This window comes from Pseudomonas sp. ANT_H4 (assembly GCF_008369295.1).
Lineage (GTDB): Bacteria > Pseudomonadota > Gammaproteobacteria > Pseudomonadales > Pseudomonadaceae > Aquipseudomonas.
Window position 1 is genome coordinate 1 of the sequence record NZ_VOBG01000014.1, and the last position, 57,210, is coordinate 57,210.

51 protein-coding genes and 3 pseudogenes (1 of these 54 only partly in view) are annotated in these 57,210 nt (G+C 59.2%); 35 read left to right on the plus strand and 19 right to left on the minus strand.

What is annotated here, in order from left to right:
• The first annotated feature begins 581 nt into the window (after positions 1-581).
• A pseudogene (locus tag FQ182_RS18110) lies at positions 582-2,334 on the plus strand (TonB-dependent receptor).
• Between the two features lie 71 nt (positions 2,335-2,405).
• Here FQ182_RS18110 and FQ182_RS18115 read toward each other — a convergent pair.
• The 4 genes from FQ182_RS18115 to FQ182_RS18130 all read right to left on the minus strand — a co-directional run bounded on the left by FQ182_RS18115 (position 2,406) and on the right by FQ182_RS18130 (position 7,967).
• A complete protein-coding gene (locus FQ182_RS18115; protein WP_149413843.1) occupies positions 2,406-2,618 on the minus strand; it encodes a hypothetical protein in 213 nt (70 codons plus the stop codon).
• Positions 2,619-2,860: 242 nt separating this feature from the next.
• A complete protein-coding gene (aguA, locus tag FQ182_RS18120) occupies positions 2,861-3,967 on the minus strand; it encodes an agmatine deiminase (RefSeq protein ID WP_149413844.1) in 1,107 nt (368 codons plus the stop codon).
• 5 nt (positions 3,968-3,972) lie between these two features.
• Positions 3,973-4,851, minus strand: a complete 879-nt coding sequence (gene aguB / locus FQ182_RS18125; RefSeq protein ID WP_149413845.1) for an N-carbamoylputrescine amidase — start codon at positions 4,849-4,851, stop codon at positions 3,973-3,975.
• Positions 4,852-5,057: 206 nt separating this feature from the next.
• Positions 5,058-7,967: an aminotransferase gene (locus FQ182_RS18130; protein WP_149413846.1), complete on the minus strand. Its 2,910-nt coding sequence runs from the start codon at positions 7,965-7,967 to the stop codon at positions 5,058-5,060.
• A gap of 166 nt (positions 7,968-8,133) precedes the next feature.
• On the opposite strand from FQ182_RS18130, the gene rfbB reads away from it, so the two are divergent.
• From rfbB to FQ182_RS18165, 7 genes are read left to right on the plus strand one after another with little or no spacing between them, the layout of a single operon-like run.
• Positions 8,134-9,216, plus strand: a complete 1,083-nt coding sequence (rfbB, locus tag FQ182_RS18135) for a dTDP-glucose 4,6-dehydratase (RefSeq protein ID WP_149413847.1) — start codon at positions 8,134-8,136, stop codon at positions 9,214-9,216.
• Complete coding sequence (gene rfbA / locus FQ182_RS18140) at positions 9,213-10,088, plus strand: glucose-1-phosphate thymidylyltransferase RfbA (protein WP_149413848.1); 876 nt, start codon at positions 9,213-9,215, stop codon at positions 10,086-10,088. Before rfbB ends, rfbA begins: the two co-directional genes overlap by 4 nt.
• On the plus strand, positions 10,085-10,630 hold the full coding sequence (rfbC, locus tag FQ182_RS18145) for a dTDP-4-dehydrorhamnose 3,5-epimerase (RefSeq protein ID WP_149413849.1): 546 nt from the start codon (positions 10,085-10,087) through the stop codon (positions 10,628-10,630). Before rfbA ends, rfbC begins: the two co-directional genes overlap by 4 nt.
• Positions 10,627-11,508 carry a dTDP-4-dehydrorhamnose reductase gene (rfbD, locus tag FQ182_RS18150; RefSeq protein WP_149413850.1) on the plus strand — a complete coding sequence of 294 codons (882 nt, stop codon included), beginning with the start codon at positions 10,627-10,629 and terminating at the stop codon, positions 11,506-11,508. Before rfbC ends, rfbD begins: the two co-directional genes overlap by 4 nt.
• A 36-nt stretch (positions 11,509-11,544) precedes the next feature.
• The gene (locus FQ182_RS18155) at positions 11,545-13,353 is read left to right on the plus strand and encodes an ATP-binding protein (protein ID WP_149413851.1); all 1,809 of its coding nucleotides are present in this window, start codon (positions 11,545-11,547) and stop codon (positions 13,351-13,353) included.
• Positions 13,350-14,732 carry a sigma-54 dependent transcriptional regulator gene (locus FQ182_RS18160; RefSeq protein WP_149413852.1) on the plus strand — a complete coding sequence of 461 codons (1,383 nt, stop codon included), beginning with the start codon at positions 13,350-13,352 and terminating at the stop codon, positions 14,730-14,732. The genes FQ182_RS18155 and FQ182_RS18160 overlap by 4 nt, the downstream gene beginning before the upstream one ends.
• A gap of 24 nt (positions 14,733-14,756) precedes the next feature.
• On the plus strand, positions 14,757-15,212 hold the full coding sequence (locus FQ182_RS18165; protein WP_149413853.1) for a thioesterase domain-containing protein: 456 nt from the start codon (positions 14,757-14,759) through the stop codon (positions 15,210-15,212).
• A 130-nt stretch (positions 15,213-15,342) separates the two neighbouring features.
• Here the strand turns inward: FQ182_RS18165 and cysQ are convergent, their stop codons facing one another.
• A complete protein-coding gene (gene cysQ, locus FQ182_RS18170) occupies positions 15,343-16,179 on the minus strand; it encodes a 3'(2'),5'-bisphosphate nucleotidase CysQ (protein WP_149413854.1) in 837 nt (278 codons plus the stop codon).
• Entirely contained in the window at positions 16,176-16,742 is a 567-nt protein-coding gene (nudE, locus tag FQ182_RS18175; RefSeq protein WP_149413855.1) for an ADP compounds hydrolase NudE, read from the minus strand. Before nudE ends, cysQ begins: the two co-directional genes overlap by 4 nt.
• A gap of 87 nt (positions 16,743-16,829) precedes the next feature.
• On the opposite strand from nudE, the gene yrfG reads away from it, so the two are divergent.
• Positions 16,830-17,492 (plus strand): GMP/IMP nucleotidase, encoded by a 663-nt coding sequence (yrfG, locus tag FQ182_RS18180; protein ID WP_149413856.1) that lies wholly within the window; start codon positions 16,830-16,832, stop codon positions 17,490-17,492.
• Here the strand turns inward: yrfG and FQ182_RS30375 are convergent.
• Together FQ182_RS30375 and lysM are read right to left on the minus strand one after the other, a co-directional pair.
• Positions 17,491-17,580, minus strand: a pseudogene (locus tag FQ182_RS30375) (outer membrane lipoprotein carrier protein LolA); the annotation flags it as partial. The gene yrfG and the pseudogene FQ182_RS30375 sit on opposite strands and share 2 nt — an antisense overlap.
• A 23-nt stretch (positions 17,581-17,603) precedes the next feature.
• Entirely contained in the window at positions 17,604-18,044 is a 441-nt protein-coding gene (gene lysM, locus FQ182_RS18190; protein ID WP_149413857.1) for a peptidoglycan-binding protein LysM, read from the minus strand.
• A gap of 132 nt (positions 18,045-18,176) precedes the next feature.
• On the opposite strand from lysM, the gene FQ182_RS18195 reads away from it, so the two are divergent.
• From FQ182_RS18195 to FQ182_RS30380, 5 genes and pseudogenes are all read left to right on the plus strand, one after another.
• A complete protein-coding gene (locus FQ182_RS18195; protein WP_149413858.1) occupies positions 18,177-19,064 on the plus strand; it encodes a LysR family transcriptional regulator in 888 nt (295 codons plus the stop codon).
• Between the two features lie 93 nt (positions 19,065-19,157).
• Complete coding sequence (fdhD, locus tag FQ182_RS18200; protein WP_149413859.1) at positions 19,158-19,997, plus strand: formate dehydrogenase accessory sulfurtransferase FdhD; 840 nt, start codon at positions 19,158-19,160, stop codon at positions 19,995-19,997.
• On the plus strand, positions 19,994-22,342 hold the full coding sequence (locus FQ182_RS18205; protein WP_149413860.1) for an FdhF/YdeP family oxidoreductase: 2,349 nt from the start codon (positions 19,994-19,996) through the stop codon (positions 22,340-22,342). The genes fdhD and FQ182_RS18205 overlap by 4 nt, the downstream gene beginning before the upstream one ends.
• A 291-nt stretch (positions 22,343-22,633) precedes the next feature.
• Positions 22,634-23,113: a glycine zipper domain-containing protein gene (locus tag FQ182_RS18210; protein WP_133103054.1), complete on the plus strand. Its 480-nt coding sequence runs from the start codon at positions 22,634-22,636 to the stop codon at positions 23,111-23,113.
• Between the two features lie 33 nt (positions 23,114-23,146).
• Positions 23,147-23,231, plus strand: a pseudogene (locus tag FQ182_RS30380) (outer membrane lipoprotein carrier protein LolA); the annotation flags it as partial.
• Here FQ182_RS30380 and FQ182_RS18215 read toward each other — a convergent pair.
• From FQ182_RS18215 to FQ182_RS18225, 3 genes are all read right to left on the minus strand, one after another.
• Positions 23,220-23,651, minus strand: a complete 432-nt coding sequence (locus tag FQ182_RS18215; protein ID WP_149413861.1) for a thioesterase family protein — start codon at positions 23,649-23,651, stop codon at positions 23,220-23,222. The pseudogene FQ182_RS30380 and the gene FQ182_RS18215 sit on opposite strands and share 12 nt — an antisense overlap.
• 23 nt (positions 23,652-23,674) lie before the next feature.
• A complete protein-coding gene (locus FQ182_RS18220; RefSeq protein WP_149413862.1) occupies positions 23,675-25,612 on the minus strand; it encodes an ATP-dependent DNA helicase RecQ in 1,938 nt (645 codons plus the stop codon).
• Positions 25,613-25,866: 254 nt separating this feature from the next.
• On the minus strand, positions 25,867-27,042 hold the full coding sequence (locus FQ182_RS18225) for a tetratricopeptide repeat protein (RefSeq protein ID WP_149413863.1): 1,176 nt from the start codon (positions 27,040-27,042) through the stop codon (positions 25,867-25,869).
• Positions 27,043-27,217: 175 nt separating this feature from the next.
• Between FQ182_RS18225 and FQ182_RS18230 the strand changes: the two genes are divergently transcribed.
• The 6 genes from FQ182_RS18230 (at position 27,218) to FQ182_RS31010 (ending at position 31,657) form a co-directional block, all read left to right on the plus strand.
• On the plus strand, positions 27,218-27,388 hold the full coding sequence (locus FQ182_RS18230) for a YhfG family protein (RefSeq protein ID WP_003236014.1): 171 nt from the start codon (positions 27,218-27,220) through the stop codon (positions 27,386-27,388).
• The gene (locus tag FQ182_RS18235; RefSeq protein ID WP_149413864.1) at positions 27,388-27,981 is read left to right on the plus strand and encodes a putative adenosine monophosphate-protein transferase Fic; all 594 of its coding nucleotides are present in this window, start codon (positions 27,388-27,390) and stop codon (positions 27,979-27,981) included. The genes FQ182_RS18230 and FQ182_RS18235 overlap by 1 nt, the downstream gene beginning before the upstream one ends.
• 137 nt (positions 27,982-28,118) lie before the next feature.
• The gene (locus FQ182_RS18240) at positions 28,119-28,472 is read left to right on the plus strand and encodes a DUF1493 family protein (protein WP_149413865.1); all 354 of its coding nucleotides are present in this window, start codon (positions 28,119-28,121) and stop codon (positions 28,470-28,472) included.
• A 121-nt stretch (positions 28,473-28,593) separates the two neighbouring features.
• Positions 28,594-29,445 (plus strand): DMT family transporter, encoded by an 852-nt coding sequence (locus tag FQ182_RS18245; protein ID WP_149413906.1) that lies wholly within the window; start codon positions 28,594-28,596, stop codon positions 29,443-29,445.
• A 108-nt stretch (positions 29,446-29,553) separates the two neighbouring features.
• Complete coding sequence (locus FQ182_RS18250; RefSeq protein ID WP_178114481.1) at positions 29,554-30,924, plus strand: reverse transcriptase/maturase family protein; 1,371 nt, start codon at positions 29,554-29,556, stop codon at positions 30,922-30,924.
• Positions 30,925-31,066: 142 nt separating this feature from the next.
• Entirely contained in the window at positions 31,067-31,657 is a 591-nt protein-coding gene (locus FQ182_RS31010) for an SLATT domain-containing protein (protein WP_149413867.1), read from the plus strand.
• Positions 31,658-31,714: 57 nt separating this feature from the next.
• Here the strand turns inward: FQ182_RS31010 and FQ182_RS18260 are convergent, their stop codons facing one another.
• From FQ182_RS18260 to FQ182_RS18270, 3 genes are all read right to left on the minus strand, one after another.
• Positions 31,715-33,262 carry a phosphoenolpyruvate carboxykinase gene (locus tag FQ182_RS18260; protein WP_149413868.1) on the minus strand — a complete coding sequence of 516 codons (1,548 nt, stop codon included), beginning with the start codon at positions 33,260-33,262 and terminating at the stop codon, positions 31,715-31,717.
• A 179-nt stretch (positions 33,263-33,441) separates the two neighbouring features.
• The gene (gene hslO, locus FQ182_RS18265) at positions 33,442-34,344 is read right to left on the minus strand and encodes an Hsp33 family molecular chaperone HslO (RefSeq protein ID WP_133103047.1); all 903 of its coding nucleotides are present in this window, start codon (positions 34,342-34,344) and stop codon (positions 33,442-33,444) included.
• Between the two features lie 167 nt (positions 34,345-34,511).
• A complete protein-coding gene (locus tag FQ182_RS18270; RefSeq protein ID WP_149413869.1) occupies positions 34,512-34,919 on the minus strand; it encodes an RNA-binding S4 domain-containing protein in 408 nt (135 codons plus the stop codon).
• Positions 34,920-35,233: 314 nt separating this feature from the next.
• On the opposite strand from FQ182_RS18270, the gene FQ182_RS18275 reads away from it, so the two are divergent.
• Positions 35,234-35,698, plus strand: a complete 465-nt coding sequence (locus FQ182_RS18275; RefSeq protein WP_256666319.1) for an ATP-dependent zinc protease — start codon at positions 35,234-35,236, stop codon at positions 35,696-35,698.
• On the plus strand, positions 35,695-36,600 hold the full coding sequence (rimK, locus tag FQ182_RS18280) for a 30S ribosomal protein S6--L-glutamate ligase (RefSeq protein WP_038445187.1): 906 nt from the start codon (positions 35,695-35,697) through the stop codon (positions 36,598-36,600). The genes FQ182_RS18275 and rimK overlap by 4 nt, the downstream gene beginning before the upstream one ends.
• Positions 36,601-36,703: 103 nt before the next feature.
• Here the strand turns inward: rimK and FQ182_RS18285 are convergent, their stop codons facing one another.
• Together FQ182_RS18285 and ompR are read right to left on the minus strand one after the other, a co-directional pair.
• Positions 36,704-38,017, minus strand: a complete 1,314-nt coding sequence (locus FQ182_RS18285) for an ATP-binding protein (protein WP_133103044.1) — start codon at positions 38,015-38,017, stop codon at positions 36,704-36,706.
• Positions 38,018-38,134: 117 nt separating this feature from the next.
• The gene (gene ompR / locus FQ182_RS18290) at positions 38,135-38,875 is read right to left on the minus strand and encodes a two-component system response regulator OmpR (RefSeq protein ID WP_133103043.1); all 741 of its coding nucleotides are present in this window, start codon (positions 38,873-38,875) and stop codon (positions 38,135-38,137) included.
• Between the two features lie 355 nt (positions 38,876-39,230).
• Between ompR and FQ182_RS18295 the strand changes: the two genes are divergently transcribed.
• From FQ182_RS18295 to tauD, 7 genes are all read left to right on the plus strand, one after another.
• Positions 39,231-41,567, plus strand: a complete 2,337-nt coding sequence (locus tag FQ182_RS18295) for a Tex family protein (RefSeq protein WP_149413871.1) — start codon at positions 39,231-39,233, stop codon at positions 41,565-41,567.
• Positions 41,567-41,950, plus strand: a complete 384-nt coding sequence (locus tag FQ182_RS18300) for a PaaI family thioesterase (protein ID WP_149413872.1) — start codon at positions 41,567-41,569, stop codon at positions 41,948-41,950. Before FQ182_RS18295 ends, FQ182_RS18300 begins: the two co-directional genes overlap by 1 nt.
• 213 nt (positions 41,951-42,163) lie before the next feature.
• Entirely contained in the window at positions 42,164-43,747 is a 1,584-nt protein-coding gene (gene gshA, locus FQ182_RS18305; RefSeq protein ID WP_149413873.1) for a glutamate--cysteine ligase, read from the plus strand.
• Between the two features lie 180 nt (positions 43,748-43,927).
• Positions 43,928-44,905, plus strand: a complete 978-nt coding sequence (tauA, locus tag FQ182_RS18310; protein ID WP_149413874.1) for a taurine ABC transporter substrate-binding protein — start codon at positions 43,928-43,930, stop codon at positions 44,903-44,905.
• Positions 44,906-44,921: 16 nt separating this feature from the next.
• Entirely contained in the window at positions 44,922-45,701 is a 780-nt protein-coding gene (gene tauB, locus FQ182_RS18315) for a taurine ABC transporter ATP-binding subunit (protein ID WP_149413875.1), read from the plus strand.
• Entirely contained in the window at positions 45,698-46,534 is an 837-nt protein-coding gene (gene tauC / locus FQ182_RS18320) for a taurine ABC transporter permease TauC (protein WP_149413876.1), read from the plus strand. The genes tauB and tauC overlap by 4 nt, the downstream gene beginning before the upstream one ends.
• 55 nt (positions 46,535-46,589) lie before the next feature.
• On the plus strand, positions 46,590-47,426 hold the full coding sequence (gene tauD / locus FQ182_RS18325) for a taurine dioxygenase (protein ID WP_149413877.1): 837 nt from the start codon (positions 46,590-46,592) through the stop codon (positions 47,424-47,426).
• A 64-nt stretch (positions 47,427-47,490) separates the two neighbouring features.
• On the opposite strand, the gene mgrA is transcribed toward tauD, so the two are convergent.
• On the minus strand, positions 47,491-48,528 hold the full coding sequence (gene mgrA / locus FQ182_RS18330; RefSeq protein WP_149413878.1) for an L-glyceraldehyde 3-phosphate reductase: 1,038 nt from the start codon (positions 48,526-48,528) through the stop codon (positions 47,491-47,493).
• A 242-nt stretch (positions 48,529-48,770) separates the two neighbouring features.
• On the opposite strand from mgrA, the gene FQ182_RS18335 reads away from it, so the two are divergent.
• Positions 48,771-49,019 carry a hypothetical protein gene (locus tag FQ182_RS18335; protein ID WP_149413879.1) on the plus strand — a complete coding sequence of 83 codons (249 nt, stop codon included), beginning with the start codon at positions 48,771-48,773 and terminating at the stop codon, positions 49,017-49,019.
• Positions 49,020-49,022: 3 nt separating this feature from the next.
• On the opposite strand, the gene betT is transcribed toward FQ182_RS18335, so the two are convergent.
• Positions 49,023-50,984 (minus strand): choline transporter BetT, encoded by a 1,962-nt coding sequence (gene betT / locus FQ182_RS18340; RefSeq protein ID WP_178114483.1) that lies wholly within the window; start codon positions 50,982-50,984, stop codon positions 49,023-49,025.
• Between the two features lie 317 nt (positions 50,985-51,301).
• Positions 51,302-52,228 carry a serine O-acetyltransferase EpsC gene (gene epsC / locus FQ182_RS18345; RefSeq protein ID WP_149413881.1) on the minus strand — a complete coding sequence of 309 codons (927 nt, stop codon included), beginning with the start codon at positions 52,226-52,228 and terminating at the stop codon, positions 51,302-51,304.
• Positions 52,229-52,459: 231 nt separating this feature from the next.
• Between epsC and FQ182_RS18350 the strand changes: the two genes are divergently transcribed.
• The 5 genes from FQ182_RS18350 to FQ182_RS18370 form a co-directional block, all read left to right on the plus strand.
• On the plus strand, positions 52,460-53,452 hold the full coding sequence (locus FQ182_RS18350; RefSeq protein WP_149413882.1) for a D-cysteine desulfhydrase: 993 nt from the start codon (positions 52,460-52,462) through the stop codon (positions 53,450-53,452).
• A gap of 186 nt (positions 53,453-53,638) precedes the next feature.
• Positions 53,639-54,433 carry a cystine ABC transporter substrate-binding protein gene (tcyJ, locus tag FQ182_RS18355; RefSeq protein WP_149413883.1) on the plus strand — a complete coding sequence of 265 codons (795 nt, stop codon included), beginning with the start codon at positions 53,639-53,641 and terminating at the stop codon, positions 54,431-54,433.
• Positions 54,433-55,098, plus strand: coding sequence for a cystine ABC transporter permease (gene tcyL, locus FQ182_RS18360; protein ID WP_149413884.1), 666 nt, complete (start codon positions 54,433-54,435; stop codon positions 55,096-55,098). The genes tcyJ and tcyL overlap by 1 nt, the downstream gene beginning before the upstream one ends.
• Before the next feature lie 3 nt (positions 55,099-55,101).
• The gene (gene tcyN, locus FQ182_RS18365) at positions 55,102-55,848 is read left to right on the plus strand and encodes an L-cystine ABC transporter ATP-binding protein TcyN (RefSeq protein WP_149413885.1); all 747 of its coding nucleotides are present in this window, start codon (positions 55,102-55,104) and stop codon (positions 55,846-55,848) included.
• Positions 55,849-56,283: 435 nt separating this feature from the next.
• On the plus strand, positions 56,284-57,210 hold the 5' portion of the coding sequence (locus tag FQ182_RS18370) for an SfnB family sulfur acquisition oxidoreductase (RefSeq protein WP_149413886.1). Its footprint extends 315 nt past the window's final position; the window shows 927 of its 1,242 coding nt (coding positions 1-927); it begins with the start codon at positions 56,284-56,286; the stop codon falls past the right edge of the window.

A 57,210-nucleotide genomic window follows, 5' to 3' on the forward strand; every position in this document is an offset into this window, starting at 1 on the left:
AAGCGCTTCGACTTCAAATGCCCAATCGAAGTTATGGGCGAGGTGATGCAGAAGGCCATGGCTATGCGGCATGATGCTCCAGCTTCAATTCAATGACCGTGTTGCACTCAGCTCCTGCAACCGCCCTCCTTATTACTGGTTGAGTACGCGCTGTGATACCAGGCTCCGTGTAGCTCTTTTGGTGTCGGCTTATCACGGATAAAAAAAGGCCCGCGGACGACTGAACATGCCGCGGGCCTTTTATTATTGGGAAGTCATGGCGGTTAGCCACAGGCGTTGGGACGAATCCTAGCCGCGCCTTTAACTGCATGTCAATTTCGTGAATCGTCTGTATTTAGGCAAAAAAAATCTAAGTAGTGTTATTTAGCCATCTCTCGCATGAGGCAGGCGCATTTGCAGCTCATTGAGTGAACATCCAGCTGTCTCTCAAGGAAATTGCCCGGTGCGACAAAATATCCACGTAAAACACATTCTGTAACATATTGCCGAGAGAGCCTACACAAGAATTAATAACGCAGGCAAATAGCAAGCATTATCATTAAGGCGCTATTTCCTACCCTTCTTTTCGGATGCACTCCCTGATGCCTGCCCCTCGCCTGACGCCCATAACCATTGGGCTTTGCGTATTGCTGTCCGCCGGATTTGCCTGCGCTGCGACCATTCTGCCCGAAACCTCCATCAGCGCCGAAGCTGACGAAGACGATCCGCGCATCAAAGAAACCACCACCGCCACCCGCACCGCCACGCTCGTGCGCTACGTGCCCCAGGCCATTGATTCGGTAAAGACCGAAAACCTGCGCGCCTACGGCACCAATGACCTGGGCCAGGCACTGAGCGGCATCCCCAACGTCAGCAGCGGCGCCGATACCCGTTTTGACAGCCTGCGTATCCGTGGCTTCGAGGCCAGCAGTGACTTCTACCTGGACGGTATCCGCGACGACAGCCAATACGTGCGCGACTTGCACAACATCGAGCGCATCGAAGTGCTCAAGGGCGCGGCGGCCAGGGGGGCATCGTCAACCGGGTGAGCAAACTGCCCCAGGTCGGTCACGCCATGGCGACAATCACGACTATATCGACGACACGTCCCAGTCCCTGCGCTCCAAACTTGCCTACGAACTCAACGACAGCTGGCAACTGCGCCACACCCTCGGCGTGTTCAAGCTCGACAGCGATTTCGACAACACCTACCTGACCGGTTACACCGCGTCGACCAACAAAGTTACGCGCCAGCGCTGGCAGCAGGACCTGACCACCCGCAACATCTTCAACAACGTCGAACTGGAAGGCGGCTTCAGCACCTTCGGCCTGGAGCACCGCCTGCTGACCGGCGTGGAGCTGGGCAGCCAGCGCCGTGATCCCAAGCTGTACAGCGGCGGCCAGGCGGTGCCCGGGCTTGACTTGAACCAGCCCAATCGCGACCTGAGCCACACCGGCCCCATGACGATTTTCAGCAACAACCACACCGAAGTCGAAAGCCAGGGCCTGTATGTCCAAGACCAACTGCGCCTGAACGATCAGTGGCAACTGCTGGCAGGTTTGCGTTACGACCGCTTTGAAGTGGATACCACCAGCAAAGTGGCCAACACGCGGCAAAAGGTCGACAGCCACAACACCAGCCCGCGCGTGGGCCTGGTCTGGACGCCGCTGGAAAACCATTCGTTCTACGCCTCCTGGAGCAAGACTTTCTCGCCTACCGGTGGCGGCTTGATCGGCATTACCCCCAACGCTGCCGGCAACGCCAACGACCTGAGCCCGGAGCTGACCAAGCAGAAGGAAGTCGGCGTCAAGAGCGACTGGTTCGACGATCGCCTGAGCACCACCCTGGCCGCGTACGAGCTGGAACTGTACAACCGCCGCACTCGCGACCCTCTGGACCCGACTATCACCCTGCTCAGCGGCCTGCAACGCTCTCGCGGTGTAGAGCTGACCGCGACCGGGAAGATCGTCGGTAATTGGTATGTGCGCGGTGGTGTCGGGCTGCAGGATGCCAAGGTCGAGAAGGACAACAACGGCTTTGAAGGCAAGCGCATCAGCGACGTGGCCAAGCGTAACGCCAGCCTGTTCGTCACCTGGAAGCCCGAGATGGGCTGGTACGCGGAAACCGGGCTGACGTTGGTCGGCGATCGTTATGCCGACAACGCCAATACGGTAGTGCTGCCGGGTTACGGGCGCTGGGACGCACTGGCCGGATTCCGGCAGAAGGAATGGGATGTAAGGGCGGCGCTGAACAACATCAGCGACAAGACGTACTACGCGTCGGCGACCAGTGCGTTCCAGATTCAGCCGGGCGATCCGCGTAACCTGGTAGTGACAGGAACATACAGCTTCTAGGCACTGCTGCACTTTTGTGGCTAGGGGGCTTGCCTCTCGCCACAAGGTCAGTGCAGATCTGGATCTGTTATTCAGTCTTTCATCAACTCACACAACACCTGCAACTCATCCTCGCTCAACAGCCCCACCGGATATCGCTCACTCATAACCCGGCGTGGATCAGGCGTCCTGATCTGCCGCGCGCCGTTTGCCTTCAACCAAAGTGCCAGCGCCTGAATCGCGTTGCCATCCACCATCAAGGGATGGGAGGTGCGCGTGTAGATCGTGTTGATTTCGGCGTTCATTCCAGCGTTCTCTCCTACTGCGTAAGCGGTCAACTTACTCAAGGTTTATGACAGAACCGTGCAGTCACCACCTTGATAACCGTCATAAAACAGACACAAGGGCTATGCCAATACCCGCAGTTTGTCGCCGCTCAGACACAAAAAAGCCCACGGCCTTGACGGGCTATGGGCTTGCTGCAATCGCCAGGACAACGTCCCGGCTGACAGTCGCTTCCTGGGGAAATCGGCTGTTACAACTGCACTCAGATTTTGTGCGGTGCCGGCTGCTGTTGAGTCAGGCAATGGATATTGCCACCCCCCAGTAACAGCTCGCGGCCCGGCACCATCACTACTTCATGCTGTGGGAACAGGCTCTGAAGGATTTCCCGTGCGCGACTGTCCAGCGGGTCGTCGAAACTCGGCGCGATGATGCCGCCATTGACGATCAGGAAGTTGACGTAGGAACCGGCCAACCGCACGGTCGGATTACGCTCCTGGGTGCCGTCTACGGGATCGACACCGGCGCACTCTTCCTCGGTCGCATACAGCGGGCCAGGAATTGGCATTTTATGCACGGTGAACGAGCGGCCCTGGGCATCGGTGCTGCTTTGCAACACGTCCAGTGCGGCGTGGCAGCGCACGTAGTTCGGGTCTTGCGGGTCGTCGGTCCAGGCCAGCAATACTTCACCTGGGCGCACGTAGCAGCAGAAGTTATCCACATGGCCGTCGGTTTCGTCGTTGAACAGGCCATCCGGCAGCCAGATGATCTTATCCACAGCCAGGTTGGCGCTGAGCACCGCTTCGATTTGCGCACGGTCGAGGTGCGGATTGCGGTTGTGGTTAAGCAGGCATTCTTCGGTGGTGATCAGGGTGCCTTCGCCGTCGACGTGAATCGAGCCGCCTTCCAGCACAAAGCCTTCGGTGCGGTAACGCGGGCTGCGCTCGATCTCAAGGATCTTGCCGCCGACCTGGGAGTCACGGTTCCACGGTGAATACAGGCCACCATCAAAACCGCCCCAGGCGTTGAAGTCCCAGTTCACACCACGGACTTCACCGCTGTTATTGATCACGAAGGTCGGCCCGGTATCACGTACCCAGGCGTCGTCGCTGGACATTTCCACCAGGCGAATATTCGGCACGTCCAAACGGGCACGGGCGTTCTCGTACTGGCCAGCCGAGACCGCCACGGTTACCGGCTCAAAGCGGGCGATGGCCTTGGCCACAGCTACGTGGGCAGCCTGCGCCGGCTTGCCGCCCAGGCGCCAGTTGTCCGGGCGCTCGGGCCAGATCATCCACGCTTGGGTCTGGGTCGCCCACTCGGCCGGCATGTAGAAGCCGTCAGCGCGAGGTGTGCTGTGCAAAGTGGTCATGGCGGTCAGGACTCCAGGGAACCGTCGAGGGTTTTCAACGCGCCGTACAGGTTCGGACGACGGTCACGGAACGAACCCCAGGCACTGCGGATGTGCTCCAGCTCGTCGAGGTCAAAGCTGTGCACCAGGATGCCTTCTTCGGTCTCGTTGAGTTCTTCAACTTTTTCGCCGAACTGGTTGGCGATAAACGACGAGCCGTAGAAGTCGATGTCGTAGCCGTCCTGCTCTTCGTTGCCAATGCGGTTGCTGGCGATCAGCGGCATCAGGTTCGCGCCGGCATGGCCTTGTTGCACGCGTTGCCAGTGATCGCGGGACGAGATGCTCTTGTCATGTGGCTCGCTGCCGATGGCGGTCGGGTAGAACAGGATTTCCGCGCCTTGCAACGCCATGCTGCGGGCGCATTCCGGGAACCACTGATCCCAGCAGATACCCACGCCGATTTTTGCGTAACGGGTGTTCCACACTTTGAAACCAGTGTCGCCGGGGTTGAAGTAGTACTTTTCGTGGTAGCCAGGGCCATCCGGGATGTGGCTTTTACGATAAATGCCGAGGTTGGAGCCATCAGCGTCGATGATCGCGATGCTGTTGAAACGCGCACGGCCGGCCAGCTCGAAGAAGCTGATGGGCAAAACCACCTGCAACTCCTTGGCGATTTTCTGGAAGTGCTTGATGGCGACGTTGTCTTCAACAGTGGTCGCCAGTTGCAGGTAATCCGGGTTGGGCTTCTGGCAGAAGTACGGGCTCTCGAACAGTTCCTGAATCAGGATGATCTGCGCGCCTTTGGCTGCGGCCTCACGGACCAGCTTTTCAGCGGTCTCGATGTTGGCTTCAAGGTCCCAGGAACAGGCCATCTGGGTAGCGGCGACGGTAACGATACGGCTCATGAATCATCTCCTGGGCGGTGGTCAGTGATCAGGGTGGCAGTGATCGATGACAGAAAAGGGAACGCTGGACGCCAGTGTATAGCGTCGGGGACATGGGCGACTTTATAGCGGATAAAAATCGGCTTTTAAAGTACCCGAAGATCCACTCATCGAAATAAATGCTTAAAAACCAGATAAAAATCGAGTTATGTAGATAAAAAACCTCCTTACAACCCCTCATCCAACACCTTCGACAGCATGTCGACAAAGAAATCCACACTACGCCTGGAGGTGACCATCGGCGGCTTGATTTTGAGGATGTTCAGATAATCCCCGGTTGGCTGCATGAATATCCCCAGCTCCCGCAACCGATCACACAGCAACGCGGTTTCTTCGGTGGCCGGCTCCAGGGTCTGCCGATCACGCACCAACTCCAGCCCCAAGTAGAACCCGGAACCATGCACCGCACCCACCAAGGGATGGTGCTCAGTCAACGCTTCCAACCGCGCCTTGAAATGCCCTCCCACCACCTGGGCGTTTTCCCACAGCTGTTCTTCTTCCATGACATCCAGCACCGCCATGCCAATCCGACAACTGACCGGACTGCCGCCCGAGGAAGAAAAGAAGTATCCCTCGGCCTCCAGCGCCTCAGCGATTTCCCGTCGGGTGATCACCGCGCCCAAAGGTTGGCCGTTGCCCATGCCCTTGGCCATGGTGATGATGTCCGGGACCACACCCTGTTCTTCAAACCCCCAGAAGAAATGGCCCATACGCCCGTAGCCCACCTGCACTTCATCGGCGATACACACGCCGCCCTGGGCGCGGACCAGGGCATATACCTGTTGCAGATAGCCCGGCGGCAGCGATATCCCGCCAGCATTGCCGTACACCGGCTCGCAAATAAAGCCCGCCAGTTGACGCTTCTGCGCGGCGATTTTCGCCAGGTTGTGTTCGACGCTGCGCACGTAGTCTGGTGCGCTGTCCTGGCCGCGAAACTCGCCGCGATAAGTGTTCGGCGCGGTCACCGGGTGCACCCAGTCCGGGCGGCTGCTCAGGGCCAGGGGGTTGTCGGCAATCGAGGTGGACACCGCATCGGCGGCCACCGACCAGCCGTGATAAGCCTCCAGCACGCTGAGCATGTCGCGCCCGCCGCTGTAGGCCCAAGCCAGGCGGATCGCCAGGTCATTGGCTTCGGTGCCGCTGTTGACCAGAAATACCCGGTCCATGGAGTCCGGCGCCAGCGCCAGCAAACGCTCGGAAAACTCGGCAATCGCTGCGTAATGAAAGCGTGAATTGGTGTTGAGCAGCGACCATTGCCGCGCCGCCACTTGCGCCATGCGCGGATGACCATGGCCCAGCACTGCGACGTTATTAAGCATGTCCAGGTAGGAACGGCCCTGCATGTCGATCAGATGATTGCGCCAGCCGCGCTCGATACGCGGCGGGTCGACGTAATAATGCTTCTGCGAACGAGCGAAACTGGCGTCGCGCCGGGCCAGCAAGGCGTCGGAGTCCAGCTCCGGCTCGGCGTCACAGGCCAGCCCCAGCAGCGCCGCTGGCGAAGGGCACAACGCCTGCCACGCCTGCGCCCGTGACGGTGAGCAGAACAGCGGCGCCTCAAGATCGGCGCGGCACACTTGCACCGTCAACGGTCCACCGGCCTCACCGAGCACCTGGCCCTTGAGCACCGCTGCGCCAGGCTGCAGTAAGGCTTTCACGCCCCACAGCCAAACAGTCAATTGAGCGCTGTGCAGCGACAGCCTGCCATCGGCGGCATAGTGCAGGGTGCCAGCGAACGGTGATTCCACGGTGGTGCCGTCTGGCACCCATAGCTCTACGTGGATCGCAAAGGTGTCTGGCTCAGCAGAACTGTCAGCACAGGTTCGGGACAGCCGATATTGACCATAACGACTGCCCGCCAGCCCATGAGCCACCGCGGCCTCATGCAACAGTCGCCGATCAATACCGGGCAGCTCCCAGTTGCCCGCCTCGAAATGCGGGCTGAGTACGCCCAGGTCAATCAGCGCGAACTCGCGCCCCACTAACCCCGGCAACAACGGCACGAAGCCCTCACTGGCAATGGGCGGCAAGGCGCCACCGACGCAGGTCAGGATCGCTGCATCCATCAGTTCAAAAGGCACGGACGTGGCAACGTGGAAAATCTCCCACTCATGCTTGGCATTCTTCAGCAGGTACTGGTTCTGCGGATCGAGGCGCTGCTGCTGTTCACTGCTGAGCACCAGCACCGCCGCGCGGGCAACGATCAGCGGCCATAGCACCTGCAACTCTTGCGGCTGCAAGGGGGTGATGGCATGACAGGCGTGAATCGCCGGCAGGATGGCAAACGGATCACCCTCGGCGTGATGCAGCAATGCGGCGCACGTCACCGACAAGTCGGCGATGCGCCAGGTGCGCACCAGATCGCCGAAATCGATGACACCCTGGATCTGCCAGTGGCGCTGCCCATCCCGATGCCAGACCACATTGTCATCGGTGATATCCATGTGCACCGCTTGCTGGGGCAGACCATCGGCCAAGGGCCCCACCCGCCGCTCAACCTGCTCTGCCACTTGCTCAAGGGCCGCACGCTGCGGCAGGTTTTCCAGGGTCAACAACAGATAGGTAATCAGTTCATGGGCATGGCGCGGGTCCCATTGCAGGGTGCGTGCAAGGCCCGGATGCTCGAAGCTGGCCAACGCCTGGCTCATGCGCCCGCAAAGCTGGCCAAAACCAGCGATCACGTCACGGCCCAGATGAGGCAGATGGGTCAGTGGCTGGCCGTCGATATAGTCCAGCAGCCGCAGGCGCACGGTTTGCCCGGCGACTGTTTCCGTCAGCAACTCTTCGCCATTGAGGGCCGCAATCACCCTCGGCACCCGCACATCCGCATGTTCCTGCAGGTGCTGGAGGGCAGCGTGCTGCGCCTGCAACTCAACAGCGGCATAGTCGCCCCGACAGATTTTCAGGACAAACCGACCACGATCACTGTCGACCCGGTAGTTGAGGTCTTGCTGGCTGCCCAGCGACTGCAACGTGCCGGTGAGGCCGTAATGCTGCTCAAGCCATTGCAACGCCTGCTCAGGACCGACCTGTGGGCACGGCAGACTGGCGCGGTGAATCAACGTGGCGAGCAGCATGTGACGACCCCTTGGTGTTTTTATCAGGCCTTATATCGCCACTGTTGGTGGGTGTTAAGCAACCCCCAAGCGATCAATCTGACCGCAAACCCTTGCACCGCCCTGCTCCAGAACACAAGCTATGCTCCATTCGCTTAATGTCCGTCTAAGGAAAAGGGCCTCCGACATGCGCATTCTCATTACCGGCGGGGCCGGGTTTATCGGTTCGGCTCTGGTCCGGCACCTGATTCAACATACTGAGCATGAAGTGCTCAACCTCGACAAACTGACCTACGCCGGCAATCTTGAGTCGCTGACCAGCATCGCGACCAATACCCGCTATGAGTTCGTCCAGGCAGATATCATCGACCAGGCCGCCGTCAGCGCAGTCTTGGCGCGCTTCGAACCCCAGGCGATCATGCACCTGGCGGCCGAATCCCATGTCGACCGCTCCATCGACGGCCCTTCGGATTTCATCCAGACCAATATCGTCGGCACCTACAGCCTGCTGGAGGCCACCCGCGCCTATTGGCAGACGCTGGCGGAGCCTGAAAAAAGCGCCTTGCGCTTCCACCACATTTCCACCGATGAGGTATATGGCGACCTGCACGGCGTCGATGACCTGTTCACCGAGACCACGCCTTACGCGCCAAGCTCGCCGTACTCCGCCAGCAAGGCCGCGTCCGACCACCTGGTGCGCGCCTGGCAGCGCACCTATGGCCTGCCGGTGCTGCTGACCAACTGTTCGAACAATTACGGGCCGTTCCATTTCCCCGAGAAGCTGATCCCGCTGGTGATCCTCAATGCCCTGGCCGGCAAGCCGCTGCCGGTGTACGGCGATGGCCTGCAAGTGCGCGACTGGCTGTTTGTCGAAGATCACGCCCGCGCGCTGCTTAAAGTCGTCACCGAAGGCGTCGTAGGCGAGACCTACAACATCGGCGGCCACAACGAGCAGAAGAATATCGACGTGGTCCGCAGCATCTGCGCCCTGCTGGAAGAGCTGGCGCCACAGCGCCCAGCCGGCGTTGCGCAATTCACCGACCTGATCACCTTCGTCAAGGATCGCCCAGGCCACGACCAGCGCTACGCCATCGACGCCAGCAAGATCGAGCGAGAACTGGGCTGGGTGCCTGAAGAAACCTTTGAAACCGGCCTGCGCAAAACCGTGCAGTGGTACCTCGATAACCTGGAATGGTGCCGCAGGGTCCAGGACGGCAGTTATCAAGGTCAACGACTTGGCTCCACCAACATGAAGGACCTGATTGCATGATGAAGGGAATCGTATTGGCCGGTGGCTCCGGTACCCGTTTGCACCCCATTACCCTGGGCGTTTCCAAGCAACTGTTGCCGGTGTACGACAAGCCGATGATCTACTACCCGATCTCGGTGCTGATGCTCGCCGGGATCAAGGATATCCTGGTGATTTCCACTCCGGTGGATCTGCCGCAATACCGCAACCTGCTGGGAGATGGCAGCCAATTCGGCGTGCGCTTTACCTATGCCGAACAACCCTCTCCCGATGGCCTGGCCCAGGCATTCCTGATTGGCGAGGAGTTTATCGGCGAAGACCCGGTGTGCCTGATCCTGGGCGATAACATCTTCCACGGCCAACATTTCGGCGACCAACTACGCACCGCTGCTGAACGCCCATCCGGCGCCACCGTGTTTGGCTACTGGGTCAAGGACCCGGAACGCTTCGGAGTGATCGACTTCGACAGTGAGGGGCGCGCCCTGTCCATCGAAGAAAAACCGGCCAAGCCCAAATCGAGCTATGCGGTGACCGGCCTGTATTTCTACGATAACGACGTGATCAAGATCGCCAAGGCGGTCAAGCCGTCGCCGCGCGGCGAGCTGGAAATCACCGACGTCAACAATGCTTACCTCAAGCGCGGCGACCTGCATGTCGAGCGCTTTGGGCGTGGATTCGCCTGGCTCGATACCGGCACCCATGACAGCCTGTTGGAAGCGTCAACCTATGTGCAGACCATTGAGCACCGTCAAGGGCTGAAGGTCGCGTGCCTGGAAGAGATTGCTTACCAAAATGGCTGGATTGATCGTGATCATTTGCTGGAACGGGCCAAATATTTTGGCAAGACCGGCTACGGCCAATACCTGTTCATGATTGCCAGGGAAGCGCAATGAAAGTCACTGAGACGACATTGCCTGGAGTGCTGATCATCGAACCTAAGGTGTTTGGTGATGAACGCGGCTTCTTCTACGAAAGCTTCAACTCCCGGGCCTTCGAAGAGGCCTCCGGGCTGAAACGCGACTTCGTCCAGGATAACCACTCGCGCTCGCAAAAAGGCGTGTTGCGCGGCCTGCATTACCAGCTCGAACACACCCAGGGCAAACTGGTGCGCGTCACCGCCGGAGAAGTGCTGGACGTGGCCGTCGACATTCGCCGCAGTTCGCCCAACTTCGGGCAGTGGGTCGGCGTGCGCCTGTCAGCACAGAACCATCGCCAGCTGTGGGTACCAGAAGGTTTTGCCCATGGTTTCGTGGTATTGAGTGAATTCGCCGAGTTCCTCTACAAAACCACCGACTACTACCAGCCCAGCGCCGAGCGCAGCATTCTCTGGAATGACGCGACGCTGGCCATTGATTGGGAACTGACGGAACCGCCACAGCTGTCCGCCAAGGACCAGAACGGCAAAAGCCTCCAAGAGGCTGATCTGTTCCCATGAGCACGCCCCTGAAAATCCTCATCAGCGGCCAACACGGCCAGGTTTCCCAAGAGCTGCAACAGCGGCTCAAGGGCCTGGGCGAATTGGTGATTCTGGGCCGCGACCAGATCGACCTGACGCACCCCGAGCAAATTCGCCAACAGGTGCGCGCCCATCGCCCTGGGTTAATTATTAACGCCGCAGCCCATACCGCCGTCGACCAGGCCGAAAACGAGCCGGATGTCGCCTTCGCGATCAACGCCACGGCGCCAGGCATCTTCGCCGAAGAGGCCAAGGCCCTGGGCATCCCGCTGATCCACTACTCCACCGACTACGTATTCGACGGCAGCAAAACTGCGCCCTATACCGAAGACGACGCGCCAAACCCGCTCGGCGTCTACGGCAAGAGCAAGTTGGCCGGCGAGCAGGCCATCGCGGCCGTGGGCGGTGAACACCTGATCCTGCGCACCAGCTGGGTCTACTCGACCCACGGCAAGAATTTCCTGTTGACCATGCAACGCCTGCTACAGGAAAAGCCGCATATGCGCATCGTCGCCGACCAGATCGGCGCGCCGACCTGGGCCGGGAGCATCGCCAACAGCACCCGCGCCTTGATCGAGCGCTGGCAGGCAGGCCAGGCAGGCAAATGGGGCACCTATCACCTGACCGCCAAGGGCGAGACCTCCTGGTTCGGTTTTGCCCAGGCCATTGGTGAGCAATTGCTGGCCGAAGGCAAGGCCTGCGCCGAGCTGGAAGCAATTCCCTCCAGCGCCTATCCAACGCCGGCAAAGCGCCCCTTGAACTCGCGCCTCGATTGCAGCCGTCTACAGCAACAATGGCAAGTCTCGCAACCACAATGGCACGACGCATTGCGCGAGTGTCTTGCCGGGCAGCACTAGGCATAATGCGCCTGTACCTCCAGGCGCCCGACTCCCATGACCCCACCCCTTGCGCGAAGACCCCGCTGGCGTAGCCTGGCCTTGCTGGCGCTATGCCTGGCGCCGCTACTGTGGCCGCTGGAGCACTTGGCCGAGCGCTACTATCGTAGCGAATTGGCCGGGCAGAACCGTCAGACCCTCGACCTGTACGTCGCCAACCTGCTGGGCACCCTGCACCGCTACGAAGTGTTACCGCAGATCCTTGGCGACTTGCCAGCCCTGCGTACTGCCCTCGACGCGCCCCACGTCAGCACCAACCTGGTCAGCGCCAACCTGCTGCTCAAGGACGTCGCCGCCCAGGCCGGGGTGGAAGTGATGTACCTGATGGACACCACCGGCAAGACCCTGGCCGCGTCAAACTGGGACAAGCAAGACAGCTTCGTCGGTCGCAACTTCTCCTTTCGCCCCTACTTCAGCGAAGCCATGGCCGGGCGCCTGGGCCGTTTCTTCGGCCTGGGCACCACCTCGGCCAAGCGCGGCTACTTCTTCGCTGCTGCTGTGCGCGACGGTGAAACCATCATCGGCGTGCTGGTGGTCAAGGTCGACCTGGACCACACCGAAAGCCTCTGGGGCAAGACCCCGGAGCAATTGCTGGTGACCGACCACAACGGCGTGGTGATTCTCACCTCGCGCCCACAATGGCGCTTTCGTGCTACCCGGCCGCTGACCGATGCGGAGCGCCAAGCCATCATAGCCATCCAGCCCTACCCTACCCGTGACCCGCAGCCACTGAACCTCAATCCCAATGCCTGGCTGCGGCAATCCACGGCAATCGCCGAAACCGGCTGGAACGTTGAAATCCTCGCCCCACGCACGTTGATCGACCGCCCGGTGCGTACTGTCGTTGCGGTCGGGGGCGCGGCGTTGCTGGTGCTGATGCTCTTGCTCGGCCTGATGATGCAGCGCCGTCGCCACTACCTGGAACGCATCGCCTTCGAAGCCAAGGCCCGCCGCGAACTGGAAATGCGCGTGATCGAGCGCACCAGCGACCTGGAAGGTCTCAACCGACGGCTCAAACAGGAAGTGCTGGAGCGTGAGCACGCGCAGCAGAAGCTGGTGCGCGCCCAGGATGACCTGGTGCAGGCCGGCAAACTGTCAGCGCTGGGCACCATGTCGGCGAGCATCAGCCATGAACTCAACCAGCCGCTGGCGGCCATTCGCAGCTATGCGGAAAACGCCGAAATTCTCCTCGATCACCAGCGCACCGACGACGCCCGAGGTAACCTCAAGCTGATCAGTGAACTGACCGGGCGCATGGCCTCGATCATTGCCCATCTGCGTGCCTTTGCTCGGCGTGACCGCCATGCGCCAGAAAGCGTGGCCCTGCAACCGGCCCTGGACGACGCCCTGGCGCTGCTAGCCAAACGCAGACGAGCCATGGAAGTCGAGTTGATCCGCGACTTGCCGGAGGCGACCTTGTGGGTGGAGGCCGGGGAAACGCGGCTGCGCCAGGTGCTGGGCAACCTGCTGGCCAACGCCCTCGATGCGCTAACCGAAAAAGGCCCGCCGCGAAAATTGTGGTTGAGTGCCCAATCCACCGACCAGGGCGTCAACCTGTACATTCGCGACAACGGCCCGGGGTTCTGCATGGAAGCCCTGGGCCGCGCCAGCGAGCCTTTCTACACCACCAAGACCCGCACCCAGGGCCTGGGGTTGGGCCTGGCGATCTGTGACACGCTGATGCGCGCCTTTGGCGGTGAACTGCTGTTCGCCAACCACCGCGAAGGTGGCGCACTGTTAACCTTGAAACTGCGCGCCGGAGCACCGGGCGTCAGTTTGCAACCGTCCGAGGACCGCAGTGTATGAGTATCGATAACCAGATTCAGGTGGTGTTGATCGACGATGATCCGCACCTGCGTCAGGCCCTGTGCCAGACCCTGGACCTGGCCGGGCTGAAAGTCCTGCCCCTTGGCGAAGCCACGGGCCTGACCTCGCGCTTGTCCCGAGATTGGCCGGGAGTGGTGGTCAGTGATATCCGCATGCCAGGCATGGACGGTCTTGAGCTGCTGGCCGAACTTCACGGCCAGGACCCTGAGTTGCCGGTGCTGCTGATCACCGGCCACGGCGACGTGCCGCTGGCGGTCCAGGCCATGCGTGCCGGCGCCTACGATTTCCTCGAAAAACCCTTCGCCAGCGACGCCCTGCTCGACAGCGTGCGCCGCGCCCTGGCCTTGCGCCGGCTGGTGCTGGACAACCGCAGCCTGCGCCTGGCCCTGAGCGATCGCCAGCAACTGAGCACGCGACTGGTCGGGCAATCGGCACCGATGCTGCGCCTGCGCGAACAGATCGGGGCGCTGGCGGCGACCAAGGCCGACGTGCTGATCCTTGGCGAAACCGGCGCCGGCAAGGAAGTGGTAGCCCGCGCCCTGCACGATCTGTCGAACCGCCGTGCCGGTCCGTTTGTAGCGATCAACGCCGGAGCCCTGGCCGAGTCGGTGGTGGAAAGTGAGTTGTTTGGTCATGAACCAGGCGCATTTACTGGTGCGCAAAAACGACGAATCGGCAAGTTCGAATTTGCCAATGGTGGCACGCTATTTCTCGATGAAATCGAAAGCATGAGCCTGGACGTGCAGGTCAAACTGCTGCGGCTGTTGCAGGAACGGGTGGTGGAGCGCCTGGGGGGCAATCAACTAATCCCGCTGGATATCCGCATCATCGCCGCCACCAAGGAAGACCTGCGCCATTCGGCCGATCAGGGGCGCTTTCGGGCCGACTTGTACTATCGCCTCAACGTCGCGTCGCTGCGCATTCCGCCCCTGCGCGAGCGCGGCGAAGATGCGTTAATGCTATTCCAGCACTTCGCCGACGAGGCCAGCACTCGCCATGGCCTGCCGCTGCATGAGTTGCAACCGGGCCAGCGCGCCTTGCTGCTGCGCCACAGTTGGCCGGGCAATGTACGGGAGCTGCAAAATGCCGCCGAACGCTTCGCCTTGGGCCTGGAACTGGCGCTGGACAATACGCCGGACGGTCCGGCGGCGGGCATTGCGATGACGGCCGGTGGCCTGAGTGAGCAAGTCGAACACTTCGAGAAAAGCCTGATTACCGCCGAACTGGCCCGTCCCCACAGTTCCATGCGCAGCCTCGCCGAGGCCCTTGGCGTGCCGCGCAAAACCCTGCACGACAAACTGCGCAAGCACGGGCTGAGCTTCGCCGACAGCGGCAACAGCAGTGCGGACGACGAATAACCTTCACTTTGCCAAGAGGCACCCATGAGTCGCGATAGCCGTTACCTGGAATCGATCCTCCACCACGACATTCCCCTTACGCGGGAGATGGGCCTCAAGGTGCTCGGCTGGCAGGGCCGGCAACTGCAACTGCACTTGCCGTTACAAGCCAACATCAACCACAAAAGCACCATGTTCGGCGGCAGTCTCTACTGCGGTGCCGTGCTGGCGGGCTGGGGTTGGCTGCACCTGCAATTGCGTGAGGAAGGGATCGAGGACGGACACATCGTGATTCAGGAAGGGCAGATCAGTTATCCGTTGCCCGTCACTCGGGATGCGACGGTGATTTGCCAAGCGCCGGAGGAAAAGGTGTGGAAGCGCTTTGTGGCGACGTATCGGCGGTATGGGCGGGCGCGATTGGCGCTGCAGACGTGGATTGTGAATGACGGCAGTGAAGAGCGTGCCGTCGCCTTCACTGGCCAATATGTCCTTCACCGCTAAACGCAGGCTTGCCACACAACGGCGCTTGTAGGAGCAAGCTTGCTCGCGATGGACGTCAACGATAACGCGTGCTTGTGGGTAACGCGGCACCCTCGGGCTTTTCGCGAGCACGAACTAGGCGTCCCCCTCGCTACAGGCTAGCCAGGGTCAACAGCCGCTCGCGCCACGCGGCCTTCGCCGGCAACGCCAAAAAAAACGGGTTCAGTAGCGATTCCCGCGCTGGATAACTGAACGGCTGGCCATTCAACTCCAGCACTTCACCACCCGCCCCCTCCAGCACGCCCTGGGCGGCAGCGGTATCCCATTGCGAGGTCGGTGCCAGGCGCGGGTAGCAATCGGCGGAGCCTTCGGCCAACAGGCAAAACTTCAGCGAGCTGCCGATATTGGCCAGCTTCAACTCCCCCAGTCCTTCGCTCAATCCAGCCAGCAAGCGCTCTTGCTCGGGACTGGAATGGCGGCGGCTGGCAACCACGGTAAACGCCTCACCCGCCGCAGGCATCTGGCGCACCTGAATCTGCTTGGGCGCTTCATTCACATCAGAGCGCCAGGCCCCAAGGCGGGCACCGCCGAAATAACAACGGCCGCTGGTGGGAATCGACACCACGCCAAACACCACCCGGCCTTGTTCGATCAAGGCGATATTGACGGTAAATTCTTCACTGCCGCTGATGAACTCCTTGGTGCCATCCAACGGGTCCACCAGCCACCAGCGCTGCCAACCGGCACGCACGCTCTGGTCGATGTCGGCGTCTTCCTCCGAGAGCACTGGAATGCTCGGGTCCAGCGCGGTCAGCCCAGCGAGAATCAGATGGTGAGCGGCCAGATCAGCGGCGGTCACCGGTGAATCATCGGACTTGTTGGTCACGGCTACATCGGCACGCCAATACGGCAGGATCACTTCGCCCGCCTGGCGGGCCAATTCAATCACAGGAGCAATAAGCGGGTGACCCAGGGACAGTTCGCTCATGGCTGGAACGCTCCTCGTTGGGTCAACAGGTCTCGCACCAGATAGAGCGCGGCCAGGGCACGGCCTTCGCTGAACTGCTCGTTTTGCGCCAACTGTGAGAGCTCGCGCAGGTTAACCCGGTCCACGCGCATCGGCTCGGGTTCGTCGCCTTCCAGGCGCTCTTCATACAGGTCAGTGGCCAGCACTACCTGGATTTTCTGGCTCATGTAGCCGGGGGACAGCGACAGTTCTGTCAGGTGTTCCAACTGACGGGCGCCGAAACCTGCTTCTTCCTTAAGCTCCCGGTCCGCCGCTGCCAATACGTCTTCACCCGGCTCGATCAGGCCCTTGGGCAAGGACAATTCGTACTCGTCGGTGCCACCGCAGTACTCTTCGATCAACAGCGCATGGTCAGAATCGATCATCGCCACGATCATCACCGCGCCATACCCAGCGCCTTTGCCCACCAGGCGCTCGTAGGTACGTTCCACGCCATTGGAAAAGCGCAATTGCACTTCCTCCACCCGGAACAAACGGCTGCTGGCGACGATTTCGCGGGCGAGGACGGTGGGTTTCTGGCGCATAAGCGGCTCCTTGGCGTGATCGGGTTACTATACCGTGGCTTTTCCGATTGTCTGTGTCGGATGTCTTTACTTACATGAGAGCTTTCCATGCCCCCATTGCCCTGGCACGCCATCGACACCGTCCTGCTGGACATGGACGGCACCTTGCTGGACCTGCATTTTGACAACCATTTCTGGATGGAGCACCTGCCCCAGCGCTATGCCGACCTGCATGGCGTGAGCCGGGCCATAGCCGAGATGGAGCTGCAGCCGTTGTTCGAGCGTAACGCTGGTCAGTTGCAATGGTATTGCCTGGACTTCTGGAGCGCCGAGCTGAACATTCCGGTGCGCGAACTCAAACTGGAAACCGCCCATCTGATCGCGCTGCGCCCGGATGCCGACACCTTTCTGGCAGCGATCAAACAGGCCGGAAAACGCGTGATCCTGATCACCAACGCCCACCGCGACTCACTGTCGCTGAAACTGGAACGCATTGAGCTGGCGCCGTATTTCGAACGGCTGATCAGCTCCCATGACTATGGTTTCGCCAAGGAAAACCCGCAGTTCTGGGATGCCCTGCAAGCAGACATCGCCTTCGACCCGGCCCGTAGCCTGTTTATCGACGACACTTTGCCGATCTTGCGCAGCGCTCGGGATTTTGGCGTGGGGTATTTGCTGGCGGTGAAAGAGCCGGACAGCCGGAAGGGGCCTAAAGACACGGCGGAGTTTGCGGCGGTGGGGGATTATCGGGAGTTGATTGTCGGACTGTAACTGTAGGAGCGAGCTTGCTCGCGAAAAACCCGAGAACGACGCGGGGCGTCAGGCTTCCCGCGTTATCGTTGACGACCTTCGCGAGCAAGCTCGCTCCTACAGGGGTACTGCTTACTCAGGAATACGCAGCGTCTGCCCAGGATAGATTTTGTCCGGATGAGACAACAGCGGCTTGTTGGCCTCAAAAATCTTGTTGTACAGGTTGGCGTCACCGTAAACGGTCTTGGAGATCGCGCTCAGGGTGTCGCCCTTCTTCACTACAACAAAAGCGGCGGCTGCAACCACAGGACCAGAAACGGTGATCTGGTCATCCACACTGGCCACACCGGCAATATTACCCAGCGCCAACAGGATCTTTTCTTTTTCTTCCTGACTGGCGACTTCACCCGTTACGGACACCTTGTCGCCATCAACCGTGGTCTGCACATTCGGACTCCCCAGACCAACTTTGGCGACGTGGTCTTTCAACTGCTCACTCGCGTTCGCATTACCCGGCGTCAACAGATCAATCAACTTCTCGCCTGCTTCTTTAACAAAGCTAAAAATACTCATGGTGCGCTCTCCTTGGGTTTTGATTTCCAGATGCCCAAGACTAGACCAGTCTTACAGACCTTGGTTCCAGTCCGACCAATGACCCAAACGCGCTAGAATCCCCCAGCCATTGGAATAAGCACTGGAGCGAAGATGGACATCAAACAACTGAAATTCCTCATCGCCCTCGACGAAACTCGTCACTTCGGTCAGGCGGCCGCGCGCTGCCACATTACCCAGCCCACGTTGTCGATGCGCCTGCGCAGCCTGGAAGAAGAGTTACAGCTGCCACTGGTCAATCGCGGCCAGCGCTTCGAAGGCTTTACCGCCCCCGGTGAGCGCGTGCTGGCCTGGGCGCGCACAGTGCTGGCGGCCTATGACGGCTTGCAGGCCGAAGCGGCTGCCTGCCGTGGCAACCTGGTAGGCACGCTACGCCTGGGCGTGGTGCCATTGTCGAGTTTCGATCCCTTGGCCCTGATGCAACAGCTGCACAAGCAACACCCCAGCCTGCGCTTTGAACTGTCGGCCTTGAGTTCGGAACAGATCCTCGAACACTTGGCGAGCAATCGCCTGGACCTCGGCGTGTCGTACCTGGAACGCCTGGACAGCGAACGCTTCGACTCCCTGGCCTTGGGCGAAACACGCATGGGCCTGCTTTACGACCAGCGTTTCTTCAGCTTCGGTGAAAAACCCCTGAGCTGGGAATCGCTGATCGAATTGCCCCTGGGCATGCTCACCAGCGGCATGCATTTTCGCCAATCCATAGACCACAACTTCCACAGCCGTGGCCTCACGCCACAACCGTTGCTGCAAACCGATGCTGTCCATCAGTTGCTGCAAGCGGTACACGGTGGCCTGTGTTGCGCGGTGATGCCACTGGACGGAGGCCTGGACGCCTTGACTGAACACCTGCGCCTGCAACCCATTGAAAATGCCCAGACCCTGGCGAACCTGGGCCTGATCATGCGCCGCAGCGCCCCACGCTCCGCCCTGGCGGAAGCCTGTTTCGCGCTTTACCAGAAATCGCTGCTGGAACCCTGATCGACGTCATCTATCGGTAGATCAGTACTGACGATTAGACGCGACTCTTTGTCGCGCCTAGTCTTAGTACTGAACAGTCCGCAGGTATGACCCATGAACGCCAAGCGCCAAGCCTGCGCGGCGCCCGCTCTCGAAATACCAGCGCCCGCCGCCAGCCAGAGCTATCAATACAGCAATCTCGAACATACCGAATCAGCCAGCACCGCCTTGGCCGAGGAAGTCGCGCTGGCGATTGCCTACAACGACATCAGCCAGGCGGTCATGCTGGTTACGCCCACCGACCTTGAAGACTTTATTGTTGGCTTCAGCCTCGGTAGCGGCATCATTGCCGACGTCAGCGATATTTATGACCTGAAACTCAGCGGTGCAGGCTCGGCCCAGTACGCCCAGGTACAGATCTCCAGCCGCGCCTTCTGGAACCTCAAGCAGCAACGCCGGCAACTGGCCGGTACCAGCGGCTGCGGCCTGTGTGGCGTGGAAGCGGTGGAGCAGGCGCTGCCAGACCTTAAGGTGCTGCCCGGCGCGCCCTTGCCGCCTGCCGCATGGCTCGACGGGCTGCGCCAGCGCATCAGCGCCTTCCAGCCCCTGGGCCAATACAGCGGCGCGGTGCATGCGGCGGTGTTCATGAACGGCCAGGGCGAATTGCTGCTGGGTCGTGAGGACATCGGCCGGCATAACGCGCTGGATAAGCTGATCGGCGCGCTGATCCGCCAGAACATCTCGACCGTCGGCGGCGTGGCTATTGTCACCAGTCGTTGCAGCCTCGAACTGATCCAGAAAGTCCTGCGCGCCGGCATCCAGACCCTGGTCAGCCTATCGTCGCCCACCGGCCTGGCCCTGCAATGGGCCCGCCGGCACAACCTCAATCTCATCCACCTGCCGCAGAAAAGTGCGCCGCGGGTCTACAGCCCTGCGATGGAGAATCAAGCGTGAGCACTCATCATCAAGCCGACCAAACCCCAACCCCGCGCTACAAGCCTTACAAAGGCCCGGCCGGCGGCTGGGGCGCATTGATCAGCGTGGCACAGGCCTGGTTGACCAGTGACAACGCGCTGAAAAACCTGCGCATGATGCTCAAGACCAACCAGAACGGCGGCTTCGACTGCCCTGGCTGCGCCTGGGGTGACTCGCCGGATAGCGGCATGGTCAAATTCTGCGAAAACGGCGCCAAGGCGGTCAACTGGGAGGCCACCAAGCGCCGGGTCGACAGCGCGTTCTTCGCCAAACACAGCATCAGCTCGCTGCTGGAGCAAAGTGACTACTGGCTGGAATATCAGGGCCGCCTGACCGAGCCGATGAGCTATGACGCCGAGACCGACCGTTACAAGCCCATCAGTTGGGAATCGGCCTTCGACCTGATCGGCAAGCACCTGCAGGCGCTGCCAAGCCCGGACATGGCCGAGTTCTACACCTCAGGCCGGGCCAGCAACGAGGCAGCTTATTTGTACCAGCTGTTCGTGCGCGCCTATGGCACCAACAACTTCCCGGATTGTTCGAACATGTGCCACGAGGCCAGCGGTGTGGCCCTGGCGCAAAGTGTGGGCGTCGGTAAAGGCACTGTGACCTTCGACGACTTCGAACATGCCGATGCAATTTTCGTCCTCGGCCAGAATCCTGGCACCAACCATCCGCGGATGCTGGAGCCGCTGCGTGAAGCGGTGAAGCGCGGCGCCCAGGTAGTGTGCATCAACCCGCTCAAAGAGCGCGGCCTGGAACGTTTCCAAAACCCACAACACCCGCTGGAAATGCTCACCAACGGCGACAAGCCGACCAACACCGCGTATTTCCGTCCGGCGCTGGGCGGCGACATGGCGATCCTGCGAGGCATGGCCAAGTTCCTGCTGCTGTGGGAGCGCCAGGCCCAGGCCGAAGGCAAGGAAGCGGTATTCGACCACGACTTCCTCAACGAACACACGGCCAACATCCTCGAATACCTGGGGCGCATCGACGATACCTCCTGGGAGGAAATCGTCGAGCAATCCGGCCTGACCCTGGTGGAGATCGAGCAAGCGGCGCGCATGTACGCCAAAGGCAAGAAGGTGATCATGTGCTGGGCCATGGGCATCACCCAGCATCGCCACTCGGTGCCGACCATCCAGGAAATCGCCAACCTGATGATGCTGCGCGGCAACATTGGCCGCCCAGGCGCGGGCCTGTGCCCGGTGCGCGGCCACAGCAACGTGCAGGGCGACCGCACCATGGGCATCAACGAACGGCCACCGGTGGCGTTCCTCGATTCCCTGGAACGGCGCTTCCAGTTCAAGGTTCCCCGTGAAAGCGGCCACAACGTGGTGGAAGCAATTCACGCCATGCTCGACGGTCGCTCCAAAGTATTTATCGGCCTGGGCGGCAACTTCGCTCAAGCAACGCCAGACAGTCCGCGCACCTTCCAGGCCCTGAGCAATTGCAACCTGACCGTGCAGATCAGTACCAAACTCAACCGCAGCCACCTGGCTCACGGTAAGGAAGCGCTGATCCTGCCGTGCTACGGCCGCACCGACATCGACATCCAGGCCGATGGCCCGCAGGCGGTGACGGTGGAAGACTCGTTCAGCATGGTCCACGCCTCCAACGGCCAGTTGCAGCCGCTGTCCAAACAGATGCGCTCGGAGCCGGCGATTCTCGCCGGTATCGCCGCCGCTACCCTGGGCAGCAAACCGGTGGACTGGAACTGGCTGGTGGCCGATTACAGCCGCATCCGCGACCTGATTGCCGACACCATCCCTGGCTTCAAGGACTTCAACGAGCGAGTGAAAAACCCAGGCGGCTTCTACCTGGGCAACAGCGCCGGCGCCCGTCGCTGGAACACGCCATCAGGTCGCGCCAACTTTCGCGCGAACATCCTGCCCAAGGACCTGGTGCACGAACGCACCCGCGCCACCGGGCAGTTGCCGGACCTGATCATGCAGTCGATGCGCTCCCACGATCAGTACAACACCACTATCTATGGCCTTGATGACCGTTATCGTGGAGTGAAGGGCCAGCGTGACGTGCTGTTCGTCAACGAAGCCGATATCATCCGCCTGGGATTCAAGCCAGGGCAGAAGGCCGATATCGTGTCGATCTGGGATGACGGTCGTGAACGTCGGGTCAAGGGTTTCACCCTGCTGGCATTTGATATTCCCGCTGGGCAGGCGGCGGCTTACTACCCGGAAGTAAACCCGCTGGTGCCGCTGGAAAGCACCGGGGATGGCAGCCATACGCCGACGTCGAAGTTTGTGGCGATTCGATTGGAAGCGGCCAGTGCGACAGGATTGATCATGGCCAAATCCGCCTAATGCAATATGGCAAGCGGCTGCAACTCCCTCGTAGCAATTGTCGAGTTTTAGCAAGGCTACGCGGGCAGCACCGCCGCCCTCAAGCAGCCCGAATTTTGGGCATAAAAAAGGCCGCTTTTGCATAAAAGCGGCCGTTCCGAAGTAATTACAGACTCGCAAAATTGACTTAAGTTCCCCATATAAAACAGCAAGTTAGATTATTGTATACAACTCGTGTCATTGGTCGGATACCCATTGTCACCAGCCCGATACGGCCTCAGGATCGCGCCGTCATCCTCTTGAGGTTCCCCTATGAAGTTCTCCTCGATTCTCTTGTTGTCCCTTGGCCTGGTCAGTGGCGCAGCCATGGCCGGTGGCACCACCGAAGCCGGTGTGGGCGGCGCATTGGGCGGGGTACTCGGTTCGGTTGTTGGCCAGCAGCTGGGGGGTAACACCGGTTCGACAATCGGCGCGGCCCTCGGCGGCGCAGGCGGCAGTGCGGTCGGCGCAGACAAACGCAGCCGTGGCGAAGCAGCCATTGGCGGCGCACTAGGCGCAGCGGGCGGCAACGTGGTCGGCCGCAGTGTCGGCGGCAGCACTGGCAGCCTGATCGGCGCGGCCGCAGGCGGTGGCGCCGGTGGCGCGCTGGGCAACTATATGGGTAACAAGAGCGATGACGACGACCGCGGTTACCGCGGTCGCGACAACCGTCGCTATGACCGCGATGATCATCGTGGCCGTGGTCATGCGTATGGGCATCGCAAGAACAAGCATCACTCCCGTCACCGCTAAGGCCTTCCCCCACTAGGAGCGAGCTTGCTCGCGATGGTCGTCAACGATGACGATGGAAACCTGACACCCCACTGTGCTCTCAGGTTTTTCGCGAGCAAGCTAGCTCCTACAGTACCAAGCGCTGTAACGCACCTCGCAGCGCTTGCGGGATCGTCACCGGCCGATTCGACGCCCGATCCACGAACACATGCACAAATCTCCCCGCCGCACAGGCCTCGTCCTCACCGGCCTTGAACACCGCCAACTCATACTGCACCGAGCTGTTGCCCAACTTGCCCACCCGTAACCCAATCTCGATCCGGTCGGGAAAGGCAATCGAGGCGAAATAATCGCAGGCCGAGCTCACCACAAACCCCACCACTTCTCCGTCATGGATATCCAGCCCGCCCTGCTCAATCAGGTAGGTATTCACTGCCGTGTCGAAAAAGCTGTAGTAGGTGACATTATTCACATGGCCATACACATCGTTGTCGTGCCAACGGGTAATGATCAGCTGGAAGTGACAGTAATCGGCGCGCTGGGGCATTGAGTCGGACATGGGCAAGTCTCAGGAAAGTGGTTTTACAGGCTATTCAAATGAGTCTCGACCCATTCCCGCACAGCGGCATAAGGATATTCCTCCAGCGCAGCAAAACCTGGAATCCCTCTCGCCTTCAGCTTGGTAAATAGGGGTACGCTGATACCGCACAAAAAACGCGTCAACCGTTCGGCTCCGGGCAAGTGGCCGTTGTACTGATGATGCCTGTGGATAAAATCGCCGCACAGCCCCTGGAAGTTTTTATCCACAAGCGGCGGCAGGCTTGGCGGCTCCGGTAAATGCGCGACCTGACCGTGGCAGACCGAACAATGCCCGCACTGTTGGGGCGCTTTTTCGTCACCAAAGTACTGCGCAAGGCGATAGCCCAGGCAGCGGTCGGTAGCGAACAGATCCAGCATCGCGTGGATCCGCGCAACCTCCGTGGCCTCGTGCTGCTTGAAGCCGGCGTGCAGTTGCGCACTCAGGGCCTGTGGATCAAAATCGGTATTCAGCAGGCTGTAGACCTCGGTCATCTGCTTGCTTTCCAGCTCGATCAGACCCTGTTCCTGGAAGTAATCCAGGGCCGTCACCACCCGGTTTCGCTCGGCTTGATGCTGTTGATAGAGCGCGTCGAAATCCACCGTCGCCCAGGTTTTAGCCCTTTTGCAGACCTGGATAATCGCCGAGACAAACTGCTGCCGCTCGCCGGAAAAACGCGCAAGTAATGCCTCGGGCTCCACCAGATACTTGAAGCGGTATTCAGCGTAAAAGGCGTAGCGCGGGGCGATCAAACCCTTGAGTTCAAGCTGCACCAACAAGGTCTTGAGCGGCAGTTCGCGAATGTTGCTGTGGTCCGAAAGTGACCTGAGCAAAAACTCCCACTGCCCATCACCACGGGCTGCCAGCAGCTCCTCCAGTACACAGCGAATGCCTTCCTGCTCTGGCGTGTCGCCGTACACGAAGTTTTCCAAAATATTGAGGCTGTCACGGTTGGCCAAAACCAGACAGTCAGACGGCTGCCCATCACGCCCGGCACGACCGATTTCCTGACTGTAGTTCTCGATGGATTTGGGCAGGTCGAAGTGCACGACGTTGCGAATGTCGCTCTTGTCGATGCCCATGCCGAAAGCGATAGTGGCGACGATGCAATTGGACTGGCCGCCCATGAACCGTCGTTGGATACCCTCGCGCTTATCGTGGGGAAAACCCGCGTGATAAGCCTCGGCCTGGATGCCGTTTCGGTTCAAATGCTCGGCAATCTGCTCGGCGGTTTTTTGCAAGGTGACATAGACGATGCTCGGCTGATTGGCCCGCTCCTTCATCCACGTCACCAAGCGCCGACGCTTGTCTTGACCGGCGACGGGCTCCACCAGCAGATTGAGGTTGGGTCGGTAGAAGCCCGTAGTGATCACATCCCCCGGCGCAATGGCGAACTTGGCCTGCATGTCGGCGATCACCTTGGGCGTCGCCGTGGCGGTCAACAGCAACGCCTGGGGGATGCGGAACTGGCGCTGGTAGTCCGGCAGCTTCAAGTAGTCCGGGCGAAAGTTATGGCCCCATTCGGAAATACAGTGAGCCTCGTCCACCACCAACAGCGAGATCGGCACGGTTTGCAGGAAATTACGGAAGCGCTCGTTTTTCAAGCGTTCCACGGAAACCATCAGGATCTTCAGCTCGCCCGAGCGCGCCCGGGCCATTACGTCATTGGCGTCATCGCGGCTCTGGGCCGAGTCGATACTGCCGGCAGAGATACCGTGGCGCTGCAAAAAACCCAGTTGGTCTTGCATCAGCGCCAGCAGCGGCGACACCACCAACGTCAGGTGTGGCAACAACACGGCAGACAGCTGATAACAAAGAGACTTGCCGGAGCCGGTGGGGAAAATCGCCGCAGCCGAACGGCCAGCCAGCACGGCACTGACGGCTGCCTCCTGGCCCAAACGAAACTGTGGATAACCAAAGACCTGTTGGAGGGTGTTGTACATACGCTGTCACTCCATTGACCGCTGAACGAGGCAAAAATACAGTTCGAAAACATAGCTCGAAAACATAGCCCAGCACGTTCGGCGAATCGAGAAAGGTCGCAGAAAAAAGAGACAAGATAATACACAGGGTACGGGGTGGCCTTGGGCCGAATCGGGATGATTGGACAAGTGTTGCAGGAATAAGCAATTTACCGTGTAAGAAATGAACAACGCGCCAAAGGGCGCGTTGTGGATATCGCTGCGTTACAGCTCAATCAGCGGTTCTGCACCCGCTCGATCGCCTTGTCATACACCGGATTGGCCTTCTGCTCCTTGGCCAACTGGTAGTGACGCAACGCATCGGCGAACTGCCCAGCCGCTTCATAAATCCGCGCAATGTTGTAGTAGGAGCCTGCACGCACCGTAGCCGCTGTAGGACCGCTGGCCAGGGCAATCGCCTTGCGGTTGGCCCAGATCGATTCGGCAGTGTTGCCGGCTTTCTGATAGGCCAGGCCGAGGTTGCCGTAGGCTTGACCGTAAGAATTGTTCAGCTCGATGGCCTGACGGAAGTAGTCAATCGCCTGGTCCAGGTTACCGGCCTGGTAGGCTGCTTCGCCTTTGGTGTTCAGCTTCTTCGCATCGCCCTGGGCCGAGGAACTCACCACCACCGCATCGACCGCCACACTGTCATCCAGCAGCGGCTTGACTTCGTTGAGTACGTTCTCGGCGTCGACATTTACGCCGCTGAACGTGTTGATATCCTGGAAGTCGCCGCTGCCGGTCATGCGGAACACGGTCCACAGGTTGCCACTGCGCTTTTGCGGCACGTAGTAAGTGCGCACCAGCGACTGGCCCATGTACACAAATACCTTGGCTTCGCTGTCGGACAGTTCGCGCGAGCCTGGGTTGCCGCGATTGGTGAAGTCATGCACGGCGTAGACATAGCTTTCACCGTAATGCTTCTTCTGCAGCGTGATGGTTTCCGGGCCGTAGCTGTCGGTGTCGTCCACATCCAGTTCGGCGTCGGTACCGGTCTTGCTTTGGAAATAGATGTTGTTGCCAGGGAAGATCATGTGGGAATCGAGGTCTGCTGGAGTCCTGCCCCAGGTCAGCACCACGCGCAAGCCGTCGAGGTTTTCCATCACTGGGCTTACGGCATAGGTCATGCCCTTGCACGGGCACTTGACCACCAGGTTGGAGTAGCCGGGCTTCTTGATGATCAGCAGGTTGCTGGCGTCATCAGCGGCTTCGCTGGTCAGGGTGACTTGGCTCTGAGCGTTGGTGCGGCCCACTACGTTCTGCGCGCCGTTGCGTTGCAGCAGCACTTGGGCGTCGTCAATTTTCTGGTCCTTGACCACCGCACTGAGCACTTCAATTGGCAATTGCTCAGCCTGAACCGAAAACGCGGCCACGCACAATGACATCACCGAAGTGACACGAAGCAAACCCATGCTTAACTCCCTTTAAGATGCGGACGGAAACGTCCTGTAAGATTTCGCGGTGGAACGTACGCTGAATTCAGGGGTTTTGCCGGAATTTTATGCAAAATGTGACATGGTTTTTATCCCGCCTACGCCCGGACGCATTGCGCTACACTCTAGCCTTGCCACCCTGGAGAACGCTGTGATGAGCGAACTGACGTTTGAGCAAAAGCAGGATCACTACCACAAGATCCGCCGTTCCAACTACTTGGCTAGCCTGCGCCTGGAAGGGTTCGACACCCAACCCGCCGATGTCGACAAACCCCTGCCGACCCGCGAAGCCGTCCTCGCCAAGTACCGCAACACCCCACGCTGATGCTCGACAAATATGGGGTGGGCCTGGACCCGTACTGCTACCCTGGTAGCAGCGTCCTGCGTAACCGCCTCGACTTGTTCGATGAAGAGCGTCTGCACCAGGCCGAGCGGGAATTGTCCGAAATTGCCGTCGGCAGCCTCCCCCTCTACCCGCCGCCCTACGACCTTGAACGGCTACAACACATCCACCGCATCCTGTTCGGCGATATCTACGAATGGGCCGGTGCACTGCGCACGGTCAACATTCAGAAAGGCAACACCCTGTTCTGCACCCCGGAACGCATCCCGCCCGAAGCGGCAAAAATCATCCGGCAGATGGAACAGGCCAACTGGTTCATTGGCCTCGGCCAAGGCGAGCTGGTGTCCCGCATCGCCGAAGCCTACGGCGACCTCAACGTCATTCATCCTTTTCGCGAAGGCAATGGCCGGGCGCAGCGGATTCTGTTCGAGCAAATCATCGTCAATGCTGGGTTTTCGGTGAACTGGTGGCTGGTGAAAAATGCCGCGTGGATACCCGCGAATATTGATGCGGTGGCGTGTGATTACCGGGGACTGGGGGCGATTTTTGAGCGGTGTATCAGTTCGCCGCATTAGCCCTCGACCGTCAACTAACCACCGCTGAGGCCGTCAAGCGAACGCCTCCTCAACAGCCACATTTGACTTGTTTCGTTTGAAGGACCTCAGCCCCATCGATAAAGTCAGTCATCCTCACCCACTCTCGCGTGCCCACCATGAACCTGGCCCCCAACTTCCCCGAAGACGCCGCCATGCAGCAGCTCCTGCAACTGCTGCACGAAGAAATCGGCTTGCCCGAACACAAGACCCTGCGCCTTGAAACCGCCATCAATCTCGATCTGGGTTGCGATGGCGTCGAAGCCAAACAGTTCATGGAAGCGCTGGAGCAAGACTTCGCCGTCGACCTGAACGACTACGACGCTTATCGTTACTTCCAACCTCCCGTCTTCGACGTATTCCTGAAACACCGAGCGAAAGGCCGCGGCGACAAAATCGCGCTGACCATCGGCATGCTCTATCTGGCAATCAAGACTCAACGCTGGGACACGCAAACCCTGGAAAACCTGTAGGAGCGAGCTTGCTCGCGAACAACCTGAGAACGCCGCGTTAAACCTGGAAGCCCGCGTTATCGTTAACGACCTTCGCGAGCAAGCTCGCGCCTACAATTAAGGACCCTACATGGACGTACTAATGGGCCTGCTGGCCGCTCTGCTCTGGGGTGGCACCGACTTTCTCGTTGGCCTCAACGCCCGAGCCGTCGGCGTCAAACGCGCGGTGTACTTCGGCCAAGCCTTGGGCTTCGTGATCATGACCCTGCTGCTGATCATATTCCCCGCCTTCCTCCTGAAATCCCTCGCCGCGCCCTTGAGCGTCTGGCTCCTGGGCGCCGCAGCCGCCTTGCTCACTGTCTCCGGCGCCCTCGCCCTGTCCAAGGCCTTCGCCTTGGGAAAAGCCGCCATCGTCGCGCCGCTGGTGACGTCCTACGGCGTCGTCACTACCTTGCTGTCCTGGGCCAGCGGCGAACACATAAACTTGATTCAACTCGGTTGCATCGCCCTGTGCGTAGTCGGCGTGATCCTCTCCAGCATCCACAAGGACAACGGCATCCCCCACAACAGCTCCAATCGCTCCATCGCCTACGCCATGCTCGCCGCGATGCTTTATGGCACCAGCTTCTGGCTGCAAGGCCGCTACACCCTCCCGAGCCTTGGCCCGATTACCATGCTCTGGCTCGGTTATCTGGTGGGGCTGTGCGTGCTGGTGTTGATGGTCCTTAAAGTCAAAGACGGCCTGAAAATCCCACCGCTAAAAAACTGCGCAACGCTGACCGGGGCGAGCTTGATGAACCTGGGCGGTTTCTCGGCATTTTCTTGGGGCGCGATGGCTGGGTCGGTTTCAGTGGTGACGGTGATCAGCACTCTGTCCGGCGGGATCGCGGCGATTTTGGGGTTTGTGTTTTTCAAGGAACGGCTGTCGGCGGTGCAAATAATGGGCGTTCTTTTAGTATTACTAGGAGCAATGACTTTGCATTTGGTTGGTTAATTTTTGTGGTTTGTTTGAGGCTGGGGTCGAGTAAAAATTAGACATATGCGACGAATCCCAGATAGTGGCAAAATGGCAGCTAGGAAAAATCGCCTGCAAGGAACGCGTATGACTCAGGAGAGAAGAAAGGCATTTCAGGAGTACTTCAGTCCAGAAGCACTCCGAAAAGTGTTTATTGATAAAATTAAATCTAAGCCCAGCATCGGCATTGATGGTACCAGCGCGTCGGCTTTTGAGTCCTCTATCAGATCAGAAACTGAAAGCTGTAGTAGAAAGATAAAATCTTATAAGTTTAAGTTTTCTCCTTATCTCGAAGAAGTCAAAAGCAAGGGAAAGAACAAACTGCCGCGAGTAATATCCAAGCCAACCATTCGCGACAAGACACTGCTATCGTCAGCAAATAAGTGCCTACAGTCCTATTACCCCGACGCTATAAACAAAAAACTCCCAAATGAAATAATCAGGGAAATCAAGGAAAGCCTTAAGAATAGCAACGAAGATTTATTTTTCTGCAAAATCGATATTAAAAGCTTCTATGACCATATAAATCACGAGATACTTCTAAAAAAACTAAGTAGAACAGTGGACAAAAAAACTTTATGGTTAATTTCTAACGCAATTAAAAACATCACTGTCAGCGCGAGCACGAAAAGAAAATTCTATCCCACTGAAAACTCTTTGGGCGTGCCTCAGGGGCTGCCTATCTCCAACATACTATCTGACATATATTTACACAGAATAGATAAAAAATTCGAATCAGTGAATTACAGACGATATGTCGATGATATTTTAATTATCGCCTCAAAAGAAACCTCGAAAATAACAAAAGACATCAAAAACTTACTATACAAAATAAAGCTAGAAACGAATGAAAAAACAGAAGAAGGCCAAATAAGCGGTGGCCTAGAGTACTTGGGCTATAATTTCCTCGGCAACGACAAAGTTTCGGTCAGAGATTCGTCACGAGATAAATTTACCGCCTCATTGATTGCACCAATCACACGATACAAAAAAGGCCAAGACAAATCAATTGGCACAACCTGGCTGACTATCGAGACGCGAAAAAACATACTAATCGAGCATCTCAATGAAAAAATAACAGGCGCTATAAGTGAGAAAAAAAGGTTTGGGTGGATATTTTATTTTATTGAAATAACGGATCTTAAAATCCTATACGACCTAGATGCGATTATTAAAAGGGAGCTAAAAAAAGCACACCTGACCCCAGCTGAAATTTCGCGGGTAAAGCGCCTTTCCAGAGCCTATCACGAGGCAAAGCATAATCCAGAAGGCGGATACATACATAACTATGATACATACAAAACAACACAAGAAAAAATTAGCGCGCTAAGGCGCTTTGGATACTTAGACCCAAATGCATCTGCCGCATATGCGCCTGAGCACATTGATGCGCTATTCGAAAGGCTGAAGTCAAATCAGCTCTTGCAACTCGAAAGGGATATCGGCACTATGTACTAGCCCCCTTTATGACCTGCTTTTTTTGGTCATAGATTCAAGAAAAATCTTGGGTATTGGTTACTATGCTTACGTAATAGTTGGCCTGTAAGGCTTCGGTTGATTCCGGGGAAATTAATCAGTTAACTTTAAGGGGGCACTCCTTTTGTCACATATAAATACATTAGACGAACTCAGGACTAAAATATGGAAAACCAAAGGAGCTAGGTTCAACGCAAGTAGGCGCCTGCAAGCTAGAAAAGTTTGGGGAGGGTATCTTGTATCTGCTTTCTCTATATACATTCTCGCCATTGGTATTTTTTCTCTAACAGAAACGCATACCAATCCAACTTTAAATCTTTCGTCGATTATAGGCTCCTTACTAATTCTAGTTTTCAGCCTACACGAAGGATCTTTAAACGCCGAACAGAAAGCCGAAAGGCACCACGTATGTGCCAAAGATCTAACGGCACTTTACGATAAGGTCTCACTACAAATCCAAATCGCCGAGACATCTAAGGCGGAAGCCTTAATAGAAGAATATGCCCGCATAATCGATCGTTCTCCCGAAAATCACGACCTCATTGATTACAAGCTATTTAAAACCGAACACAAAGACTTCAAAGTCTCATGTCTCACAGCGTTAAAGATTGAGTTTAAATATTATAGCTTTCAAACTGCCTGCACGTTGCTAATCACGACACCACTAATTTTACTATCCATTTTTTATGTGATGCATCAATCCCCAGCTGTTTAAGTACTTTCAATAAAAAACCGCCCGCAAGGGGCGGCTTTTTCAAACAGCTACCGAATCTTACAACTTCGGCCCAGCCGCCTTGATCGCGTCGCTCACTTCAAACTTCTTGAAGTTCTCAACAAACAACCCGGTCAGCGCTTTCGCTGCTTCATCGTAAGCAGCCTTGTCAGCCCAAGTGTTACGTGGGTTCAACAAGCCAGTTTCAACACCCGGCACGACCAATGGTACGTCGAGGTTGATGGTGTCGAGGTGTTCGGTTTCAGCACCGATCAACGCGCCGCTCTGGATCGCTGCAATCACGCCACGGGTGGTCGGGATGTTGAAGCGTTTGCCCACGCCGTAGCCGCCGCCGGTCCAGCCGGTGTTGACCAGGTAGACCTTGGAGCCGAAGCCGCGGATGCGCTTGATCAGCAGTTCTGCGTATTCGCCAGCCGGACGCGGGAAGAACGGTGCGCCAAAGCAGGTGGAGAAGGTTGACTTGATGCCGCTGCCCGAACCCATTTCAGTCGAGCCCACCAAAGCGGTGTAGCCAGACAGGAAGTGGTAGGCCGCTTGTTCTTCGCTGAGGATCGACACTGGCGGCAGTACGCCGGTCAGGTCGCAGGTCAGGAAGATCACGGCGTTTGGCTCGCCACCGAGGTTTTTCGGTGCGCGTTTTTCGATCAGTTCACGCGGGTAGGCGGCGCGGCTGTTCTGGGTCAGGCTGTCGTCGGCGTAGTCGGCCTTTTTGTCGGCATCCAGGACAACGTTTTCCAGTACGGCGCCGTGCTGGATGGCTTTCCAGATCACCGGCTCGTTCTTCTCGGACAGGTCGATGCACTTGGCATAGCAACCGCCTTCGATGTTGAAGACCACGCCAACGCCCCAGCCGTGTTCGTCGTCGCCGATCAGGTAGCGGCTTTCGTCGGCGGACAGGGTGGTTTTACCGGTGCCCGACAGGCCGAAGAACAACGTGACGTCGCCTTCTTCGCCCATGTTGGCAGCGCAGTGCATTGGCAGCACGTCGACGGCTGGCAGCAGGAAATTTTGTACGGAGAACAGGGCTTTTTTCATTTCTCCGGCGTAGCGCATGCCAGCGATCAGCACTTTCTTGGCCGCGAAGTTGATGATCACGGTGCCGTCGGAGTTGGTGCCGTCACGCTCAGGTTCGCAGACGAACTCTGGGACGTTGAGGATCTGCCACTCGCCCTTGCCGCCGGCGTTGTACTGGCCAGCTTCAGGGTTGATGAACAGGCAACGGCCGAACAGGTTGTGCCAGGCAGTACCGGTGGTCATTTTGACCGGCAGGTAGTGCGCCGGGTCGGAGCCTACATGCACGTGGGAAACAAAACGCTCACGCTCGCCGATGAAGGCTTCAACGCGGTTCCACAGGGCGTCGAACTTGTCGGCCGGGAACTTGCGGTTGATCGGGCCCCAGGCGATGGCGGCCTGGGTGGAAGGCTCTTCAACGATGAAACGATCGACCGGCGAACGGCCGGTACGGTGACCGGTGTGTACGACCAGCGCGCCAGTATCGGCAAGCTCGCCTTCACCGCGCTGCAGGGCTTCTTTGACCAGATCGTCAACACTCAGATCGGTGTATACGGCGTTATTGGCTTGCGTCATGAGGTTCCCCGTCGGCCTATGGCCGAGTGCTCCAAACGTTTTGTAGTAGAAAGTTGCGCACTACTACCGCAGAAAAAGTGGGCCGGATTATGCCAGAAAAGCCCAAAAAAAGTAGGGCCCTCCCGTCAGAACGGCGTTAATCCGGCGTTTGTCAGGTGATTTACCTGTGCTTAAACGTTTTAGTGGCGGGTGCCCGAAGGGGTATCGACGCCCGCCCCGGCGAACAATTGAGCGATATCGGCGGTGTCGAACAGGTAGCGCTGGTTGCAGAACTGGCAATCGATTTCGATATTGCCACCGTGTTCTACCACCAGAGTCTGGGCATCTTCCAGGCCCAGGCTCACCAAGGCATTGGCCGAGCGCTCGCGGGAACAGCTGCAGCGAAAGCGCAGGGACTGTACGTCGAACAGGCGCACGGTTTCTTCGTGGTAGAGGCGGTGCAGGACGGTTTCGTTGTCCAGGCCCAGCAACTCTTCGGCGGTCAGGGTGCTGGCCAGGGCGGTGATGTGCTGCCAACTGGCGGCGCGGTCTTCCTCATCGCGGATACGGTCGGCCGGCAGTTGCTGCAACAGCAGGCCACGGGCGCGCTTGCCGTCGGCGTTGAGCCAGAAACGGGTGCCCACTTGCTGGGACATCACGAAATAGTTGGTGAAGCACTCCGACAGATCGGCGCCGTCCAGGTCAACGATGCCCTGATAACGCTGGCCCTGGGTCGGGTCGACGGTGAGGGCCAGCACGCCGCCGGGCATCAGGTCGGCCAGCGTGGCGTCAGGAGCGATCTGGTCGGCTTCGTAACGGGCCAGGCCGCGGATTTCGCGCTCGCTGGAGCACTCGATCATCAGCAGTGGGATCGGACCATCGGAACGGGCCTGCAGGATCAGCAAGCCATCGAACTTCAAGGTACCGACCAGCAGCGAGGCAGCGGCCATCAGCTCGCCGAGTAGTTGCGCGACCGGCTCCGGATAGGGGTGCTTGGCAAGGACTTCGGCATAGCTGCGCTCCAAGGCGACCAGTTCGCCGCGGGCGTCGTTGTCGTCGAAGATGAAGCGTTGGGTGAAGTCGGTGTCCGGTAGATCAGTCATAGGTCTGGGTATCTGAATTGATGACGATGTTTCTAGAATTATGCGCTTTAGCACCGATTTGGTGCATTTCTCCCCTGAAAAACGAAGTGTTTTAAAGCGAAGATGAGACAGTTTATGAACAAACCGGGCGTGTTCCAAGCCAAGTGACGCCTCGGGCGATTGATCCATTAATCATCGTTGCCGCTGCCGCGAAACTTGAACAAATCGCGGCGCTGCTTCTTGCTCGGTTTGCCGTCGGTGCTGACACCCAGTGATCCGGCCTTGCGCATCGCCGCCGCGTTCTCGCGCTTGGCGATGCTGGCTTCGGTCTCGGCGTACAAGGCCTGTGCCTCGGGCGCGCCTCGGCGGACGATAGAGAGCGCCTGAACCACCACCGTGCGCTCATCAAAACCGACGCGGATCTGGAACTCATCACCCATGCGCGGCTCCTTGCCCGGCTTGCAGCGCTCACCACGACAATGCACCTTGCCACTCTCGATCGCGGCCTTGGCCAGCGCACGGGTCTTGTAGAAGCGCGCCGCCCACAGCCATTTGTCCAAACGGACTTTTTCGTCCTCTTCCTGCTTTTGAGCCACTTGAATTCCCCGCTCTGAAAAATGCCGCAACTGAACAGTCGAACCCCTTCGACGCATAAACATCGGGGCTCATCTAAGATACGCCAGTCACTACACTGTTTCTGTGAGTTTCCATTGAGCCGACTGATTTCTGAAGCTCGATAGATAACGGTCGCCATTTGCCAAGTATTCTGCGTGAATACCGCGAATTCGATCCCGAACCCTGAGAACAGTTCGGGGATTGTCACAATCCGTGAGCAGTTGGACGTTACTGTCCTCGACGACTACGAGTTATTTCTGAATGCCGGTTACCCATATTGAAGACTTTTGACCATTTGACCGTTGTGGGTCTGCGTGAGTGGGTGGCACTTCCCGGCTTGGGAGTGGCCGGCCTGCGGGCAAAGATCGACACCGGCGCCAGTACCTCAAGCCTGCATGCCACCGAGATCGAGCCCTTTGAGCGCGACGGTGAAAAATGGGTGCGGTTCACCGCGCACCTGGGCAGCGTGGTGCAACTGCGTCACCGACGCTGCGAAGCGCCGCTGGTGGCGATGAAAACCATTAAGAGCTCCAACGGCCAGGCGCAGGTGCGCTATGTCATCAGCACGACTCTGGCCTTGGGTGATCGGGTATGGCAGGTGGAGTTCACTCTCGCCTGCCGCAAAGCCATGCGCTATCGCCTGCTGCTCGGTTCCAAAGCCCTGATTGACGGCCAACTGGTGGTCAATCCCGGGCTCAAGTACGTTCAAGACAAGCCGGTGTTCCCGGCCTCTACTATTTCTGCCACAGGTGTTGCATGAAAATCGCTGTGCTGTCGCGTAACCCGCGTCTGTATTCCACCCGTCGCCTGGTCGAGGCCGGCACCGAACGTGGCCATGAGATGGTGGTGATCGATACGTTGCGCGCCTATATGAACATTGCCAGCCATAAGCCGCAGATCCATTACCGGGGCAAGCCGCTGGAGGGCTTCGACGCGGTGATTCCACGGATCGGCGCTTCGGTGACGTTCTACGGCTGCGCGGTGTTGCGCCAATTTGAAATGATGGGAGTGTTTCCCCTCAACGAATCAGTAGCCATCGCCCGCTCGCGGGACAAGCTGCGCTCACTGCAGTTGCTGTCGCGGCGCGGCATCGGCTTGCCGGTGACCGGGTTCGCTCACTCCCCCGACGACATTCCCGACCTGATCGAAATGGTCAACGGCGCGCCGCTGGTGATCAAGGTACTGGAAGGCACCCAAGGCATCGGCGTCGTGTTGTGTGAAACCGCAACAGCGGCAGAGTCGGTGATTGAGGCGTTCATGGGCCTCAAGCAAAACATCATGGTCCAGGAATACATCAAGGAAGCCGGCGGTGCGGATATCCGCTGCTTCGTAGTCGGCGACAAGGTGATTGCGGCGATGAAGCGCCAGGCCAAGCCGGGCGAGTTTCGCTCCAACCTGCACCGTGGCGGTAGCGCCAGCCTGATCAAAATCACCCCTGAAGAGCGCATGACAGCGCTGCGGGCAGCCAAGGTCATGGGGTTGAGTGTGGCGGGTGTGGATATCCTGCGTTCCAACCACGGGCCGCTGGTGATGGAGGTGAACTCGTCACCGGGCCTGGAAGGGATTGAAACCACCACCAACAAGGATGTGGCGGGGATCATCATTCAGCATCTGGAGAAGAATAGCGGGCCGAATATGACTCGGACCAAAGGGAAGGGGTAGAGGAGCAGTTACAAGCTTCAAGCTATAAGCTGCAAGAAAGAGCAAAAGCAGCCTGCTTTTCCCTTGCAGCTTGAGGCTTGAGGCTTGAGGCTTACCGCTGCTCCTACACAGCATCCCTGGGCAACATCAGCCCCAATGGCAAGCGCACCCGCGCTTCCAGGCCGCCATCGGTACGGTTACGCAGCTCAACATTGCCGCCGTGCATCGAGGCAATCCGCCGGACGATCGCCAGCCCAAGGCCCGTACCCTTGCCACCACGGGCACGGTCGCCACGGGTGAACGGGTTGAAGATGCCCTCCAGCTCCGCCGGGTCTATACCCGCGCCACGGTCCATGACGCTCAGTACCACGTAAGGCGCATTGGTATCGCCCGATACATAGGCCGCGACTTCCACATCTGAGCCAGCGTGATGCAGGGCGTTGCCGATCAGGTTGTTCAGCAGTCGCTTCATTGAAACCCGACGCAAGGCAAACGGCTGGATCGGCTCCAGGCGCATGCGCACCTGCTCGCCATTCTGGTTGTAGGGCGCCACCACTTCACGCACCAGGTCGGTCAGGTCGACCTCTTCCACCACTTCGTCACGGCCATCGCGGATAAACGCCAGGAACTGGTCGAGAATGGCGTCCATGTCTTCGATGTCGCGGACCATGCCGTCGGTAAGGTCAGTGTGATTGCCCATCAGTTCCAGGGACAGACGCAGTCGCGTCAGCGGCGTGCGCAAGTCATGGGAAACTCCGGCAAGCATCAACTCGCGCTCACGGCCGGCCTGTTCGACGTCCTCCGCCATCTGGTTGAACGCGCTGTACACCTCGGTCATTTCGCTGGGGGTGTCACTGATGGGCAAGCGCACGCTACGCCCCTGCCCCAGTTGTCGGGCAGCAAACACCAGGCGCTTGAGCGGCTGGTTCAACTGGCGAACGAAAATCCACGCCGACGCGGTAGAAAGTAAACCGATGGCGAGGAACCAGCCCAGTACGTTCCAGATTTTCTGCCCCCGCAATGGATGCGGATACAGCGGCACTTTCAGCCAGCCATCCCCCAGGCTCGGAGCCCGCACCCACAGCGCAGGAGACACATGCATGCGCAGCCGCACCTCGGTGTCCTCACCCAGTTCGGCCTGCATCTGGCGTTGATAGATTTCACTGTAGGGCCAATGCTGCTCCCCTTCCGGTACACCAGCGCCCACCACTCGGGTCAGCGTCGCAGCCTTGGCGATCTTCTCGCGATTCTCCGGGTCTGCGGCCCAATAGGCACGCAAGGTCAGGGCGACACCGTGGCTGTACTGTCGATCCACCAGCACGTCTTCGTTCATCAGCAGATAAACCAGTGTCAGTGCCTTGGAAAACAGTACGACGATCAGCACCAACCAAAGGGTGCGAGAAAAAAAGCTTTGCGGGAACCACAGGGGGGTTTTCATAGAAGACAGCTAGACACCTTGCAGGAGCGAGCAAGGCTCGCAGAATTACAGACGCCGGGAATCCGGCTGACCCTCAAGGGATCAAACACCGGAATACCCGCACCTGCAAAACATTGGTCACTTGGTCGCAGTGCCGTCCGGCACAAATACGTAACCCACACCCCACACCGTCTGGATATAACGCGGCTTGGACGGGTCCGGTTCGATCATTCGGCGCAGACGGGAAATCTGCACGTCGATGGAGCGCTCCAGAGCGTCCCACTCGCGGCCACGGGCCAGGTTCATCAGTTTGTCGCGGGTCAATGGCTGACGGGCATTCATCACCAGCGCCTTGAGCACAGCGAATTCGCCGGTGGTGAGCATGTGGACTTCGTCGCCACGCTTGAGCTCACGGGTCGCCAGGGACAGTTCGTAGTCGCCAAAGGTGACGCTTTCGTCTTCACTGCCCGGGGCGCCCGGCACTGGAGCGGCCTGGCGACGTAATACCGCCTTGACCCGAGCCATGAGTTCATCAGGGTTGAACGGCTTGGCCAGATAATCGTCGGCGCCTAGTTCGAGCCCCTTGATGCGGCTCAGCTCATCGCCTTTGGCGGTCAGCATGATGATCGGAATCTGATTGTTCGCGCCGCGCAAGCGTTTGCAGGCCGTCAGGCCGTCTTCTCCGGGCAGCATCAGGTCGAGTACGACCAGGTTGAATACTTCGCGGCCCAGCAGGCGGTCCATCTGCTCGGTATTGGGCACCGATCGGGCGCGGTAGCCTTTGGAGTTGAAGAACCGCTCCAGCAGGCTGCTCAGCCCTGGATCGTCATCAACGATGAGAATTTTTTCGCCTTCAGCAGTTTGTGCAGTGCTGCTCATTAGATGCTCCTCTTATCTCGGTGCGCATTATGGCGTAGCTGCCGTTATACGCACCGTGTGCATTGTTAGCAGATTTTTCCTCTACTGCCAGCGAACCTGCGCCCTTCAACATCCCGCGCAATCCCCCCAACGGCAGAACGCTGGTTATACTGCGCCGCCTTTGTGCAGGGAAAATTCAGATCTTTACCGTTTGCTGCATGCCGTTTTTTTCACAGGTACGCAGTGATTTTCCGATTTCGAGGGTCAATAGGCTGCCTCTTGACCCAGGCAGCGGCGCCAGTCGGGCCGCTCAACCAGTCTCAAAGGGCCTTGTTCTCCGGGCCTGCGAGCTGCTTTCAGAATTTCAGGTGGTTTTATGGACAGCATCAACAGCCGCATCGCCGAGGAACTCGGTGTACGCCCACAACAGGTCGAAGCGGCCGTCGCTCTACTGGATGAAGGCTCCACAGTGCCCTTCATCGCCCGTTACCGTAAAGAAGTGACCGGCAGCCTCGATGACATCCAGTTGCGGCATCTGGAAGAGCGCCTGCGCTACCTGCGAGAACTCGACGAACGGCGCATCAGCATTCTCGCCAGCATCCAGGAGCAGGGCAAGCTGACCCCGCAATTGGAGCGCGACATCAAGCTCGCCGACACCAAGACCCGCCTCGAAGACTTGTACCTGCCGTACAAGCAGAAGCGCCGCACCAAGGGCCAAATCGCCCTGGAAGCTGGCCTCGGCGACTTGGCCGACGGTCTGTTCAACGACCCTTCCCTGGCCCCGGAAAGCGAAGCTGCACGCTTTGTCGACGCCGAAAAAGGTGTCGCCGACGTCAAGGCGGCCCTCGAAGGCGCCAAGTACATCCTCATGGAGCGCTTCGCCGAAGACGCCAACCTGCTGGAAAAGCTGCGCAGCTACCTGAAACAGGAAGCCGTCCTCAGTGCCCGAGTCATCGCAGGCAAGGAAGAGGAAGGCTCCAAGTTCCGCGATTACTTCGAACACGACGAGCCGCTCAAGAGCATGCCGTCCCACCGCGCCCTAGCGATTTTCCGTGGGCGCAACGAAGGCATTCTTAGCTCCGCGCTTAAAGTCGGCGACGAACTGCCGGGCACCATGCACCCCTGCGAAGGCATGATCGGTCAACAATTCGGCATCCAGAATCAGAATCGTCCTGCGGACAAGTGGCTCGGTGAAGTCGTGCGCTGGACCTGGAAGGTCAAGCTCTACACCCACCTGGAAACCGACCTGCTGGGCGAGTTGCGCGACGGCGCCGAAACCGAGGCGATCAACGTATTTGCCCACAACCTGCATGACCTGCTGCTGGCCGCCCCGGCGGGCCCACGCGCCACCCTGGGCCTGGACCCAGGCCTGCGCACCGGTTGCAAGGTCGCCGTGGTGGATGCCACCGGCAAGATGCTCGACCACGCCACGGTCTATCCGCACGTGCCCCACAACAAGTGGGACCAGACCATCGCCATCCTCGCCGCCTTGTGTGCCAAACACTCGGTGGACCTGATCGCCATCGGCAACGGCACTGCCAGCCGGGAAACTGACAAGCTTGCCGCCGAACTGATCAAAAAGTACCCAGCCATGAAGATGACCAAGGTCATGGTCTCCGAGGCGGGCGCGTCGGTGTACTCAGCCTCGGAACTGGCTTCCAAGGAGTTCCCGGACCTCGACGTGACGATCCGTGGCGCGGTATCGATTGCTCGCCGCTTGCAGGACCCATTGGCCGAGTTGGTGAAAATCGACCCTAAATCCATCGGTGTCGGCCAGTACCAGCACGACGTGTCGCAGCTGAAACTGGCGCGTGGCCTGGACGCGGTGGTGGAGGATTGCGTAAACGCCGTCGGTGTCGATGTAAACACCGCTTCCGTGGCGCTGCTGGCCCGGATCTCCGGCCTCAACGCTACCCTGGCGCAGAACATCGTCACCCACCGCGACGAAAACGGTGCCTTCAAGACCCGTGCAGCGCTGAAAAAGGTCGCACGCCTTGGCGAAAAAACCTTCGAGCAGGCCGCCGGCTTCCTGCGCGTGATGAACGGTGACAATCCGCTGGATTCCTCGGCCGTCCACCCGGAAGCCTATCCGCTGGTGCAACGGATCGCCGCTGAAACCGATCGCGACATCCGCTCGCTGATTGGCGACGCCACGTTCCTCAAGCGCCTGGACCCGAAAAAGTACACCGATGAAACCTTCGGCGTGCCGACCATCACCGACATCCTGCAAGAGCTGGAAAAGCCGGGCCGCGACCCACGTCCTGAGTTCAAGACCGCCGAGTTCCAGGAAGGCGTCGAAGACCTCAAGGACCTGCAACTGGGGATGATCCTCGAAGGCGTAGTGACCAACGTGACCAACTTCGGCGCGTTTGTGGATATCGGCGTGCATCAGGACGGTTTGGTGCATATCTCGGCGCTTTCCGAGAAGTTCATCAAGGACCCTCGCGAAGCGGTGAAAGCCGGTGACGTGGTCAAGGTCAAGGTCATGGAAATCGACATCCCGCGCAAACGCGTGGGCCTGTCGATGCGCATGAGCGACACCCCCGGCGAGAAAATCGACGGTGCCCGTGGCGCACGCCCAGGCTCGGCGCCTCGCCAGTCGCAAAACCGCTCTCAAAATACGGCACCACGCAAGGAAACCGCCACCGAAGCTCCGGCCAATAACGCCATGGCGTCGCTGTTCGCCAACGCCAAACAACTGAAGAAGCGCTAATGGAATTGCCAGCCGGTTTGACCCACAGCGCCTTCAGTGAACTGATCGGCTGCCGCCTGCAACGCCTGGATCAGGGCGTTGCCGAAGTGGCCATGACCCTGGAGCCGCAGCTGCGCAACCGCGCTGGCAAGCTCCATGGCGGGGCTATTTTCAGCCTGGTGGACATTGCCATGGGGCTGGCTTGTTCCAGCGCCCATGGTTTCGACCAGCAGAGCGCGACCATTGAGTGCAAAATCAACTACATCCGCGCCGTTTCAGACGGCGACGTGCTGTGCACCGCCCGGGTTATTCACCCAGGCCGGCGCACGTTGGTGGTTGAGGCTGACGTGTACCAGGACGAAAAACTGGTCGCAAAAGCACAAGGCACCTTCGCAGTCCTATAGCTCCCTGTCATCGACTTGAGTTAATTTCGGCGCTGTGAAAGCTGCGCCGAAATTTTTTTTGTGCACGATAGCCAGATTCAGGATGAAGGCGGCTCTTTCAGAGTGGGTCAATCCGGCTCGAAAACCAGGCGATAACGCCAGTTTTAACTTCACCCTTGTAGACCGTCTTGCCCACCCCCATATTGGGGCGACTGACGCGTGAAGGAATCCAACTTGAGCGAACTTCTCAACCGCCGCCTGGCTCTGCTTGGCGAGCGAGCCCACCTCTCTTTGCTTGAGCATTGCCTGCACGGCATCGAGCGTGAATGCCTGCGTGTCACCCGTGAGGGCCGACTGGCGCAAACGCCGCATCCCGAGGCCTTGGGCGCCGCACTGACCCATGAACAGATCACCACCGATTACTCCGAGTCGCTGCTGGAGTTCATCACTCCGGCCCTGCCCAACCCGGCAGACACCCTGAGCAGCCTCGACAAGATTCACCGCTTTGCCTACAGCAAGCTCGGCAACGAGTACCTGTGGAGTCCATCGATGCCGTGTCCATTGCCGGCCGAGGAAGATATTCCGATTGCCTACTACGGCACCTCCAACATCGGCCAGCTCAAGTATGTGTACCGCAAGGGCCTGGCCCTGCGTTACGGCAAGACCATGCAATGCATCGCCGGCATCCACTACAACTTCTCCCTGCCGGAAGATTTGTGGCCGCTACTCAAGGAAGCCGAAGGCTTTGTCGGCACTGACCGCGACTATCAGTCCACGGCCTATATCGCGCTGATCCGTAACTTCCGCCGCTACAGCTGGCTGCTGATGTACCTGTTTGGCGCCTCGCCAGCCCTAGATGCCGGCTTCCTGCGCGGTCGCTCCCATCAGTTGGAGCAACTGGATGCCGATACCCTGTACCTGCCCTATGCCACCAGTCTGCGCATGAGCGACCTGGGTTACCAAAGCAACGCCCAGGCGGGGCTCACGCCTTGCTACAACGATCTGGACAGCTACACCGACAGCCTGCGCGAAGCGGTCGCAACCCCCTACGCCCCATATGTCGAAGTCGGCACCCACAAGGACGGTGAGTGGGTACAGCTCAATACCAACATCCTGCAGATCGAAAACGAGTACTACTCCAACATCCGCCCCAAGCGCGTGACCTACACCGGCGAACGGCCGATCCAGGCGCTGGTGGCCCGTGGCATCCAGTACATCGAAGTGCGCTGCCTGGACATCAACCCGTTCCTGCCAATGGGCATCGACTTGCAAGAGTCGCGCTTCCTCGACGCATTCCTGCTGTATTGCGCGCTGAACGACAGCCCGCTGTTTGCTGATAACGAATGCGGCAACGCCACGTCCAACTTCCTCAGTGTGGTCAAGGAAGGCCGCCGCCCGGGCCTGCAATTGCAGCGGCACGGTGAATCGGTGGAGATGAAGGAATGGACCGCCGAGTTGCTGGAGAAGATTGCTCCTCTCGCGGCGCTGCTGGACCAGAGCCATGGTTGCACTGAACACAGCCAGGCACTGGACGCCCAGTTGGCGAAGATCAAAGACCCGTCCCTCACGCCATCAGCCCAGGTGCTGGCGGCGATGAGCGAGCGCAAAGAGAGTTTTGCGCAGTTCTCCCTGCATCAGAGCCAGGTGCATGCCGAGTTCTTCCGCAAGGAGCCGCTGGCCGCTGAGGAACAGGCACGCTTTGAGGAGCTGGCGCGCAGTTCACTGGCGCAGCAGGCAGAGCTTGAGCAGAACGAAGTGGGGGATTTCGACGTATTTGTCGGGTCGTACCAGGCGAGTATTTTGGCGATCAGTAACTAATTAACGGCCAACGAATAAACTGTGGTGAGGGAGCTCGCTCCCTCGCCACAGGTTTGGTGTTCACCCGGCAATGGATTTTCCCCTCATAAGCTAATTCGAAAATGTTATTTATTTTCGGGTTCTTAGATCATTTAGTCTCCTCAAACGCCGACCCTCGGCCGCCTGATGAGGAACTTCCCCTTGAAACTGCACTTCCCCCTACGCCTCCTGGCGGCCTTTTCCCTGGCCGGCGCCAGCCTGTTTACCCAGGCCGCCGACGTCACTATCGCCTACCAGACCACCGTGGACCCGGCGAAAGTCGCCCAGGCCGACGGCGCGTATGAAAAAGCCACCCATGCCAAGATCGACTGGCGCAAATTCGACAACGGTTCCGACATCATCGCCGCTATCGCGTCCGGCGATGTACAGATCGGCTACCTCGGTTCCAGCCCGCTGACCGCCGCCATCACCCGCAAAGTGCCGGTGGAAACCTTCCTCGTCGCTACCCAGATCGGTGGTGCTGAAGCCCTGGTGGCCCGCAACGGCTCCGGGATCAACAGCCCACAGGACCTGATCGGCAAGAAAATCGCCGTGCCTTTCGTCTCCACCGGCCATTACAGCCTGCTGGCGGCGCTGAAGCACTGGAACATTGATCCATCGAAAGTAACCATCCTCAACCTCGCGCCACCGGCCATCGTCGCCGCCTGGAAGCGCGGTGATATCGACGCCACTTACGTTTGGGACCCAGCCCTGGGCGTGGCCAAGGAAAACGGCAAGGTGCTGATCACCTCCGGCGAACTGGCCAAGTTCGGTGCGCCGACCTTCGATGCCTGGATCGTGCGCAAAGACTTCGCCGAGAAACACCCGGAGATCGTCAGCGCATTCGCCAAAGTCACCCTCGATGCCTACGCCGCCTACCGCAAAGACCCACAAGCCTGGCTCGCCGACAAAGGCAACGTCGAAAAACTGGTGAAGCTCTCCGGGGCCAAGGCCAGCGACATTCCTCTGCTGCTGCAAGGCAACGTCTACCCGCTGGCAGCTGATCAAGTAACGCTGCTGGGTGCGCCGACCACCAAGGCCGTCACCGACACCGCCGCGTTCCTCAAGGAACAGGGCAAGGTCGAAGCCGTGCTGGCGGACTACGCGCCGTACGTCAGCGCCAAGTTCATCACCAACTGATCGGGAGTCCATCGCGATGGCCTTGCTACAACTGGAGCGCATCAGCGCACAGTACCCAGGCGCCACAGAGCCTGTACTGGCTGATATTTCCCTAAGCCTTGGGCCCCAGCAATTGCTGGTCGCTCTCGGCCCGTCCGGCAGTGGCAAGACCTCGCTGTTGAACCTGATTGCCGGCTTCGTCGAACCCAGCGCCGGGCACATCACCCTTGATGGCGTGCCTGTAAAAGGGCCGAGCGCCGAACGTGGCGTAGTGTTCCAGGACGATGCCCTGCTGCCCTGGCAGGACGTGCTGGCCAATGTCGGCTTCGGCCTTGAGCTGGCGGGCGTATCGAAAGCCAAGCGGGAAATCCGCGCCAGGGAAATGCTCGCCCTGGTGGACCTGGCCGGTTTCGACAGCCGACGCATCTGGCAGCTTTCCGGCGGCCAGAAGCAGCGTGTCGGTTTGGCCCGTGCATTGGCCGCCGACCCGCGCGTGTTGCTGATGGACGAACCTTTCGGCGCCCTTGATGCCTTCACCCGCGAACAGATGCAGGAGTTGCTGCTGCAGGTCTGGCAGCGCACCGCCAAGCCGGTGTTCCTGATTACCCATGACATTGAAGAAGCCGTCTTCCTCGCCACTGACCTGATTCTACTGGCGCCCAATCCGGGCCAGGTCGTCGAACGCCTGAGCCTGGACTTCGGCCAGCGCTACGCCGCTGGCGAACCAGCACGGGCGATCAAGTCCGACCCGCGCTTTATCGAAACCCGCGAACACGTCCTGGGCAAAGTGTTCTCCCAACGGGAGGTATACGCATGAGCAGTTATGAATTACCGGCCACGGCGACCAAGCCAGCGTCCCAGCCCACCGTGCCGGTGCGCCGCAGTTTGAGCACGCGCTGGATCAGCGTGCTGACCCTGGTTGCCTTGCTGGCCATCTGGTGGGCCGTGACCGCTAGCGGGATGATCGAACCATTGTTCTTGCCACCGCCTTCTGCCGTGCTGCAAAAGGGCTGGCTGCTGGCGACCAGCGGCTACATGGATTCCACCTTGTGGCAGCACTTGGCCGCAAGCCTGGGCCGTATCGGCCTGGGCCTGGGTTTTGCCGTACTGACCGCCGTGCCGGTAGGCATCGCCATCGGTTCCAACCGCATTGCCCGGGGCATTCTCGATCCGCTGATCGAGTTCTACCGCCCGATTCCACCGCTGGCCTATCTGCCGCTGATCGTGATCTGGTGCGGCATCGGCGAGCTGTCCAAGGTGTTGCTGATCTACCTGGCGATTTTCGCGCCGATTGCCATCGCCACCGCCACCGGCGTGCGCACCGTCGACCCGGCCAAGCTGCGCGCCGCACAGTCGTTGGGCGCAACCCGCGCACAACTGATTCGCCACGTGATCCTGCCCAGCGCCTTGCCGGACATCCTCACTGGTGTGCGGATTGGCTTGGGTGTCGGCTGGTCAACCCTGGTAGCCGCCGAACTGATCGCCGCCACCAGCGGCCTGGGTTTCATGGTGCAGTCGGCGGCGCAGTTCCTGGTCACCGACGTGGTGGTGCTTGGCATCCTGGTCATCGCCCTGATTGCCTTCGCCATGGAAATGGGCCTGCGCGCCCTGCAGCGCAAACTGGTGCCATGGCACGGCCAGGCACACTGAACAGAACCGCACTGACTACGCCGACACCTCGGCGCCCAACACTTTCGAGAACAGCATGAGCAGCCTGACCGTAACGCCCTTAAGCATCGCCCTTGGCGCCCAGATCAATGGCGTCGACATCACTCAGCCACTGAATCTGGAGCAACGCGACGCCATCGAACAGGCGTTGCTCAAGCATTCGGTGCTGTTCTTTCGCGACCAGCCAATCACCCCCCAGCAACAGGCACGATTCGCGGCAAATTTCGGCGACCTGCACATTCACCCGATTTACCCCAACGTGCCGGAGCAGCCCGAAGTACTGATCCTCGATACCGCCGTCACCGACGTGCGTGACAACGCCATCTGGCACACCGATGTGACCTTCCTGCCGACCCCGGCCCTGGGCGCGGTGCTCAGCGCCAAGCTGTTGCCGGAGTTTGGTGGCGACACCCTGTGGGCCAGCGGCATTGCCGCCTATGACGCGTTGTCGGAGCCGATGAAAACCTTGTTGAACGGCTTGACCGCGACTCACGATTTCACGCGGTCCTTCCCCCTGGAGCGTTACGGCAACACCGCCGAAGATTTGGCCCGCTGGGAAGAAGCCCGGCGCAAAAACCCGCCACTGTCCCATCCGGTGATTCGCACCCACCCGGTGAGCGGGCGCAAATCGCTGTTCGTCAGCGACGGCTTCACCAGCAAAATCAACGAACTTGAACCCGCCGAAAGCGAAGCCATCCTCAAGTTGCTGTTCGCCCACGCCACCCGCCCGGAATTCACCATCCGCTGGCGCTGGCAGGAAAACGACGTGGCCTTCTGGGACAACCGCGTGACCCAACACTACGCCGTTGACGATTACCGGCCGCAACGGCGGGTGATGCATCGGGCGACGATTTTGGGGGATGTGCCGTTCTGATTAAGGCGCTGATCGTTCCCGCACCCTGCGCGGGAACGATCAGTTATCAACTGAGCACTACCGTTTACTCAGCGGTAGACGGCTTCTCCCACAAGTTAATCCCGCCTTCCTGGGCAAACCGATCAATTTGCGCCAGCTCATCCGCCGTGAAGCTCAAGTTCTTCAACGCCCCGACGTTTTCAATGATCTGCTCTGGCCGGCTCGCACCAATCAAGGCGCTGGTCACCCGAGGGTCGCGCAAGGTCCAGGCCAAGGCCAACTGCGCCAGGCTTTGCCCACGACGCTTGGCGATCTCATTGAGGGCGCGCACGTGGGCGATGTTGGCATCCGACAGGTGCGAAGCCTGCAATGAACCGCCCCCCGGACGATTCACCCGCGCATCGGCCGGTACGCCATTGAGGTATTTGTCGGTCAGCAGCCCCTGGGCCAGCGGCGTGAAGGCAATTACCCCGGCGCCAAGTTCGTCGGTGGTGTCCAACAGGTCCTTTTCCACCCAACGGTTGAGCAGGTTGTAGGCCGGCTGGTGGATCAGCAGCGGGACTTTCCACTCTTTGAGTAGCGCCGCCATTTCCCGGGTTTTTGCCCCTGAATAGGATGAGATGCCAATGTACAGCGCCTTGCCTTGTTGCACGGCAGTGGCGAGGGCGCTGGCCGTTTCTTCCAGCGGGGTGTCAGCATCGAAGCGGTGGGAATAGAAGATATCCACGTACTCGACGCCCAGGCGTTGCAGGCTCTGGTCCAGGCTCGCCAACACGTATTTGCGCGAACCGCCGCCCTGGCCGTAAGGGCCGGGCCACATATCCCAGCCGGCCTTGCTGGAGATGATCAGTTCATCGCGGTAGTGCTTGAAGTCTTCGCGCAGTAGGCGACCGAAATTGATCTCGGCGCTGCCGTAGGGCGGGCCATAGTTGTTGGCCAGGTCGAAGTGGTTGATACCCAGGTCGAATGCCGTACGCAGCAAGGCGCGCTGGGTATCGATGGGGGTGCTGTCGCCAAAGTTGTGCCACAACCCCAGGGACAGTGCTGGCAGCACGAGCCCGCTGCGGCCCAAGCGGCGATAGGGAATAGATTCATAGCGGTTTTCGGCAGCAATGTAAGTCATCGAATCCTCTCTGGTCAGGGCATATAAGGCGCAGGAATAACGATATTCCCAGGCCTTTTAAGGGCAGCTGAATCGCTTAAGTGCACCCATCCTTTCTACAGCAAAGGCCTATCAGGGTGGTACGACGAAGCTCACATAGAGGCGGTTTTCATACTTCTCGGTAGCCGTTCTCGGACGCCGCCTCGTTCTGCTCGACCGCTGCTACGCTAACGTCTGCCTTCAGGGATGTAGAGATATCGATCATGCACACCACACTCGTCATCACCTTCGGCCTGGCCCTGCTGGCGCTGATGCTGTTGATCGGCCAAAAACTGGGCGTCAGCCGGCACATGCTGGCTTACAGCTTCGTCGGGATTTGGTTGGTTTTATCGGTGGTCAACGGCGCGATAGGCGTGATCACCGCCGGCCAGCCCCTGGTGTCGGAGTTGGTGATCGGCAGTGTGGTGTTCGGTACGCCATTGGTGGCACTGGCCCTGTTCATCAGGGCCTGAGCTTCAACGAACCATGTGCAGGAACTGCATGTGGCGCTCGTACTGGTCGAGGATGTCGTTGATGATCTGCTCCTTGGTGTAGCCCACCAGGTCGTAATCCTGGCTGCCCTCACTCAAGTGCACTTCCGCCCGGTAGTAGCGGCGGTTGTTGATCTCCTTGGAAGCCATACCACCCCGGGCAAACGACGGCGTGAAATAGCCGCGCATCTGCACCTGATAGACAAACGGCTGCTGCTCGCCGTGACCGATTTCCAGGCTGACGCTGTCGTTGGCAGGGTCGGGCTGGGTGACTACGTTCAGGCCTTTTTCGACAAACACCGCAGTCACTTCTTCGATAGCCGGACGCACTGTGGTTTCGAGGAAGCGGTACACCTCATCCCGTGAAGGGAAGTGCACGGCCTGGCTCAAACGCTGACGCCAACCGCCACGACCCTTGCGTGAGCCCGACACCGGAGCCAGGGAATGCATCTGCGCAATCTGCTTCTGGGATTCAAGGTAGAAAGCCTTGTGCAGCCCCCACATCATCAGCAACAGGATCATCGAGAACGGCAACGACGTCAGCACTACCGCTGACTTCAGCGAATCGATACTGCCGGCAAACAGCAAGGCGCTGGTCACCAACGCAGTCATCGCGCCCCAGAACACCCGTAACCATTTCGGCCCGTCTTCATCGGCGGTTCCACCTTTGGAGGACAGAGTGGACAACACCACAGTGCCGGAGTCGGCAGAGGTGACGAAGAACACAAAGCTGATAAACACCGTGACCGCGATGACCGTCTTGCTCCACGGGTAGGTTTCCAGCAGCAGGTAGAGGCTCATCGACGGGTCATCGATGGCCGACTGCCCCAGCGCGGTCAGGCCATGGTTGAGCACTTGGTCGATGGCGCTGTTGCCGAAGATCGACATCCAGGCCAGGGTGAAGCCCAGCGGGATCAACAGCACGCCGAAGACGAATTCGCGGATGGTGCGGCCCCGGGAAATACGCGCGATAAACAGGCCCACAAACGGCGACCATGCGATCCACCAGGCCCAATAGAACACAGTCCAGCCACCCAACCAGTCGCTGGGTTTATCGTAGGCGTAGAGGTCGAAACTCTTGGTCGGCAAGGCGCCGAGGTAGTCGCCGATATTCTGGATCAGGGTGTTGAGCAGGTGCTGGGTGGGCCCGGCGAACAGCACGAACAGCAGCAGCGCGCAGGCCAGCAGCATATTGATATCGGACATCACCCGCACGCCCTTGTCGACACCGGAGACGGCCACCAGGATCGCCGCGCCCATCATCAAAGTGATGATGCCGACTTGAATCCATTGGGTGTGGGCCACGCCGAACAGGTAATCGAGCCCGGAGTTGAGGTGCAATACGCCAAAGCCCATGTCGGCACCCAGGCCGAACACCGTGGCGATGATGCCAAAGCCATCCACCGCATAGCCGATGGGGCCGTTGATACGTTTGCCGATCAGCGGGTACAGAGCCGAACGCAACGCCAGCGGCAGGTTATGCCGATAGGCAAAATACGCCAGGGCCATGCCGACGAAGGCAAATACACCCCAGCCATGCAGACCCCAGTGCAGAAACAGTATCTGCATGGCCTGGCGCGCGGCGTCTGCGTTCAGGGCCTCGCCCTGGGGCGGTTGCACCAAGTGGGTCAACGGCTCAGAGACGCAGAAGAAAAACAGCGTGATGCTGATCCCGGCGGCGAACAGCATGCCGGCCCAGGACAGGTAACTGAATTCGGGCTCGTCGTGGTCGGCACCGAGCTTGATCTTGCCGTAACCAGATAGAGCGGTGACCACCACGAAGACCAGATAGAGGGTCATCGCCAGCATGTAGTACCAGCCGACCGTATTGGCCGCCCAGTTTTGTGCGGCCAGCAGCCAGGCGCCAGCTTGTTCGGGGATAGCGATAACGGTCAGGCCGAACAGCAAAATGAAACTCGCGGCGAAGTAAAACACCGGCGGATTCATGCGGATCAGACCGCTGGAAGGTGTGGGCGATGCACTCATGAAGGGCGCACCTCAGGGGTGTTGGATGTGGTTGTAAAAAGCGGACTCAGCAAAGGCAAGCCTCCTGTTGTGAGCGGGCAGCGAACCACCGGTTTAACTTGAACGAACAGTCAAGTTAAACATGAATAGGTGTTTTGGGACTAATCGCAAGGCCAGGCAGTCGTGCGTTCTTACGATAGTTCAACGAAAGGTATGACGCATTGGGATGACAAAACGTTCAGCAGAAACTTGGAACTGATCGCTCCCACGTTCTGCGTGGGAGCGATCATTAAATAAACCTACTTCTGCGCCCCATCATCATGCTGCAAATTCGCCTGGGTCAGGTTGGCCCCCGCCGGCACGCTGCGGGTCAGCCAGACGTTGCCGCCGATGGTCGAGCCCTTGCCGATGGTGATCCGGCCCAGAATCGTCGCCCCGGCGTAGATCACCACGTCGTCCTCGACAATCGGGTGGCGCGGATGACCTTTCTGCAACTGCCCGTCCTCATCGGCCGGGAAGCGCTTGGCCCCGAGGGTTACGGCCTGGTAGATGCGTACCCGCTCGCCAATGATCGCCGTCTCGCCAATCACCACACCCGTCCCGTGGTCGATAAAGAAGCTCGGACCGATCTGCGCGCCGGGGTGGATGTCGATGCCGGTGGCCGAGTGGGCGATTTCCGCACTGATCCGTGCCAGCAGCGGCAAGCCGGCGCGGTACAGATGATGAGCCAGGCGATGGTGGATCACCGCCAGAATCCCCGGATAGCACAACAGCACTTCGTCGACGCTGCGGGCGGCCGGGTCGCCGTGGTAGGCGGCCAGCACATCGGTGTCCAACAGGCTGCGCAGAGCCGGCAGCGCCAGGGCAAAATCCTGGATCAACCGGATGGCGGTAGCATCGATTTCGCGGTCTTGTTGACCGCCTTGTCGTGCGGCATAGCGTAACTCCAGGCGGGCCTGGGCGAGCAAGGCGTTCAACGCCACATCGAGGGTATGACCGACGTAGAAATCTTCACTTTCCTCGCGCAGGTCCACCGGCCCCAAACGCATGGGGAACAGTGCTCCGCACAGCGCTTCAAGAATCTGCGCCACAGCGTCCCGCGACGGCAGTTCACGCCCGCCCTGCTCGCCGCTGACCCGGCCATTGTGGGTGCGCCACTGGTCCCGGGCGCTGCGCAACTGGCTGACGATGGTCTGTAATTGCCAATGACTGGAACGCTCGCTCATGGTGGAACCTTCGGTAGTGGGAAGCTGCAAGCAAGTACCCGCCTGCTTTTACTTGTAGCTGGAAGCTTGCCGCTTGAAGCTGAAATGACCGCTACCTTACGACATGCCACAGGGTCCGCCTTAAGAACTAATCATGCCGAGCACATAACCAACCGACATAAGCGATTGGCAGTTGCCCGATGAAAAGTGCCTGCCTATAGTCGCTGCATCTTTTATCTCCCGTGCGTAGCCATGATCAAACAACAGCTCGACCGTTTTAATCGTCTGGAACTGCTGGGCGGCGCCACTGCCCTGGAAAAACTCGATCGGTTATCGGCCTGGCTGGGCCGCGATATCTACGTCAAGCGCGACGACACCACGCCACTGGCCATGGGCGGCAACAAGCTGCGCAAACTCGAATACCTAGCAGCCGATGCCCTGGCCCAAGGCGCCGATACCCTGATCACCGCCGGCGCCATCCAGTCCAACCATGTGCGCCAAACCGCTGCCTTGGCGGCCAAGCTGGGCCTGGGCTGCGTCGCCCTGCTGGAAAACCCCACCGGCACCAAAGACCCCAACTACCTGGGCAACGGCAACCGTCTGTTGCTGGAGCTGTTCGACGCCAAAGTTGAATTGGTGGAGAACCTGGACAATGCCGACGAACAACTGCGCGCCCTCGCCGAGCGCCTGCGCAGCAACGGCAAGAAACCGTATCAGGTGCCCATCGGCGGCTCCAATGCCATCGGTGCCCTGGGCTACGTGCGCGCAGGGCTGGAGCTGGCCAGGCAGATCGAAGACAGCGGCATCACCTTTGCCGCCGTGGTGCTCGCCTCGGGCAGCGCCGGCACCCATAGCGGGCTGGCCCTGGCCTTGAGTGAAGCGCTGCCGGATTTGCCGGTGATCGGTGTGACCGTGTCGCGCACCGATGAGGCCCAGCGGCCCAAGGTGCAAGGCTTGGCCGAACGGACTGCCGAGTTGCTCGGTGTCGAGATTCCCGCCAGCTTCAAGGTGATCCTCTGGGACGAATACTTCGCCCCCCGCTACGGCGAGCCAAATGCCGGCACCCTGGCGGCGATCAAGCTGCTGGCCAGCCAGGAAGGCCTGTTGCTGGACCCGGTCTACACTGGCAAGGCCATGGCCGGGTTGCTGGATGGCATTGGCCGCCAGCGCTTTGAGGACGGCCCAATTATCTTCCTGCACACCGGCGGCGCTCCGGCGTTATTTGCTTATGATTCGCTGTTCTGAACAATTCCGTCTTTTATTCCAAAAAAGAATAACAGCCGTAATTTATATTATTTTCAAGTCTTAAAAACTCAATTTATAGTCCCGCCAAAAGCGAACGTGTTGCGAGACGCACACGCCGCTTTAAGGCAGGATACGACTACTGCTGTCACCTGCTTCGCTCAACATAAAAAACACAGGGGCTTGTTCATGACTATTTCTGTATTCCGTCGCACGTTACTGGTTGGCACATTGGGGCTGGCCCTAGGGGCTGGGTTGCTGGGCCAGGCGGTTGCTGGCGAGCAGTTGGACAACATCAAGAAGGCCGGTGTGATCAAGGTCGGCCTGGAAGGCACCTACCCACCGTTCAGCTTCGTCGATGAAAGCGGCAAGCTCACGGGTTTTGAGGCCGAGTTCTCCCAAGCCCTCGCCAAGGAGCTGGGGGTCGAGGTCAAGTTACAAGCCACCCCATGGGACGGCATCCTCGCAGCGCTGGAATCCAAGCGCCTGGACGCAGTAATCAACCAGGTGACCATCTCTGAAGAGCGCAAGAAGAAGTACGACTTCTCCGAGCCCTACACCGTTTCCGGTATTCAAGCGCTGACCCTGAAAAAGAATGAAGGCACCATCAAGACCGTTGCCGACCTGGCTGGCAAGAAAGTCGGTGTAGGCCTGGGGACCAACTACGAGCAATGGCTCAAGGACAACGCGCCGAAAGCCATCATCAAGACCTATAACGATGATCCGACTAAATACCAGGACCTGCGTATCGGTCGTATCGACGCGATTCTGGTAGACCGTCTGGCCGCTCTTGAACTGTCGAAAAAAGCCCCGGACACCGCCGCCGCTGGCGAACCCTTCTCTCGCCAGGAAGCCGGCGTAGCCCTGCGCAAAGGCGAACCTGAATTGCTCGCCGCCGTTAACAAGGCCATCGACAAACTGCGCGCTGACGGCACCTTGAAAAAGCTGTCCGAGAAATACTTCAACGCTGACGTCACTCAATAATGGAAGCAGGTTTCCAACTCGCGCTGGACTCCGCGCCCTTTCTGCTCAAGGGCGCGTACTACACGGTGATTCTTAGCCTGGGCGGGATGTTTTTTGGCTCCCTGCTGGGGTTCGCCCTGGCCTTGATGCGCCTGTCGCGCTTCAAGCTACTGAGCTGGATCGCCCGGGTCTATGTGTCGTTCTTTCGCGGCACGCCGCTGCTGGTGCAGCTGTTCCTGATCTATTACGGCTTACCGCAAGTGGGCATCGAGCTGGACCCGATACCGGCGGCAATGATCGGCTTCTCGCTGAACATGGCCGCTTATGCCTGTGAAATCCTGCGTGCCGCGATCGGTTCCATCGAGCGTGGCCAGTGGGAAGCAGCAGCCAGTATCGGCATGACCCGCGCGCAGACCTTGCGTCGGGCCATCCTGCCGCAGGCCATGCGAACAGCCTTGCCGCCCCTGGGCAACAGCTTTATTTCGCTGGTCAAGGACACTGCCCTGGCCGCGACCATCCAGGTGCCCGAGCTGTTTCGCCAGGCGCAACTGGTCTCTGCACGCACCTTCGAAATTTTCACCATGTATCTGTCGGCCGCCTTGATCTACTGGGTACTCGCAAGTGTCCTGGCACACCTGCAGAATCGCCTGGAAGCACGGGTCAACCGGCATGACCTGGAGTCTTGAAGCATGATCGTGGTTGAAAAACTGACCAAACAATTCAAGGGTCAGGTGGTGCTTGACGGTATCGACCTTGAGGTCAAGGAGGGCGAAGTCGTCGCCATCATCGGCCCCAGCGGTTCCGGCAAGACCACCTTCCTGCGCTGCCTGAATTTTCTCGAAGAACCCACCAGCGGCCGGATCAAGGTCGGGGATATCCAGATCGACGGCAGCCGCCCCCTCAACCAGCAACAGAGCCTGGTGCGGCGCCTGCGCCAGCACGTGGGCTTTGTGTTCCAGAACTTCAACCTGTTCCCTCACCGCACGGCGCTGGAAAACGTCATCGAAGGCCCGGTGGTGGTTAAGAAGATGCCACGGGCAGCCGCTGATGCCCTAGGTCGCAAGCTGATGGCCAGGGTTGGCCTGGCGGGCAAGGAAGACGCCTACCCTCGGCGCCTGTCCGGTGGCCAGCAGCAACGGGTAGCGATTGCCCGGGCCCTGGCGATGGAACCGGAAGTGATCCTGTTCGACGAACCGACCTCGGCCCTGGACCCTGAGTTGGTGGGCGAAGTACTGGCGACCATTCGCAGCCTGGCCGAAGAAAAACGCACCATGGTCATCGTCACCCACGAGATGAGCTTTGCTCGCGACGTGGCCAACCGGGTAATCTTTTTCGACAAGGGCGTAATCGTCGAGCAAGGCGAAGCCAAGGCACTGTTTGCCAACCCCAAGGAAGAGCGCACCCGGCAGTTTCTCAGCAAGTTTATCAATAACTAACCTGCGCCAATCCATTGTAAGAAACTTCGCTTTATAGAGTTGCCGAAAGGCAACTCACCAGCCCTCTTATCTAACGCCCAGAGGACTGGATCCTATTCTGGCTCTTCATTAAATCGTTCCTTTCAGACTATGCCGCTCGCCTGCGCTTAACGTTCGGAGCGATTGCTGCTGTCTGCATCAAGGAGATTATTGATGAAGCCCATTTCAACCCCCTCCATGCTGCCCGGGCTCGCCGTGTGAACCGGGATGGCAGACCTTCTATGCATATTCCTAAAAGTTAGTTTATTTAAAAAATAAACACGCTTAGGGTATATGCACCGGACCACCGGACATTCCTGATTTTTTTGTTTTTCAACGGATGTGAGGTAGGTATGGTCAAAATCACCCCGGTGCGTAACGCCAGGGCATTGCGTGCAGCCATGGAGTGGCACACAGATGTCTAACTTGGCACAAGCTCCCCTCCAGAGTGATCTGGACATTGCCCCGCTGTTGTTGCCCACCAAGGTACTGCGCAACGACGCCGAGGCCCTCGACGCTGCACACGAGCTTGCCCAGGCTGCCCGCCTGCAAGCAGCACGGCGCGATCAACAACGCAAATTGCCCTGGGCCGAAATCGAGCAATTCACCCGCAGCGGCCTGGGCAGTATTTCTATCCCCCGTGAATACGGCGGCCCGCAGGTGTCCTTTGTGACCCTGGCCGAAGTCTTCGCGATTATCAGTGCCGCAGATCCGGCCCTGGGGCAAATCCCGCAGAACCAATTCGGCATCCTGTACTTGCTGCAAGGCACCGCTAACGAGCGGCAGAAAAAACAATTGTTCCAGAGCGTGCTGGACGGCTGGCGCATTGGCAACGGGGGCCCGGAGCGCGGTACCAAAAACACCCTGGACCTCAAGGCCCGGATCACCGCCGGGGGTGACGGGTTTGTCATCAGCGGCCAGAAGTTTTACTCCACTGGTGCGCTGTACGCCCACTGGGTGGCGATCAAGGCATTGAATGATGACGGCCAGCAGGTCATGGCGTTTGTGCGCCGTGGCACCCCGGGGCTGCGTATCGTCGACGACTGGTCGGGCTTCGGCCAGCGCACCACGGCCAGCGGCACGGTGTTGCTGAACAACGTGCCGGTGGACGCCGAACTGGTGGTAGACAACTGGAGGCTGGGGCAGACCCCGAACATTCAGGGCGCCGTGTCGCAATTGATCCAGGCGGCCATCGACGCCGGTATCGCCCGTGGTGCCCTCGACGACACCATCAGCTTCGTACGTGAACGCTCACGCCCGTGGATCGACGCCAAGGTCGAACGGGCCAGCGATGACCCTTACGTGATCGCCGACATCGGCAAACTGAAAATCGAACTGCACGCC

Excerpts from the sequence above, each read along its gene's own strand:
- FQ182_RS18115 (WP_149413843.1), bottom strand. The coding sequence starts at position 2,618 with ATGAACGCCGAAATCAACACGATCTACACGCGCACCTCCCATCCCTTG.
- aguA (WP_149413844.1), bottom strand. The coding sequence starts at position 3,967 with ATGACCACTTTGCACAGCACACCTCGCGCTGACGGCTTCTACATGCCG.
- aguB (WP_149413845.1), bottom strand. The coding sequence starts at position 4,851 with ATGAGCCGTATCGTTACCGTCGCCGCTACCCAGATGGCCTGTTCCTGG.
- FQ182_RS18130 (WP_149413846.1), bottom strand. The coding sequence starts at position 7,967 with ATGCTGCTCGCCACGTTGATTCACCGCGCCAGTCTGCCGTGCCCACAG.
- rfbB (WP_149413847.1), top strand. The coding sequence starts at position 8,134 with ATGCGCATTCTCATTACCGGCGGGGCCGGGTTTATCGGTTCGGCTCTG.
- rfbA (WP_149413848.1), top strand. The coding sequence starts at position 9,213 with ATGATGAAGGGAATCGTATTGGCCGGTGGCTCCGGTACCCGTTTGCAC.
- rfbC (WP_149413849.1), top strand. The coding sequence starts at position 10,085 with ATGAAAGTCACTGAGACGACATTGCCTGGAGTGCTGATCATCGAACCT.
- rfbD (WP_149413850.1), top strand. The coding sequence starts at position 10,627 with ATGAGCACGCCCCTGAAAATCCTCATCAGCGGCCAACACGGCCAGGTT.
- FQ182_RS18155 (WP_149413851.1), top strand. The coding sequence starts at position 11,545 with ATGACCCCACCCCTTGCGCGAAGACCCCGCTGGCGTAGCCTGGCCTTG.
- FQ182_RS18160 (WP_149413852.1), top strand. The coding sequence starts at position 13,350 with ATGAGTATCGATAACCAGATTCAGGTGGTGTTGATCGACGATGATCCG.
- FQ182_RS18165 (WP_149413853.1), top strand. The coding sequence starts at position 14,757 with ATGAGTCGCGATAGCCGTTACCTGGAATCGATCCTCCACCACGACATT.
- cysQ (WP_149413854.1), bottom strand. The coding sequence starts at position 16,179 with ATGAGCGAACTGTCCCTGGGTCACCCGCTTATTGCTCCTGTGATTGAA.
- nudE (WP_149413855.1), bottom strand. The coding sequence starts at position 16,742 with ATGCGCCAGAAACCCACCGTCCTCGCCCGCGAAATCGTCGCCAGCAGC.
- yrfG (WP_149413856.1), top strand. The coding sequence starts at position 16,830 with ATGCCCCCATTGCCCTGGCACGCCATCGACACCGTCCTGCTGGACATG.
- lysM (WP_149413857.1), bottom strand. The coding sequence starts at position 18,044 with ATGAGTATTTTTAGCTTTGTTAAAGAAGCAGGCGAGAAGTTGATTGAT.
- FQ182_RS18195 (WP_149413858.1), top strand. The coding sequence starts at position 18,177 with ATGGACATCAAACAACTGAAATTCCTCATCGCCCTCGACGAAACTCGT.
- fdhD (WP_149413859.1), top strand. The coding sequence starts at position 19,158 with ATGAACGCCAAGCGCCAAGCCTGCGCGGCGCCCGCTCTCGAAATACCA.
- FQ182_RS18210 (WP_133103054.1), top strand. The coding sequence starts at position 22,634 with ATGAAGTTCTCCTCGATTCTCTTGTTGTCCCTTGGCCTGGTCAGTGGC.
- FQ182_RS18215 (WP_149413861.1), bottom strand. The coding sequence starts at position 23,651 with ATGTCCGACTCAATGCCCCAGCGCGCCGATTACTGTCACTTCCAGCTG.
- FQ182_RS18220 (WP_149413862.1), bottom strand. The coding sequence starts at position 25,612 with ATGTACAACACCCTCCAACAGGTCTTTGGTTATCCACAGTTTCGTTTG.
- FQ182_RS18225 (WP_149413863.1), bottom strand. The coding sequence starts at position 27,042 with ATGGGTTTGCTTCGTGTCACTTCGGTGATGTCATTGTGCGTGGCCGCG.
- FQ182_RS18230 (WP_003236014.1), top strand. The coding sequence starts at position 27,218 with ATGAGCGAACTGACGTTTGAGCAAAAGCAGGATCACTACCACAAGATC.
- FQ182_RS18235 (WP_149413864.1), top strand. The coding sequence starts at position 27,388 with ATGCTCGACAAATATGGGGTGGGCCTGGACCCGTACTGCTACCCTGGT.
- FQ182_RS18240 (WP_149413865.1), top strand. The coding sequence starts at position 28,119 with ATGAACCTGGCCCCCAACTTCCCCGAAGACGCCGCCATGCAGCAGCTC.
- FQ182_RS18245 (WP_149413906.1), top strand. The coding sequence starts at position 28,594 with ATGGGCCTGCTGGCCGCTCTGCTCTGGGGTGGCACCGACTTTCTCGTT.
- FQ182_RS18250 (WP_178114481.1), top strand. The coding sequence starts at position 29,554 with ATGACTCAGGAGAGAAGAAAGGCATTTCAGGAGTACTTCAGTCCAGAA.
- FQ182_RS18260 (WP_149413868.1), bottom strand. The coding sequence starts at position 33,262 with ATGACGCAAGCCAATAACGCCGTATACACCGATCTGAGTGTTGACGAT.
- hslO (WP_133103047.1), bottom strand. The coding sequence starts at position 34,344 with ATGACTGATCTACCGGACACCGACTTCACCCAACGCTTCATCTTCGAC.
- rimK (WP_038445187.1), top strand. The coding sequence starts at position 35,695 with ATGAAAATCGCTGTGCTGTCGCGTAACCCGCGTCTGTATTCCACCCGT.
- FQ182_RS18285 (WP_133103044.1), bottom strand. The coding sequence starts at position 38,017 with ATGAAAACCCCCCTGTGGTTCCCGCAAAGCTTTTTTTCTCGCACCCTT.
- ompR (WP_133103043.1), bottom strand. The coding sequence starts at position 38,875 with ATGAGCAGCACTGCACAAACTGCTGAAGGCGAAAAAATTCTCATCGTT.
- FQ182_RS18295 (WP_149413871.1), top strand. The coding sequence starts at position 39,231 with ATGGACAGCATCAACAGCCGCATCGCCGAGGAACTCGGTGTACGCCCA.
- FQ182_RS18300 (WP_149413872.1), top strand. The coding sequence starts at position 41,567 with ATGGAATTGCCAGCCGGTTTGACCCACAGCGCCTTCAGTGAACTGATC.
- tauB (WP_149413875.1), top strand. The coding sequence starts at position 44,922 with ATGGCCTTGCTACAACTGGAGCGCATCAGCGCACAGTACCCAGGCGCC.
- tauC (WP_149413876.1), top strand. The coding sequence starts at position 45,698 with ATGAGCAGTTATGAATTACCGGCCACGGCGACCAAGCCAGCGTCCCAG.
- tauD (WP_149413877.1), top strand. The coding sequence starts at position 46,590 with ATGAGCAGCCTGACCGTAACGCCCTTAAGCATCGCCCTTGGCGCCCAG.
- mgrA (WP_149413878.1), bottom strand. The coding sequence starts at position 48,528 with ATGACTTACATTGCTGCCGAAAACCGCTATGAATCTATTCCCTATCGC.
- FQ182_RS18335 (WP_149413879.1), top strand. The coding sequence starts at position 48,771 with ATGCACACCACACTCGTCATCACCTTCGGCCTGGCCCTGCTGGCGCTG.
- betT (WP_178114483.1), bottom strand. The coding sequence starts at position 50,984 with ATGAATCCGCCGGTGTTTTACTTCGCCGCGAGTTTCATTTTGCTGTTC.
- epsC (WP_149413881.1), bottom strand. The coding sequence starts at position 52,228 with ATGAGCGAGCGTTCCAGTCATTGGCAATTACAGACCATCGTCAGCCAG.
- FQ182_RS18350 (WP_149413882.1), top strand. The coding sequence starts at position 52,460 with ATGATCAAACAACAGCTCGACCGTTTTAATCGTCTGGAACTGCTGGGC.
- tcyJ (WP_149413883.1), top strand. The coding sequence starts at position 53,639 with ATGACTATTTCTGTATTCCGTCGCACGTTACTGGTTGGCACATTGGGG.
- tcyL (WP_149413884.1), top strand. The coding sequence starts at position 54,433 with ATGGAAGCAGGTTTCCAACTCGCGCTGGACTCCGCGCCCTTTCTGCTC.
- tcyN (WP_149413885.1), top strand. The coding sequence starts at position 55,102 with ATGATCGTGGTTGAAAAACTGACCAAACAATTCAAGGGTCAGGTGGTG.